This window comes from Salipiger aestuarii, assembly GCF_003259905.1.
GTDB classification, from domain to species: Bacteria; Pseudomonadota; Alphaproteobacteria; order Rhodobacterales; family Rhodobacteraceae; genus Salipiger; species Salipiger aestuarii.
This window is the reverse complement of record NZ_QLMG01000014.1, coordinates 1-56,571: the sequence shown is the minus strand read 5'-3', so window position 1 is coordinate 56,571 and position 56,571 is coordinate 1. Positions and strand designations below refer to the sequence as shown.

Annotated in this window: 52 protein-coding genes and 3 pseudogenes; 33 read left to right on the top strand and 22 right to left on the bottom strand. The window is 64.6% G+C overall.

Annotation, left to right across the window (positions count from 1 at the left end; translation table 11 throughout):
* Positions 1-266: 266 nt before the first annotated feature.
* The 12 genes from ATI53_RS09575 (at position 267) to ATI53_RS09520 (ending at position 11,526) form a co-directional block, all read left to right on the top strand.
* Positions 267-695, top strand: coding sequence for a hypothetical protein (locus ATI53_RS09575; protein WP_009504715.1), 429 nt, complete (start codon positions 267-269; stop codon positions 693-695).
* 93 nt (positions 696-788) lie between these two features.
* Positions 789-1,235, top strand: coding sequence for a tellurite resistance TerB family protein (locus ATI53_RS09570; RefSeq protein ID WP_111550280.1), 447 nt, complete (start codon positions 789-791; stop codon positions 1,233-1,235).
* Between the two features lie 66 nt (positions 1,236-1,301).
* Positions 1,302-1,742 (top strand): tellurite resistance TerB family protein, encoded by a 441-nt coding sequence (locus tag ATI53_RS09565; protein WP_009504717.1) that lies wholly within the window; start codon positions 1,302-1,304, stop codon positions 1,740-1,742.
* Positions 1,743-1,922: 180 nt separating this feature from the next.
* Entirely contained in the window at positions 1,923-2,699 is a 777-nt protein-coding gene (locus ATI53_RS09560; RefSeq protein WP_009504718.1) for an ABC transporter ATP-binding protein, read from the top strand.
* A gap of 33 nt (positions 2,700-2,732) precedes the next feature.
* On the top strand, positions 2,733-3,461 hold the full coding sequence (locus tag ATI53_RS09555; RefSeq protein WP_111550279.1) for a transporter substrate-binding domain-containing protein: 729 nt from the start codon (positions 2,733-2,735) through the stop codon (positions 3,459-3,461).
* Between the two features lie 54 nt (positions 3,462-3,515).
* Positions 3,516-4,397 (top strand): ABC transporter permease, encoded by an 882-nt coding sequence (locus ATI53_RS09550; RefSeq protein WP_111550278.1) that lies wholly within the window; start codon positions 3,516-3,518, stop codon positions 4,395-4,397.
* A 55-nt stretch (positions 4,398-4,452) separates the two neighbouring features.
* On the top strand, positions 4,453-5,259 hold the full coding sequence (locus ATI53_RS09545) for an ABC transporter permease (protein ID WP_009504721.1): 807 nt from the start codon (positions 4,453-4,455) through the stop codon (positions 5,257-5,259).
* A 122-nt stretch (positions 5,260-5,381) separates the two neighbouring features.
* Positions 5,382-6,725, top strand: a complete 1,344-nt coding sequence (locus ATI53_RS09540) for a glutamine synthetase family protein (RefSeq protein ID WP_009504722.1) — start codon at positions 5,382-5,384, stop codon at positions 6,723-6,725.
* A gap of 65 nt (positions 6,726-6,790) precedes the next feature.
* The gene (locus ATI53_RS09535; protein ID WP_009504723.1) at positions 6,791-7,474 is read left to right on the top strand and encodes a type 1 glutamine amidotransferase; all 684 of its coding nucleotides are present in this window, start codon (positions 6,791-6,793) and stop codon (positions 7,472-7,474) included.
* Positions 7,471-8,829 carry a glutamine synthetase family protein gene (locus ATI53_RS09530; protein ID WP_009504724.1) on the top strand — a complete coding sequence of 453 codons (1,359 nt, stop codon included), beginning with the start codon at positions 7,471-7,473 and terminating at the stop codon, positions 8,827-8,829. Before ATI53_RS09535 ends, ATI53_RS09530 begins: the two co-directional genes overlap by 4 nt.
* Before the next feature lie 69 nt (positions 8,830-8,898).
* On the top strand, positions 8,899-10,200 hold the full coding sequence (locus ATI53_RS09525; RefSeq protein ID WP_111550277.1) for an NAD(P)/FAD-dependent oxidoreductase: 1,302 nt from the start codon (positions 8,899-8,901) through the stop codon (positions 10,198-10,200).
* Between the two features lie 114 nt (positions 10,201-10,314).
* Positions 10,315-11,526, top strand: a complete 1,212-nt coding sequence (locus ATI53_RS09520; RefSeq protein ID WP_111550276.1) for a DegT/DnrJ/EryC1/StrS family aminotransferase — start codon at positions 10,315-10,317, stop codon at positions 11,524-11,526.
* Positions 11,527-11,577: 51 nt separating this feature from the next.
* On the opposite strand, the gene phaR is transcribed toward ATI53_RS09520, so the two are convergent.
* Positions 11,578-12,123 carry a polyhydroxyalkanoate synthesis repressor PhaR gene (gene phaR / locus ATI53_RS09515; protein WP_111550275.1) on the bottom strand — a complete coding sequence of 182 codons (546 nt, stop codon included), beginning with the start codon at positions 12,121-12,123 and terminating at the stop codon, positions 11,578-11,580.
* A gap of 433 nt (positions 12,124-12,556) precedes the next feature.
* Between phaR and ATI53_RS09505 the strand changes: the two genes are divergently transcribed.
* From ATI53_RS09505 to ATI53_RS09490, 4 genes and pseudogenes are all read left to right on the top strand, one after another.
* Entirely contained in the window at positions 12,557-12,991 is a 435-nt protein-coding gene (locus ATI53_RS09505; RefSeq protein ID WP_009504729.1) for a MarR family winged helix-turn-helix transcriptional regulator, read from the top strand.
* Positions 12,988-14,616: an efflux MFS transporter permease gene (locus tag ATI53_RS09500; protein WP_111550273.1), complete on the top strand. Its 1,629-nt coding sequence runs from the start codon at positions 12,988-12,990 to the stop codon at positions 14,614-14,616. Before ATI53_RS09505 ends, ATI53_RS09500 begins: the two co-directional genes overlap by 4 nt.
* Positions 14,617-14,656: 40 nt before the next feature.
* Complete coding sequence (locus ATI53_RS09495) at positions 14,657-15,700, top strand: HlyD family secretion protein (RefSeq protein WP_009504731.1); 1,044 nt, start codon at positions 14,657-14,659, stop codon at positions 15,698-15,700.
* A 59-nt stretch (positions 15,701-15,759) separates the two neighbouring features.
* Positions 15,760-15,954, top strand: a pseudogene (locus tag ATI53_RS09490) (IS3 family transposase); the annotation flags it as partial.
* A gap of 153 nt (positions 15,955-16,107) precedes the next feature.
* On the opposite strand, the gene ATI53_RS09485 reads toward ATI53_RS09490, so the two are convergent.
* From ATI53_RS09485 to ATI53_RS09465, 5 genes are all read right to left on the bottom strand, one after another.
* Positions 16,108-16,617, bottom strand: a complete 510-nt coding sequence (locus ATI53_RS09485; RefSeq protein ID WP_034452556.1) for a CarD family transcriptional regulator — start codon at positions 16,615-16,617, stop codon at positions 16,108-16,110.
* A 306-nt stretch (positions 16,618-16,923) separates the two neighbouring features.
* Entirely contained in the window at positions 16,924-17,262 is a 339-nt protein-coding gene (gene fdxA / locus ATI53_RS09480) for a ferredoxin FdxA (RefSeq protein WP_009504733.1), read from the bottom strand.
* A 58-nt stretch (positions 17,263-17,320) separates the two neighbouring features.
* Positions 17,321-17,695 (bottom strand): Hsp15 family ribosome-associated heat shock protein, encoded by a 375-nt coding sequence (locus ATI53_RS09475; protein ID WP_009504734.1) that lies wholly within the window; start codon positions 17,693-17,695, stop codon positions 17,321-17,323.
* 15 nt (positions 17,696-17,710) lie between these two features.
* Entirely contained in the window at positions 17,711-20,695 is a 2,985-nt protein-coding gene (locus tag ATI53_RS09470) for a helicase-related protein (protein ID WP_111550272.1), read from the bottom strand.
* A gap of 60 nt (positions 20,696-20,755) precedes the next feature.
* On the bottom strand, positions 20,756-21,265 hold the full coding sequence (locus ATI53_RS09465; RefSeq protein ID WP_111550271.1) for a tetratricopeptide repeat protein: 510 nt from the start codon (positions 21,263-21,265) through the stop codon (positions 20,756-20,758).
* 123 nt (positions 21,266-21,388) lie between these two features.
* Here ATI53_RS09465 and ATI53_RS09460 point away from each other — a divergent pair, with 123 nt between their 5' ends.
* The 6 genes from ATI53_RS09460 to ATI53_RS09430 all read left to right on the top strand — a co-directional run bounded on the left by ATI53_RS09460 (position 21,389) and on the right by ATI53_RS09430 (position 27,756).
* The gene (locus tag ATI53_RS09460) at positions 21,389-21,694 is read left to right on the top strand and encodes an SCP2 sterol-binding domain-containing protein (protein WP_009504738.1); all 306 of its coding nucleotides are present in this window, start codon (positions 21,389-21,391) and stop codon (positions 21,692-21,694) included.
* A gap of 1 nt (position 21,695) precedes the next feature.
* Entirely contained in the window at positions 21,696-22,697 is a 1,002-nt protein-coding gene (locus ATI53_RS09455; protein WP_111550270.1) for an alpha/beta fold hydrolase, read from the top strand.
* 9 nt (positions 22,698-22,706) lie between these two features.
* Positions 22,707-23,717, top strand: coding sequence for a ligase-associated DNA damage response exonuclease (locus ATI53_RS09450; protein WP_111550269.1), 1,011 nt, complete (start codon positions 22,707-22,709; stop codon positions 23,715-23,717).
* The gene (locus tag ATI53_RS09445; protein WP_009504741.1) at positions 23,714-25,306 is read left to right on the top strand and encodes an ATP-dependent DNA ligase; all 1,593 of its coding nucleotides are present in this window, start codon (positions 23,714-23,716) and stop codon (positions 25,304-25,306) included. The genes ATI53_RS09450 and ATI53_RS09445 overlap by 4 nt, the downstream gene beginning before the upstream one ends.
* An 88-nt stretch (positions 25,307-25,394) precedes the next feature.
* Positions 25,395-27,233 (top strand): M3 family oligoendopeptidase, encoded by a 1,839-nt coding sequence (locus tag ATI53_RS09440; protein WP_009504742.1) that lies wholly within the window; start codon positions 25,395-25,397, stop codon positions 27,231-27,233.
* 256 nt (positions 27,234-27,489) lie between these two features.
* The gene (locus ATI53_RS09430) at positions 27,490-27,756 is read left to right on the top strand and encodes a hypothetical protein (RefSeq protein ID WP_009504743.1); all 267 of its coding nucleotides are present in this window, start codon (positions 27,490-27,492) and stop codon (positions 27,754-27,756) included.
* On the opposite strand, the gene ATI53_RS09425 is transcribed toward ATI53_RS09430, so the two are convergent.
* Positions 27,757-28,026 carry a DksA/TraR family C4-type zinc finger protein gene (locus tag ATI53_RS09425; protein WP_009504744.1) on the bottom strand — a complete coding sequence of 90 codons (270 nt, stop codon included), beginning with the start codon at positions 28,024-28,026 and terminating at the stop codon, positions 27,757-27,759. It abuts the gene before it with no gap.
* Positions 28,027-28,150: 124 nt separating this feature from the next.
* On the opposite strand from ATI53_RS09425, the gene ATI53_RS09420 reads away from it, so the two are divergent.
* Entirely contained in the window at positions 28,151-28,666 is a 516-nt protein-coding gene (locus tag ATI53_RS09420) for a glutathione peroxidase (RefSeq protein WP_111550267.1), read from the top strand.
* A gap of 33 nt (positions 28,667-28,699) precedes the next feature.
* Here ATI53_RS09420 and ATI53_RS09415 read toward each other — a convergent pair whose 3' ends face one another.
* From ATI53_RS09415 to ATI53_RS09400, 4 genes are all read right to left on the bottom strand, one after another.
* Entirely contained in the window at positions 28,700-29,377 is a 678-nt protein-coding gene (locus ATI53_RS09415; RefSeq protein WP_111550266.1) for a thermonuclease family protein, read from the bottom strand.
* Positions 29,378-29,495: 118 nt separating this feature from the next.
* Positions 29,496-29,693: a hypothetical protein gene (locus ATI53_RS09410; protein ID WP_111550265.1), complete on the bottom strand. Its 198-nt coding sequence runs from the start codon at positions 29,691-29,693 to the stop codon at positions 29,496-29,498.
* A 129-nt stretch (positions 29,694-29,822) separates the two neighbouring features.
* Positions 29,823-30,722 (bottom strand): DMT family transporter, encoded by a 900-nt coding sequence (locus tag ATI53_RS09405; RefSeq protein ID WP_223865929.1) that lies wholly within the window; start codon positions 30,720-30,722, stop codon positions 29,823-29,825.
* Between the two features lie 48 nt (positions 30,723-30,770).
* Positions 30,771-31,367 carry a LysE/ArgO family amino acid transporter gene (locus ATI53_RS09400; RefSeq protein ID WP_111550264.1) on the bottom strand — a complete coding sequence of 199 codons (597 nt, stop codon included), beginning with the start codon at positions 31,365-31,367 and terminating at the stop codon, positions 30,771-30,773.
* 91 nt (positions 31,368-31,458) lie between these two features.
* On the opposite strand from ATI53_RS09400, the gene ATI53_RS09395 reads away from it, so the two are divergent.
* Complete coding sequence (locus ATI53_RS09395; RefSeq protein WP_009504750.1) at positions 31,459-32,367, top strand: LysR family transcriptional regulator ArgP; 909 nt, start codon at positions 31,459-31,461, stop codon at positions 32,365-32,367.
* A 162-nt stretch (positions 32,368-32,529) separates the two neighbouring features.
* Here the strand turns inward: ATI53_RS09395 and ATI53_RS09390 are convergent, their stop codons facing one another.
* Positions 32,530-32,787 carry a hypothetical protein gene (locus ATI53_RS09390; RefSeq protein ID WP_009504751.1) on the bottom strand — a complete coding sequence of 86 codons (258 nt, stop codon included), beginning with the start codon at positions 32,785-32,787 and terminating at the stop codon, positions 32,530-32,532.
* Positions 32,788-32,904: 117 nt separating this feature from the next.
* Here ATI53_RS09390 and pepN point away from each other — a divergent pair, with 117 nt between their 5' ends.
* Positions 32,905-35,445, top strand: coding sequence for an aminopeptidase N (pepN, locus tag ATI53_RS09385; protein ID WP_009504752.1), 2,541 nt, complete (start codon positions 32,905-32,907; stop codon positions 35,443-35,445).
* A gap of 204 nt (positions 35,446-35,649) precedes the next feature.
* Here the strand turns inward: pepN and ATI53_RS09380 are convergent, their stop codons facing one another.
* Positions 35,650-36,501, bottom strand: a complete 852-nt coding sequence (locus tag ATI53_RS09380) for a transglycosylase SLT domain-containing protein (RefSeq protein WP_111550263.1) — start codon at positions 36,499-36,501, stop codon at positions 35,650-35,652.
* A gap of 249 nt (positions 36,502-36,750) precedes the next feature.
* On the opposite strand from ATI53_RS09380, the gene ATI53_RS09375 reads away from it, so the two are divergent.
* Together ATI53_RS09375 and gatB are read left to right on the top strand one after the other, a co-directional pair.
* On the top strand, positions 36,751-38,079 hold the full coding sequence (locus ATI53_RS09375) for a hypothetical protein (RefSeq protein ID WP_240778570.1): 1,329 nt from the start codon (positions 36,751-36,753) through the stop codon (positions 38,077-38,079).
* On the top strand, positions 38,067-39,581 hold the full coding sequence (gatB, locus tag ATI53_RS09370) for an Asp-tRNA(Asn)/Glu-tRNA(Gln) amidotransferase subunit GatB (protein ID WP_009504755.1): 1,515 nt from the start codon (positions 38,067-38,069) through the stop codon (positions 39,579-39,581). Before ATI53_RS09375 ends, gatB begins: the two co-directional genes overlap by 13 nt.
* Before the next feature lie 159 nt (positions 39,582-39,740).
* On the opposite strand, the gene ATI53_RS09365 is transcribed toward gatB, so the two are convergent.
* The 8 genes from ATI53_RS09365 to ATI53_RS09330 form a co-directional block, all read right to left on the bottom strand.
* Entirely contained in the window at positions 39,741-41,051 is a 1,311-nt protein-coding gene (locus ATI53_RS09365) for a DEAD/DEAH box helicase (protein WP_009504756.1), read from the bottom strand.
* Between the two features lie 282 nt (positions 41,052-41,333).
* Positions 41,334-42,725: an amidase gene (locus ATI53_RS09360; protein ID WP_111550262.1), complete on the bottom strand. Its 1,392-nt coding sequence runs from the start codon at positions 42,723-42,725 to the stop codon at positions 41,334-41,336.
* Positions 42,722-43,642, bottom strand: coding sequence for a 2-hydroxyacid dehydrogenase (locus ATI53_RS09355; protein ID WP_111550261.1), 921 nt, complete (start codon positions 43,640-43,642; stop codon positions 42,722-42,724). The genes ATI53_RS09360 and ATI53_RS09355 overlap by 4 nt, the downstream gene beginning before the upstream one ends.
* Entirely contained in the window at positions 43,639-45,252 is a 1,614-nt protein-coding gene (locus ATI53_RS09350; RefSeq protein ID WP_111550260.1) for an ABC transporter ATP-binding protein, read from the bottom strand. Before ATI53_RS09350 ends, ATI53_RS09355 begins: the two co-directional genes overlap by 4 nt.
* Complete coding sequence (locus tag ATI53_RS09345) at positions 45,249-46,088, bottom strand: ABC transporter permease (RefSeq protein WP_009504760.1); 840 nt, start codon at positions 46,086-46,088, stop codon at positions 45,249-45,251. Before ATI53_RS09345 ends, ATI53_RS09350 begins: the two co-directional genes overlap by 4 nt.
* Positions 46,085-47,062, bottom strand: a complete 978-nt coding sequence (locus ATI53_RS09340; RefSeq protein ID WP_009504761.1) for an ABC transporter permease — start codon at positions 47,060-47,062, stop codon at positions 46,085-46,087. The genes ATI53_RS09345 and ATI53_RS09340 overlap by 4 nt, the downstream gene beginning before the upstream one ends.
* 102 nt (positions 47,063-47,164) lie before the next feature.
* Positions 47,165-48,712, bottom strand: a complete 1,548-nt coding sequence (locus tag ATI53_RS09335; RefSeq protein WP_111550259.1) for an ABC transporter substrate-binding protein — start codon at positions 48,710-48,712, stop codon at positions 47,165-47,167.
* A gap of 85 nt (positions 48,713-48,797) precedes the next feature.
* Positions 48,798-49,568: a class II aldolase/adducin family protein gene (locus tag ATI53_RS09330; protein WP_111550258.1), complete on the bottom strand. Its 771-nt coding sequence runs from the start codon at positions 49,566-49,568 to the stop codon at positions 48,798-48,800.
* Between the two features lie 128 nt (positions 49,569-49,696).
* Here ATI53_RS09330 and ATI53_RS09325 point away from each other — a divergent pair, with 128 nt between their 5' ends.
* The 4 genes from ATI53_RS09325 to ATI53_RS09310 all read left to right on the top strand — a co-directional run bounded on the left by ATI53_RS09325 (position 49,697) and on the right by ATI53_RS09310 (position 54,183).
* Complete coding sequence (locus tag ATI53_RS09325; RefSeq protein ID WP_111550257.1) at positions 49,697-50,398, top strand: GntR family transcriptional regulator; 702 nt, start codon at positions 49,697-49,699, stop codon at positions 50,396-50,398.
* Positions 50,395-51,423, top strand: coding sequence for a histone deacetylase family protein (locus tag ATI53_RS09320; RefSeq protein ID WP_009504765.1), 1,029 nt, complete (start codon positions 50,395-50,397; stop codon positions 51,421-51,423). The genes ATI53_RS09325 and ATI53_RS09320 overlap by 4 nt, the downstream gene beginning before the upstream one ends.
* Positions 51,420-52,697: an ArgE/DapE family deacylase gene (locus tag ATI53_RS09315; protein WP_111550256.1), complete on the top strand. Its 1,278-nt coding sequence runs from the start codon at positions 51,420-51,422 to the stop codon at positions 52,695-52,697. The genes ATI53_RS09320 and ATI53_RS09315 overlap by 4 nt, the downstream gene beginning before the upstream one ends.
* A gap of 103 nt (positions 52,698-52,800) precedes the next feature.
* On the top strand, positions 52,801-54,183 hold the full coding sequence (locus ATI53_RS09310) for an aspartate aminotransferase family protein (RefSeq protein ID WP_009504767.1): 1,383 nt from the start codon (positions 52,801-52,803) through the stop codon (positions 54,181-54,183).
* Between the two features lie 108 nt (positions 54,184-54,291).
* Here ATI53_RS09310 and ATI53_RS09305 read toward each other — a convergent pair whose 3' ends face one another.
* Complete coding sequence (locus ATI53_RS09305) at positions 54,292-55,242, bottom strand: MYG1 family protein (RefSeq protein ID WP_111550255.1); 951 nt, start codon at positions 55,240-55,242, stop codon at positions 54,292-54,294.
* Positions 55,243-55,577: 335 nt separating this feature from the next.
* On the opposite strand from ATI53_RS09305, the pseudogene ATI53_RS09300 reads away from it, so the two are divergent.
* Positions 55,578-55,804, top strand: a pseudogene (locus tag ATI53_RS09300) (IS3 family transposase); the annotation flags it as partial.
* A gap of 64 nt (positions 55,805-55,868) precedes the next feature.
* Positions 55,869-56,479 (top strand): annotated as a pseudogene (locus ATI53_RS23865) (transposase); the annotation flags it as partial.
* Positions 56,480-56,571 lie beyond the last annotated feature (92 nt).

The following is a 56,571-nucleotide window of genomic DNA, read 5'->3' as shown; positions in this document are numbered from 1 at the left end:
CCGACCGCCCCCTTTCCGGCGCCCCGCGCCGCCGCCCGTGCCGCCAGCGTTCCGGGGGAGCGCGACCGGCGCATTCGCGCGCGCGGGCGTGGGCGGCCCCGCGCCATTCCGCCGGACCCGGCGCGGCCCGCCCGATCGACACGACATCCACCATTGCCAGTTGCGGCCCGGCGCCCCAGATTACCACTCTAGCGGCTGGAAAGGACTGACATGCCGAAACCTGTTCACGCGCGTCTGGCGCCCTCTTCGCCCAAGGCAGGCCCGGCTTGGGACGCAATCTGAGGTTCTGGCTAACCGCCCCGCGGGCGGCGCCGTTCGATCCGGGCGATGCGCCGCTTGCGCTTGGCGCGCTGTTGCTGCGCGCGGCGCGCACCGACCATGCGCCCCTGCTTGCGCTGCCGGGATTGCTGAGCGCGGTTCTGGCGCGGCGCTACGACCTGACCGCCAGGGAAGCATCCGAGATGCTGGAGGCCTGCGCCCGCGTCGAAGCCGCCGCCCCCGCCAGCGCGGAATTTGCCGCCGTGCTGCATGCGGTCATCTGCCACGCGGACCGGCGCGCCATGGCGGTCAGCCTGAGCGACACACTGGTGTCCGCCGGGCTTTGCACGCCGGACGATCCCCGTGCCATGGCGCTGAGCGAGGCGGTGCTGGGGGTGCTTCCGACCGAGATCGACCTGCCGCGCCGCGCCGGCTAGGCGGTGATTTCGCGGTCACCACGCCCGGACCCGTCCCCCCGCCTTGCGGCGCACGCAACACCGGCGGATCCCCCAACACCAAAGGACAAAGCCATGTTCGAACGACTGAAAGCGATGCTTCACCTTGGCAAGCGGCCCGACCGGCCCTTGCCCGATCTGGATGCAAGCCACGCTCTGGGCGCGCTTCTGGTCAAGGTCGCGCTGGCGGACCACGGCTATCTGTTCGAGGAGATCGAACAGATCGACCGCACCCTAGCCAGGGCCATGGGGCTGGATCCGGTCCGGGCCGCGCGGATGCGAGCGGCCTGCGAAAAGCTTGCCAAGGACGGCCCCGATGCCGCGACCATGGCCGCCCATATCCGCGAAGCCGTACCGCTGGCGCAACGCCGCGCCGCCGCCGAGGCGCTGTGGGATGTTGTCCATGCCGACGGCGTTACCGGCACCGATGAAGCTGCCATGGTCGCGAGGATCGAAGAACACCTCGGGCTTGGGGACAATGCGCTTGAAGCCGAACGCCTCAGGATGCTGGACACGCTTTGACGCCGCCGCTCACGCGGGCGAGAGCGGCGCTTTCCTGCCCGCCTCGGGCGCGCTATATGCAAGGGCATGTTCGCAGAATTCCTTCGCAGGCTCACCGAGCCCGGCCCCGCGCCCCTGCCCGACACCGACGCCCGCCTTGCGCTGACCGCGCTGCTGGTGCGCGTCGCACGGGCCGATGAAACCTATGATACCGCCGAAAGCAGCCGGATCGACCGCATCGTCGCCGCCCGCTACGCGCTGTCGCCGTTCGAAGCGGCAAAGCTGCGCAGCGATGCCGAGGCGCTGGAAGCCGAAGCGCCCGACACCGTGCGGTTCACCCGGTCGATCAAGGACGCGGTAAGCTACGATGAGCGCATCGGCGTGATCGAGGCGCTGTGGCAGGTGGTGCTAGCGGATGGCGTGCGCGAGGCCGAGGAAGACGCTCTGTTGCGGCTGGTAACCAACCTGCTGGGGATCAGCGATATGGATTCGGCGCTTGCGCGCAAACGGGTCGAGGCCGCGCGCTGAACCGCGGGTCGGCGGCGCCCAGAGGCGCGCGCGCGGCGCCTTTCGGTTGGGCGTTTGCTGCATGACGCGGCGAAAACCCGGCAGGCGATGCCGTTTTGCGCATTGCATTGCCCGGCGGTTTCCGCCCATGTTTTGGCTCACCGACCGATCGACACCCAATGCATTTTCCAGAGGTAAGGCTTGCCGAACGCCACCCCCGTCATCCAGATCCGCAACCTGCACAAGGCATACGGCAGCCTTGAGGTGCTGAAGGGCGTCAATGTCACCGCGCATCGCGGCGACGTGGTGTCACTGATTGGCTCGTCCGGGTCTGGCAAATCGACGCTGCTGCGCTGCTGCAACCTGCTCGAAGACAGCCAGCAGGGCGACATCCTGTTCCAGGGCGAACCCGTCGCGTGGAATGGCAAGGGCCACGCCCGCAGCCCGGCCGATCCGCGACAGGTGCTGCGCATCCGCACCAACCTGTCGATGGTGTTCCAGCAGTTCAACCTGTGGGCCCACATGACCATCCTGCAAAACGTGATGGAGGCCCCGGTGTCGGTGCTGAAACGCGCCCCCGCCGAGGTCGAGAATGCCGCGCGCGCCTACCTTGACAAGGTGGGCATCGGCGACAAGGCCGACGCCTTTCCCGCGCAGCTGTCGGGCGGCCAGCAACAACGCGCCGCCATTGCGCGTGCGCTGTGCATGGAACCCCAGGCGCTGCTGTTTGACGAACCGACCTCGGCGCTGGACCCGGAACTGGAACAGGAGGTGGTCAAGGTCATCAAGGATCTTGCCGCCGAAGGGCGCACGATGCTGATCGTCACGCATGACATGAAGATGGCCCATGACGTCAGCGACCACGTCGTTTTCCTGCACCAGGGCCTGATCGAGGAACAAGGCCCGCCGGAAACGCTGTTCGGCGCGCCGAAATCCGAACGCCTGCAAGGGTTCCTGAAATCCACGACCCATGCGTAAGCCGTGGGCAAGTCCAACCAAGGGAGCAATCGAATGAACAAGATCCTTTTCGGCACCGCCGCGCTGGCGATGAGCGCAAGCATGGCACTGGCGCAGGACGTGGTGCGGCTGGGCACCGAAGGCGCCTACCCTCCGTACAACTTCATCAACGACGCGGGCGAGGTCGACGGCTTTGAACGCGCACTGGGCGACGAGCTGTGCAGCCGCGCCGAACTGACCTGCGAATGGGTCACCAACGACTGGGATTCGATCATTCCCAACCTGGTTTCGGGCAACTACGACGCGATCATCGCGGGCATGTCGATCACGCCCGAGCGCGAAGAGGTGGTGGCCTTTACCCAGAACTACACCCCGCCGTCGCCCTCCGCCTATGCCGCGACGACGGATGGAATCGACCTGGATACGGCGGTGATCGCGGCGCAGACCGGCACCATCCAGTCGGCCCATGTGGCCACCATGGAAGGCGCGACACTGGTCGAATACCCGTCCCCCGACGAAACCGTCGCCGCGATGAAATCCGGCGAGGCCGATGCGGTGCTGTCGGACAAGGACTACCTGATCCCGGTGGTCGAGGAATCCGGTGGCGCAGTGATGTTCGTGGGCGACGACGTGCCGCTGGGCGGCGGCATCGGCATGGCCTTCCGCCAGTCCGACCCCGAGCTGCGCGAAAAATTCGACGCGGCGATCCAGTCCATGAAGGACGATGGCACTCTCAACGCGATGATTGTCGAATATCTCGGCGAAGACAGCCCAAAGTTCTGATGGCCCCCGCCCCGGCCGCCTGCGTGGCCGGGGCCCGAAGACCGGAGAGCGACCATCTTTCCCTCTTGCGCCGATCCATCGACCCTGTCCGGCCTCAGCTGGCTGATGTGCTACCTGACGACGGGCAAGCACATGGCGTTCTATGGCTCGTTCGGAACGGTGTTGTTGCTGCTGGCGATCACCGCGCCGGTGGCGCTGGCGTTCGGGTTCGGCGGCGCGATGGCGGCCAGGTCGCGGGTCGCACCGCTGCGATGGCTGGGCAAGGCCTATATCGCCGTGGTGCGCGGGGTGCCGGACATCGCGTTTTTCCTGTTCTTTGTCATCGCGCTGGACCAGCTTTTCGAATGGCTCCGGCATCAGGCCAAATGCCCTGACTGGGACGCGGCGATCCGGCAGGGCAATGATTTCGTGGTCTGCCCGGCCGCCAAGCTGCCGCTGTCGTCCTCGCCTCAGATCTGGCACGAGGCCTATGGATTCAGCCTTGCGGTGCTGACCTTCGCCATCGTGTTCGGTGCATTCGCCGCCAACGTGCTGTTCGGCGCGATGAAGGCGGTGCCCCGCGCGCAGCTGGAAACCGCCGAGGCCTATGGCATGTCGCACCGCCAGACGTTCTGGCGCATCCTTGTGCCGCAGATGTGGGTCTATGCGCTGCCCGGATTGTCGAACCTGTGGATGGTGCTCATCAAGGCGACGCCGCTGCTGTTCCTGCTGGGGATCGAAGACATCGTGTACTGGGCGCGCGAACTGGGCGGATCGAAAACGCCGCGGTTCACCGATTACCCGCATGGCGACTGGCGGGTGTATTATTTCGGCGCTCTTCTGGTGTTCTACCTGTGTTTTACGAGGGTGTCCGAAATCGTGCTGGGCCGGGTGATGAAGCGCCTGACCCACGGACAGGCCACCATGGGCGGCGAAGCGCAAAGGAAGGCGGCGTGATGCGCCTGGCCTTTCCTGTCAGGGTGCGCCCGCTGCCGGGCGCGAAAGGACACGCATGAGCTGCTGGGACGTAGTGGCGGATTACGGATTGCGCTCGATCGGGATCGGAGAGCGCCTGTTGCCGCGCGACGACTTCACCCTGTGCAAGCAGGTGGTGCTGATCGGGTCCGGGATGATCTGGAACGTCTATTTCGGGATTCTGGCGCTGGGGGCGGGGTTCTTTCTGGCCACGGCCCTTGCGGTCGGCAAGGCATCGAAGGTGACGGCGCTGCGCAAGCTGTCGGAGTGGTTCATTTTCGTGTTTCGCGGATCACCCTTGTTCATCCAGTTCTTTTTTGCCTATTTCCTGTTTCTTGCGCTGAAATCCGTCTCGCCGCTGTTCGACCCGTTCAGCGCGGCATGGCTTGGGGCGCTGATCGTGCTGTTCTTCAACACCGCCGCCTATTCGGGCGAGATCTTTTACGGCGCGCTGCTGTCCGTCCCCAAGGGCGACATCGAGGCGGCGGGCGCCTATGGCTTTTCCGGCTGGCCACGCTTTCGCCGCATCGTGTGGCCAACCATGCTGCGGCTGGCCTGGCCGGCCTATACCAACGAGGCGATCTTTCTGTTTCACGCCACGACGCTGGTGTTTTTCAGTGGATTTCCGGCGTGGCAACAACGTGGCGACGCGCTGTATTACGCCAGCTACTTCGCCGACAAGACCTTTAATCCGTTTGTCGCCTATCCGATCCTGGCGGGGTATTTCATTCTGCTCACACTGGTCGTGATTGCGGTTTTCGGGGCGATAAACCGGCATCTGAACCGGCATCTGCCGCAAGAGCATCGGGCCGGGGTGCGCTATCGCCCCAATCTGGTTCGCTGATTTTCTCGGCGCCGACCGGGTCCTCCTTGCGCAAATACTGGGGCCCGACGCGTCGCGCCGCTTGCCACAGGACCGCGGCTCGTCTACTCTTGAATTTGATCAAATCCCCTTATCGGTGACCCATGAACGACCCCAAGAGCTGGCTGCGCAAGAACCCGCAGGTCCGCACCATTCGCGTGGCGGCCTCTGACCTTAACGGACAAATGCGGGGCAAGCGTGTTCCCGCCCGCTTTGCCGACAAGGTGGTCGAGGAGGGCACGCGCTTTCCGCTGTCCGTGATGAACCTGGACATCTGGGGCGAAGACATCGACGACAGTCCGCTGGTGTTCGAAAGCGGGGATCGCGACGGCGTGCTGCGCCCCACCGAGCGCGGTTTCGTCCCGATGCCCTGGCTTGAGGCGCCCACCGCCCTGCTGCCGATCTGGATGTATCTCGAAGACGGCCGCCCGTTCGAGGCCGACCCCCGCCACGCGCTGGCGCAGGTGCTAAAGCGGTACAAGGCGCGCGGACTGACGCCGATGGTGGCAGTCGAGCTGGAGTTTTTCCTGATCGACGACAGCGGCAAGTCGTTGCAGGTGCCCCTGTCGCCCCGGTCGAACAAACGCCGCAAGGCGGCCGAGGTCATGTCGATCCGCGCGCTGGATGCGTTCGACGTGTTCTTTACCGATCTCTATGACGCCTGTGAAGACATGGATATCCCCGCGGATCAGGCGATTTCCGAGGCGGGCCTTGGCCAGTTCGAAATCAACCTGATGCACCAGGCCGACGCGCTGCATGCCGCCGACGATGCGTGGCTGTTCAAGATGCTGGTGCGCGGGCTGGCCCGGCGGCACGGGTTTGCCGCTTCCTTCATGGCCAAACCCTACGAGGATTATGCCGGTTCGGGCATGCATGTGCATTTCTCGGTGCTGGACGAGGATGGCAACAACATCTTTGACGACGGTGGCCCCAAGGGCACCGATCAACTGCGCCACGCTGTGGGCGGCTTGCTGAACGCGATGCATGACAGCACGCTGATCTTTGCCCCGCACCAGAACAGCTATGACCGGCTGGTGCCGGAAAACCACGCGCCCTGCGGCATTTGCTGGGCCTATGAAAACCGCACCTCGGCCATTCGCATTCCCGGCGGCAGTTCCAAGGCGCGCCGCATCGAACACCGAGTCGCGGGCGGCGATGTGAACCCCTATCTGCTGCTGGCGACCCTGCTTGGGGCGGCGCTGACCGGCATCGAGGACCAGGCCGAACCGCCTGCCCCGATCACCGGCAACGCCTATGCGCAGGATCTGCCGCTGATCCCCGGCACCTGGAAAGACGCGATGGATGCGTTCGAGAAAAGCGAGATCATGCCGCGAATCCTGCCGCCGGGGCTGATCCGCTACTTCCTCGCGACCAAACGGCAGGAACTGCGATACATGGCCGAACTGTCCCCCGCCGAGCAGGCGGAAATCTATCTCGACACGGTCTGAGGCTCCGCTTGCCGCGCGCCGAGCGCGCGGCTAGGGTCCGGCCATCAACGAACATTGGTGCATTCATGAAAATCGGCATCCTCCAGCCAGGCCTCGTGCCGGACGTCATCCTTCAAGAGGTGGGCGATTATGACACGCAATTCCGGCAACTGCTTGCGGGCCAGGGATTTGACTTTGAAACCTGGAAGGTGGTGAACGGCGACTTTCCCGCCGGGGTGGACGCTGCCGATGGCTGGCTGATCACCGGGTCGCGCCACGGCGCGTATGAGGATCACCCGTGGATAGCCCCGCTGGAGGATCTGATCCGCGCCATCTATGCCAGTGGCAAGCCGCTGATCGGGGTGTGTTTCGGCCACCAGATCATCGCGCAGGCACTTGGCGGCAAGGTCGAGAAATCTGACAGGGGCTGGGTCGTCGGCCCGACCCTGTATCGCTACGACGACAAGGTGCGGCTGGTGAATGCCTGGCATCAGGATCAGGTCGTCGCGCTACCCGAGGGGGCCGAGGCGGTTGCCTCGTCCGAAGTCTGTCGCTATGCGGCGATCCACTATCCCGGCCACGCCTATACGGTGCAGCCGCACCCGGAATTCCGCCGCGATTTCACCCAGGCACTTATCGCCCATCGCGCGCCCGGCGTGGTGCCCCCCGATCTGGTATCGGACGCCGCATCAAAGCTGGACATGCCGCTGGACAGCGCCGAAATCGGCGCGCAATTCGCGCGGTTCTTCAGGGAAAAGAGGCTCGCATGAGCGATCATAGCGCAAACCTGCCCCCCGCCGCCGCCGCCTACCTGGAAGGGCGCCGGCTGGACGAGGTGGAATGTATCATCTCGGACCTTCCGGGCATCGCGCGGGGCAAGGCTGTGCCCGCATCGAAATTCGAACGCCAGGCCTATTTTCACCTGCCGGATTCGATCTTTTACCAGACCATCACCGGCGAATGGGGCGAGGCTGCCGGCGAGGAGGGGTTCATCGAACGCGACATGATCCTGAAACCCGACATGAGCACGGCCACGGCCGCGCCCTGGACGGCGGACTGGACGCTGCAGGTGATCCACGACGCCTATGATCGCAAGGAACGGCCCATTCCCTTTGCCCCGCGCAATGTGCTGAAACGAGTGTGCAAACTGTATGAAGACCAGGGCTGGCAGCCGGTCGTGGCCCCCGAGATGGAATTTTTTATCGTGGCGCGCAACCTTGATCCGGCGCAGGACATCAAGCCGATGATGGGCCGCTCGGGGCGCCCCGCCGCCGCACGGCAGGCCTATTCGATGACGGCGGTGGACGAATTCGGCCCCGTGATCGACGACATCTACGATTTCGCCGAGGCTCAGGGGTTCGAGATCGACGGCATCACGCAAGAAGGCGGCGCCGGACAGCTCGAAATCAACCTGCGCCACGGCGATCCGGTCAAGCTGGCCGACGAGGTGTTCTATTTCAAGCGGCTGATCCGCGAGGCGGCGCTGCGCCACGATTGTTTCGCCACCTTCATGGCAAAGCCCATTGCGGATGAACCGGGATCGGCCATGCACATTCACCATTCGGTGATGGACATCGAAACCGGCCGCAACATCTTTTCCGGGCCGGCGGGCGGCGAGACGGACGCGTTTTTCAACTTTATCGGCGGATTGCAGACCCATCTTCCGGCGGCGGTGGCGGTGATGGCGCCGTATGTCAATTCCTACCGCCGCTATGTGCGCGATCATGCCGCGCCGATCAATCTGGAATGGGGGCGCGACAACCGCACGACGGGCATTCGCATTCCGCTGTCCGGCCCCGGGGCGCGACGGGTGGAAAACCGTCTCGCGGGGATGGATTGCAATCCCTACCTTGGGATCGCGGCGTCGCTGGCCTGTGGCTATCTGGGCATGATGCAGGAATTGCGCCCTTCCAGGCAGTTCAGAGGCGATGCCTATGAGGGCGAAGGCGATATTCCCCGCGTATTGGGGTCGGCGCTGGATCTGTGGGAAGGGGCGACCGAGCTGCATGAGGTGCTGGGGCCGGAATTCGCACGGGTTTACACGATTGTGAAGCGGGCGGAATACGAAGAATTCCTCGCCGTGATCTCTCCGTGGGAACGTGAGCACCTGCTGCTGAACGTGTAGGGGGCCAGCCCCCTCGGCCTTGCGGCCTCACCCCCGGAGTTTACCTGGCAAGATGAAAGGGCGGGCCGGATGGATCTGCTGTTTTCCAACGATCAGAAGGGCCAGTATCCCGAAAGCTGGTATGCGGCGACGGCGCTGCATCCGCATCGGCACCCTGCCCTGGCGGGGGACGTGCGGGCGGATGTCTGCATCGTGGGAGCGGGGTTTACCGGCCTGTCGGCGGCGCTGCACATGGCCGAGGCGGGGCTGGAGGTGGTGGTGCTGGAAGCGCACCGGGTCGGCTTTGGCGCATCCGGGCGCAACGGCGGACAGCTTGGCAGCGGACAGCGGGTGGACCAGCTGGCGCTGGAGTCGATGATCGGGCGTGGGGATGCGCGCAAGTACTGGGATCTTGGCGAAGAGGCGAAGGCGCTGGTGCGTTCGCTTGTGACCCGGCACGGTATCGACTGTCAGTTGCGCGATGGGGTCGCGTGGTGCGGATCGCGTCCCGCTGACGTGGTCCATCTGCATGATTATGCCGCGCATATGGCGACGCAGTACGATTACGACATGGACGTGATGGGCGCCGAGGCGTTCCGCGTGCTGTGCCCGTCGCCCGATTACTGCGGCGGCGTGCTGGATATGGGGGCGGCGCATTTGCATCCCCTGCGGCTGGCGCAGGGTCTGGCGCAGGCAGCGGTGGTGGCGGGCGCGCGGATTTTCGAACGTTCGCATGTGACGGATGTGAATGAGGCGGCCGAGTGCGTCATTCGCACCGCGCAGGGCAGCGTGCGCGCGTCGCAGGTGGTTTATGCCGGGAACGGCTATCTGGGATCGTTGCAGCCACGCGTCGCGCGCCGCGTCATGGCGATCAACAATTTCATCGTCGCGACCGAGCCTCTGGGCGCGCGCGTGTCCGAGGTGCTGACCCGCGACGTGGCCGTGGCCGACAGCCGCCATGTGGTGAATTATTTCCGCCTGTCGCCGGACGGGCGGCTGCTGTTCGGGGGCGGCGAGAACTATTCATACCGGTTCCCCGACGATATACGCGCCAAGGTCCGCAAGCCGATGCTGGAGATCTTTCCGTCGCTGCGCGATGTGCGGCTGGATTACGCCTGGGGCGGCACGCTGGGCATCACCATGAAGCGCCTGCCGCTGCTGGAACGGCTGCGCCCCAACGTCTTTGCCGCGGCGGGCTATTCCGGCCACGGCGTCGGCACCGCGGTGCATGCCGGGCGTTTGCTGGCGGAGGCCGCCAAGGGTGTCAGCGCCGGTTTCGACGCGATGGCGGAGCTGCCGACCCCGCCCTTTCCCGGCGGCGCGGGGCTGCGCACGCCTTTGCTGAAGCTGGCGATGACCTGGTACGCCATGCGCGACCGGCTTGGCATCTGACAGGGTCTGCATCCACGGGCATTGCGACAGACCTTGAAAAGCGGCGGTTTTCACTTGGCTGTAACAATCATGATGTTTAAGCTTTCCCGATACCAGCTTTCGGGATTTTGAAAGATGAGCAGCCTGCCAAATATGCACGACGCCGAGCCCATCCCGGCCGAAGCCCGCGCCGAGATCGACCGGCTTTTGCAATCGGGAGACCTGTTCCGCTATACCGCACCGCAGGATGCCCCGGTGGCGCTGCTGGAGCGTGAATTCGCGGCCATGATGGGGACCAAATACGCGCTGGCGGTGTCAAGCTGTTCGGCGGCGCTGTTTCTGTCGCTCAAGGCGCTTGGCCTGCCGCGCGATGCGCGGGTGATGATCCCCGGCTTTACCTTTGCCGCCGTGCCGTCGGCCATCGTGCACGCGGATTGCGCGCCCGTGCTGTGCGAGGTCGGCGAGAATTACCGCATCGTCCTGGACGATTTCAAAGCCAGACTGGACAGCGTTCAGGCGGTCGTCATCAGCCACATGCGCGGGCATACATCGGATATGGACGCGATCATGGCGCTGTGTGACGCGCGCGGCATTCCGGTGATCGAGGACGCGGCGCATTCGCTGGGCACGGTCTGGAGCGGGCGCAAGATCGGCACCATCGGGTGCATCGGCTGCTTTTCGTTTCAGAGTTACAAGCTGGTAAACGCGGGCGAAGGCGGCATTCTTGTCACCGACGACGCCGACCTCGCCGCGCAGGCGGTGATCCTGTCCGGGGCGTATGAACACAACTGGAAGAAACACATCGCCCACGGCGACAACACCGGCGCACTGGCGCAGGCGTTCGCGCGCTGGCAGAACAAGCTGCCGCTCTACAATCTGCGCATGTCAAATCTGTCCGCGGCGGTGATCCGCCCGCAGCTGGCCCATGTCAGCCGCCGCGTGAGCGATGGCCGGCGCAACCACGATTTCGTCGCCGCGCGGATCGGACGCTCGGCCTGGATTTCGGTGCCCGACAAGCTGGAACCGGAAGAACGCGCGCCGGATTCGCTACAATTCAATCTTGTCGGCATGGACCGACAAGAGGTGCGCGCCTTTGCCGATGCCGCAGCCACGATGGGCATCAAGGTGCAGGTGTTCGGGCTGTCGACCGACAATGCCCGCGCGTTCTGGAACTGGCATTTTCTGCCCGAAATGCCGGAGCTGCCGCGCACCCGTGCCATGCTGGAGACGGCCTGTGACACCCGCCTGCCCGCCCGGCTGACGCTGGACGATTGCGCGCTTGTGGCCGATATTCTGTCGGCTGCCGCCGAGCAGGTGATGGGTCCCGGCCGCGCCTACGGCACCTGAACGCAAAAGGCGTGCCCGGCGCCGCCCCTGCCCCGCCGCAGGACGCCGGGATTACTTTTCGATCCTGGACAGTTTCGATTGCAACTCGGCAAGCTGTTTCTTTATGGCGTCCAGATCTTCTTCTTCGCCTGTGTCGGCGTCGGGCGCGGACCATTGATTGCCCATGCCCCCCGTCATCGCCTTGAGAAACGCCTCTTGCTGGGCCTGCATCGCCTCGAACCCCGGTATCTTGGGCATCATCGGGTTCGACGATACGCTTTCGGCCCACTTGTTATGGCTTTCGCGGAACGCCTCGAAACTGGCGGCAAGGAACTGGGGCACCGCCGAGGTCGCCGTGGTGGTGTAGCTGCGCACCAGGTCGGTCAACACGTTGATCGGCAACACCGATTCCCCGCGCGATTCATGTTCTGCCACGATTTGCAGCAGGTATTGCCGCGTCAGGTCGTCGCCGGATTTCAGATCGACGATCTGAACGTCGCGCCCTTCGCGGATAAAGCCCGAAATGTCTTCAAGCGTGACGTAATCGCTGGTCTCCGTGTTGTAGAGACGGCGACTGGCATATCGCTTGATCAGCAGCGGCTTGAGTTTTTCGGCCATGTCAACCCTCCCTGGCGTGAAGCATCGTTGCAAAAGCCTATGCGAGCGCAGAAAAAAAGGAAAGCCTTGCTTTCCCTGTACCTGCACCCCCCTATTGCTGCGATGCAGCGATGATTTCATCAAGAAAAGCTCGCGTGGCGCGGCTGTCTTCCAGCAGCAGAGGCCAGGTCGCCGCCCCCGGGATGCCCCGACGCATGTGATCCATGGTCATTGCTTTGCCGGCCTTCCCGACGGAAAGCATCGCAGTTTCGTCGCAGGGTAGCATCCGCATGACCTGCGGCACACAGCACGATCAGGGCATCGCGGAAATCTGGCGACGCAATCGGTTTTGCCACAGGCCACCCTGCGGTTACCAGAAAATGGGAACGATCTTGAATTCGCACGTCGGTCACATTAGCTGGCTAATAATTGCGAAGCTAAGGATATGCCGCACATGCAAAGCGTCGACCGCCGATTCCTGGACCTTACGTTCCGGCTGCTTCGCGAAATGCGCAAGCAGTTCGACGCCGAGGCCAAATCTCTTGACATGACGTTGTCGCGTGCCCGCGCGCTGCTCAAGATCCAGGAGAAAGAGGGATTGACCCAGACCGAGCTGGCCGATGCGTTGGACATCGAAACGCCCACGGTGAACCGCCTGCTGGACAAGCTCGAACAGAGCGGTTTCGTCGAACGGCGCCAACTGGACGGCGACAAGCGTGTACGCTGCATCTTTCTGACCGACCACGCGCGCGGCAAAGCGCGGAATATCCTGACCTTCTGCAACGATATGAGCCGACAGGTGTTCCAGGGCGTCGACCCCGACGACACCCGCGCCGCGACCGGTCTGGTGCTGAAGCTGCTTGCCAATCTGGAAGGCGGCGACTCATGACCCGCGAAGACGCGGACGCATCATCCGCCCCCGCTCCGAAAGCGCCGCCCCCCTTCGTGGCGATGCCCTGGCAGCGAGCCGCGGCCTACATGGGAGCATCGGCGCTGCTGGCGCTGACCCAGGGCCTGGGACAGGGCTTTGTCAGCTCCAACCTGCCCCAGATCGGCGGCGAAATCGGCGCCACCACCAACCAGTCGATCTGGCTGACGGCCGCTTACATGGCGCCCCGTGCGTCGTTGCCCCTGCTGCTGATAAAGATCCGAACCCAGTACGGCCTGCGCAGGTTTGCCGAAATCGGCATCGTCTTTTACGTTCTGGTTGCGCTGCTAAGCCTTATGGTCACGGATCTGCACTCGGCGATAACCGTGCAGTTTGTGGCGGGCTGTGCGTCCGCGCCGCTGTCGACGCTTGCCTTTCTGTATATGCTCGAACCGTTGTCCCCCCAAAAGAAAATGAGCGTCGGGCTGTCCGCCGCGCTGACGCTTATCATGCTCGGGCCGTCGCTTTCGCGGGTCGTGTCGCCGTTGCTCATGGCGGATGCCGGGTGGACGCCGCTGCACGTCATGGGGCTAGGCATGGCGCTGGTCTGCCTGTCCATGGTTTTTCTTCTGCCGCTGTCGCCACAGCCCCGCGCCAGGGTCATATCGGCGCTCGATATCGTCAGCTACGCATTGATCGCCATCGCCTTTGGCGGCGTGACGGTTACGTTCCTGATGGGATCGCAACTATATTGGACCGAAACCGGATGGTTGGGTGAACTGATGGTCGTCTCGCTGGCGGCGGGTGTCGTGGCGGTGGCGATCGAGCTTAACCGCAAGGCGCCGTTGCTGGATATCCGCTGGCTGGCAAGCCCGGCGATCCTGCATCTTACCGGCGCGCTGCTGCTGTTTCGCATGATCCTGTCGGAGCAGACCTCGGGCGCGCCCGGACTGTTCCGGACGCTTGGACTTGGACCGTCGCAGATCAGCCCGTTGTTTGTCGTGATCGTCGTCGCCAGTATTCTTGGCGGGATCTGTTGTGCCAGGTTCCTGGCCGCCGGGCGCGAACCGACACTGCACATGGTGGCGCTGTTTCTGATCGCCATCGGCGCCTACATGGACAGCCATTCGACCATCTTGACACGGCCCGAACAGATGTACGCCAGCCAGGCGATGATCGCCTTCGCCGGGGCGTTGTTCCTGCCCCCTGCCTTGCTGTCGGGGTTGATGTCGGCATTGGCCAAAGGGCCGAACTACATCCTGAGCTTTGTAATCGTGTTTCTTTCGACGCAAAGCATCGGCGGTGTTATCGGCTCGGGCCTGTTCAATACCTTCGTATCGCATCGCCAAGCGCTGCACATGCAGGTCCTGGGCGAACAATTGTCACGCACCGATCCGCTTGTCGCGCAAAACCTCGGCGCAGGTTCGTCGGCTTATGCCGCGACCATCAGCGACAACGGCCTGCGCCTGTCGCAGGCCGTGTCCGACATCGCTGGCACCGTTTCGACGCAGGCTTATGTGATGGCCTATAACGATGCCTTTCTGCTGCTCTCGGTGCTTGCCTCAGTCGCTTTGATGCTGCTGATTACCCATATCGGGCTGGCGCGATGGCACGCGGCCCGCAACACTGCGGCTGTTGCGACCTGACTTCAGCCGCCCCCCCCCAACCGTTTTGAAAGTTTCGCCCATGCCGCATCTTCGCCGCCTCATCCCGTCACTGATCGCCCTTGTGATCGGCGGGGCAGGCATTCTTGCCGTTCTGTTTGCCTGGCAACTGCCGCCCTTCGCCAACAGCGTGGTGACCACGGAAAACGCCTATGTGCGAGGCACCGTCACCACCGTCGCCCCTCAGCTTTCCGGCTATGTCGCCAAAGTCACCGCCCACGATTTCGATGCGGTGAAAAAGGGCGATGTGCTGGTGCGGCTTGATGACCGGCAGTATCGCCAGCGGCTGACGCAGGCGCGGGCCGCGCTTGCCACCGCAAAGGCCATGCTGGTCAAGGGCGACCAGTCCATCCGCTCGGCGCAGGCGGCGCTGCATGCCAGACAGGCCGCGCTTGATTCCGCCGAGGCCGCCGTCCAGACCGCCGACTCCAACTGGACGCGCGTTGCCTCCTTGAAGGAAAGAGGCGTGATTTCCGCCACCGACGCGGACCAGGCCGAACTGACCCGCCATCAGGCGGAATCGGCGGTGGCGGCCGCGCAAAGCCAGATCGAAGTCAGCCAGGAGGCCGTGAACTCTGCCCGCGTCAATCGCCAGTCGCTTGAGGCCGGGCTGACAAGCGCCGAAGCGGCGGTGGAACTTGCGCAGATCGACCTCGACAACACCGTGATCCGCGCCCCGGCGGACGGCCGGCTTGGCCAGATCGGCGTCCGCACCGGACAATATGTCAGCGCCGGAAGCTCTTTGCTGTCGCTTGTCGGGCATGACGTCTGGATCATCGCCAATTTTAAGGAAACCGAGCTGTACGGCATGCACCCTGGCCAACGGGCGATATTTACCGTGGATGCGCTGCGCGGGCGATCGTTTTCGGGACGGGTCGGACAGTTCTCGCCCGCGACGGCGTCGGAATTCAGCCTGCTGGCGGGAAACAACGCAACCGGGAACTTTACCAAGATCGCGCAGCGCCTGCCGATCCGGATCGAAATCGACCCCGACCAGAAACAAGCAGAACGGCTCACACCTGGGCTGTCCGTGTCGGTGAGCATCGACACCTCCGAGGACGGTTGACCTGTCCCCCGCCTGTCACCGCCGTCGCACGCCACCATGGCGTGGTCGCCGGGCAGCTTGGCGGGCAGTTCACGCCGACCGACTTCATCAAGGTTCTTGCCGCCTGGAAAATCAGGATCAGCATGGACGGAAAGGGAGCGTGGCGCGACAACGTCTTCGTGGAACACCTGTGGCGCAGCATGAAATACGAAGAGGTCTACGTCCGCGCCTACGTCAGCGTCTCGGAAGCGCGCGCCGGAATCGGCCGCATGTTGTCGAAAAGCCATTCAGTCCGATCCGCCACGCATCGCCTGGATTTGTCGGGATCGGGGATCAGGTTGGCCAATATCTGGCCAACCCTGGAACACCGCGCATCAACAGACGTGAAACCGGACAAGAGCCGATTTTTCACCGTCCAGAGCGCCCTGTCACGCGGCGCGCAGGCCAAGCACCTCGTCAACCTGGCGCGCGGCGGCCACTTCATCGCCACCGCTGACCGCGGCGACTTCGCGGGTCAGGCGTTCCAGCGCGGCTTCGTAAAGCTGACGCTCGGAATAGGATTGTTCGCGCTGGTCGTCGGCGCGGTGCAGATCGCGCACCACCTCGGCGATGGCGATCAGGTCGCCCGAGTTGATCTTTTGCTCGTATTCCTGGGCGCGGCGCGACCACATCGCCCGCTTTACCTTGGCCTTGCCCCTCAGCGTCTTCATCGCCTGGCTGACCACATCGGGGGTCGACAGGGAACGCATGCCGATTTCGGTCGCCTTGTGCGTGGGCACACGCAGGGTCATCTTGTCCTTTTCAAAGGAGATCACAAAAAGTTCCAGCTTGATGCCGGCGATTTCCTGCTCTTCGATCGACACGATCTGACCGACGCCATGCGCGGGGTAGACGACATAGTCGTTGGGGCGAAAATCGTTTTTCTTGGTCTTGGTCATACAACAGGGTCCTTAGCAGCCAAGCCGTTTTGCAGCAAAAAGGGACCGATCAAAGACGATACGAACAGGCGGAAATGCAACATGCATTCCGTTCGCCTGTTCACTAAGCGTCGTCGGATCAATCCCCCGGGCGCAAACATGCCCGGCATTTGGTGCGTGGCTTCGTCATGTGGCGGGATAGTACCACAAAAAAGGTGAATTTCCCACAATCTTGCAACTGGAGAATAAAGCGCGCCTAATCAGCAGCTTGCGCACCCGGCCATCGGGCGGGTCGCTGGCGGGGCCGATGGGGCCGCGAATCGGTGGTCAGCCGCCCTCACCCGGCGCCTCGGAGAAATACTTTTCCATCTTTCCCGCTTCGCCGTCGTGTTCCTCGGCTTCGGGCAACGGGTCCTTTTTCGAGATGATGACGGGCCACATCTCGGAATACTTGCGGTTGAACTCGACCCATTTTTCCATATCCGGCTCAGTGTCGGGACGGATCGCGTCGGCGGGGCATTCGGGTTCGCAGACGCCACAGTCGATGCATTCATCGGGATGAATGACCAGCGTGTTTTCACCCTCGTAGAAACAATCCACGGGGCACACTTCGACGCAGTCGGTGTATTTGCAGGCGATGCAGTTTTCGGTGACCACGTAAGTCATGGGCGTCCATCCGTCAGGGTATCGGGCTGTTCGGGGTCAGTTAGACCAGCGGGGCGGATCATTCAAGCACATCCCGCCGCCTGTCCATGACGCGCCGGTCACGTTTCGTCGGGCGCCCGCCGGGGATGGCCCGCGGTTCCGACGGATCGGCAGCGCGCGCCTGCGGCGGGTCGAGGTCTTCGTAAAGCGCCTGCGCTTCGGGCGCCGGGCCCCGCCGGGTGCCAAGCGCAACGACGCGAATCACCCGCACGTCGCGTTCCTGACCAAAGGTCAGGACGTCACCCGGCCCCACCGCAAAGGCCGGCTTTGCGATGCGTTGTCCGTTTACCCGCAGCCCCGCCCCGACGACCCTGGCGGCGAGACTGCGCGTCCTGAAAAAGCGCGCATGCCACAGCCATTTGTCGATGCGCAGCTTTGACGGTTGCCCGGTCATCTACAGCCTGACCACCTACGACTTGTTCTTCAGCCCCATCAGCGCGGCGGCGAAGGGGTTGTCGGGGTCGATCTTGTCTTCCTTGCGGGGGCGCGATTCATAGGTCTTGGCCTTGCCGCCCCCCGGACCGCCCTGCGGCTTGCCGCCCTTGCCCTTGCGCGGACCGCCCTTGCCCTCGCCGCCCTTGCCATGGCCGCCGCGCTCGCCGCCCTGCGCCTGGGGCTTGCCCTTGCCGCGCGGCGCACCGCGTGCACCTTGTTCGCGACGGGCGTTGGCGCCCCCGCGATTGCGGTTGCCGCCCCAGGTAAAGGTATAGAAGGTTTCAAGTTCAGGACCGGACAGCGCCTCGTCGGGCGCGGTGCCCGGCAGGATTTCCTCTTCGGGGGTGTCGGCGATGTTGTCATCGTCCTGCACGCCCTCGGGGTCTTCGTTGATCGGCGCGTAGCCCGCGTCGTCGATGGCTTCCGTGCCCGCGACCAGATCGGCGGCTGGGGGCGTATCGGACGGGTCGGGGACGGCGCCGGGCGCGGTTTCCTCGATCTGGGCCGCGTCGAACACCGGCAGCGCCTCGCCCGATTCGCCCTCGGGCGTCGCGCTTGTCGTGATCACCTCGTCGGCGGGGCGGACCTTGCTGCGCTCGCCCTTTTCGGCCTTGTAGCCCAGCCCCTCCATCAGATCGGCGAACTGTTCCAGCGTCATGCCGGTGATCGACAGCATGTCGGGGTTCGCCTCGAACCCCGACCGGCTGTCCTGAGCGCGCAGCAGATCGGCCAGGCGTTCCAGCATGTCGATACGGATCGCGCGGGTTCCAGCCGGGCGATACCCCGCCAGCGTATAGTGCTGCATCGGCACGTCGCGGATGTTGGGCACGGTCACCAGACCCGGCGGCGGCGCTTCGGGGAAATGGTCAAGATCGTTGGCAAGCGACCACAGCACCAGCCGCAACCGGGTCGGCGCGGGCTTGAGCAGCAGCGGCATGAAGATGGTGTACTGGCCGAACCGGATGCCGTGCTTGCGGAGCGCGCCCCGGCTGTCCTGATCCAGCTGCTTGACATCGTCGGCCACCAGTTGACGCGGCAAAATACCCATGGCTTCAACGATGCGAAAGCCGAAACCGCGCGCCAGCCCGGTCAGCGCCTCGTCGTTGGCAAGGGTGATCAGCGGCTCGAACAGCGCGGCGATCTTGCGGTCGATGAAATGCGACAGGCGGCGTTCCACCTTTTGCGCCACATCCGCGCCGGCGGTGTCATCGACAAACGCGACGATACGCGGCTTGAGCGGGTCATCGCCCTTGGCCAGCTTGCCCACCGCCTGATCGCCCCACATGAGGCCACCCTGTTCGGTGAAATCAATCTCGGTATCCGGAGCGTTGTAAAAGCGGTCCGCCCGCAGATGGAAATGCGGCGCGAGCGCCTGCAAAGACGCCTGTTTCAGCGTCTTGGCTTCCTGCCCGGTCGCACCCTGGTCCTGACGGAACCGGAACCCTTCCAGCCGACCGACGAATTCGCCTTCGACGGTCACTTCACCCTTGTCGTTCACCTCGGCCAAGAGGGTCTCCTTCTGCTTCAACCGGCGAAGCAGCACTGATGTCCGCCGGTCAACAAATCTTTGCGTCAGCCGCTCGTGGAGCGCGTCCGACAGTGCGTCTTCTACAGCGCGGGTCGCGTCGCGCCAATGGATTTCGTCATCGACCCAGCCCTTGCGTTGCGCCACATAGGTCCATGTGCGGATATACGCCAGCCGTTTCGAGAGCGTGTCGATATCCCCGTCGGTGCGGTCGATGCGTTTGACCTGCCGGGCCAGGAAATCCCGCGGGATGCCGCCTCGCTCGTGCAGATGCTGGAAGATAACGTGCAACAGCCCGGCATGTTCCGCATGAGAAATACCCCGGAAATCGGGAATGCGGCAAACGTCCCACAACAGCCGCACGCTGGCGGGGTTCGATGCGCGCGCCTGCACCTCGGCTTCGGCGCCAAGGGCCTTGAGCGTTTGCAGGTCGTCCGCCTCGCGCGCCTTGACCAGCCATTCGTCGTTCGGCGCGATTTCCAGCGACTGCACCAGCGCGGCGATGCTGCCGAACCGCAGATCGGGGTTGCGCCAGTTCAGCTTGCGGATCGGGGTAAAGCTGTGACTGGTGATCGCCTCGACCCAGTCTTCGGGGATCTGGCCCGCGTCGCCTGTGGTGCCGAAGGTGCCCGACCGCATGCCGCGCCCTGCCCGGCCGGCGATCTGCGCCAGTTCGTTGGGCTGCAAATCGCGCATCCGGCGCCCGTCGAATTTGGTCAGCGCGCTGAACGCGATGTGGTCGATGTCCAGATTCAGCCCCATGCCGATGGCATCGGTGGCGACAAGATAATCGACATCGCCGTTCTGATAGAGATCGACCTGCGCATTGCGGGTGCGGGGGCTGAGCGCGCCCATGACGACGGCGGCGCCCCCCTTGGTGCGGCGGATCAGTTCGGCGATGGCATAGACATTATCGACCGAAAACCCGACGATTGCCGAGCGCGCCGGCATGCGGCTTATCTTTTTGGAACCAAGATAGCTTAGCTGGCTCATCCGTTCGCGGCGGATGAATTCGACGCCGCGCACCAGTTGCGAAATCGGCCCGCGCATGGTGTCGGACCCCATGAACAGCGTCTCGTGCAGCCCGCGCATGCGCAGAAGGCGGTCGGTGAACACATGCCCGCGTTCAGGGTCGGCGCACAGCTGAATCTCGTCGATGCCGATAAAATCGACCCCCATGCCCTCGGGCATCGCCTCGACCGTGCAGACCCAATACTGGGCGCGCGGCGGCACGATGCGTTCCTCGCCGGTGACCAGCGCCACCACCGAAGGGCCGCGCGCCGCGACGATCTTGTCGTAGACCTCGCGCGCGAGCAGGCGCAGCGGCAGGCCGATCATGCCTGTCCGATGTCCGAGCATCCGTTCGATCGCGTAATGGGTCTTGCCTGTGTTGGTCGGGCCAAGAACGGCCGCGATCCGTGCGCGCTGGGGCATGAGAGGCCCTGATCCTTTTGCCGTGTCCTGTTCGCTGTGCGGTGCCGGTGCGGACCGGGCCTAGATCTCGATTCCCTGAACGCGGCCCGCAAGCCGTTCCAGCGCCTCGGTGACCGCTTCGTCGAACGGTCTCAGTTCCAGTACCCGTGCATAGGCCTCATAGGCAAGCGACTCGTTCCCAAGTTGTTCGTGGATCGACGCCACACCCCGCAGTGCCGCGAAATGCGCGCCGTTCAGCACCAGCGTGCGTTCCAGCGCATCCATCGCCGGGCCGAACATTTCCGCCTGGTAATAGGCCAGCGCCAGCGCATGCCAGCCTTCGGCAAAACCGGGGGCATAATCGGTCAACGCGGTCAGATGCTGGATGGCCGGTCCGGTCTGCGACACCTCCAGCGCGTCGCGTCCGCGCCTGAGCAGCAGATCCATCACGGCAGAGCCGCTTTTGGACCATTCCAGTTCAAGCTCGCGTTCGATCCGGTCGGCCTGTTCCGCGGAGCCGGCGGCGCCGAGCTCCTCCAGCAGTTCCCCGGCCCGGTCCTGCGCAAGGGCGCCGCCGGGTATGGAAAACATGACTGTGGCGAAACCTGCCGCCACGATAGATTTGCTTATGGGTCGACGCATGCTCATACCTTCCGAATGTAGACTGAAGACGCTGAATTGCCAGCACAGGATTTCGTGAATGAAGGACGGGACATGAGCGACGTTGTAACAGCGGCGGTGGACGCCCTGAACGCAAGGCTGGACGGGACAGGATTCGACGGCATCGCCAAATTCGTCATCATGGACGAAGGAAGCATCATCATTGACAACGACGGCGCCCGGGCAAGCAAAGACATGGCAGGCGACCACGAGGCCGATGTGACACTCACCGCCGATACCGATACCTTCCAGCAAATTATTGAAGGAGATCTGAATCCGACCACGGCCTTCATGTCGGGGCGGATGAAGATCGACGGAGACATGGGCGCCGCCATGCGCCTGGGAGGAGTTCTGTCCTGAGATGATGCTAGACGCCCCTTTCCACGGCGCATTGGCCGAGGGACCCGAGGGCGCGCGCGCCTTCTGGCTGGAAACAGCCGACAACCTGCGCGTTCGCGTGGCGCATTACCCCGGCCCCGCCGATGCGGCCGGAACCGTGCTGCTGTTTCCGGGGCGCACCGAATATGTCGAGAAATACGGCCGGGTGGCGAAGGATCTGGCCGGGCACGGCTATCATACGCTGACCATCGACTGGCGCGGACAGGGGCTGGCCGACCGGATGCACACCGATCCGCGCGCCGGGCATGTCACCCTGTTTCGGGATTATCAGTTCGACGTCGATGCCATGGTCGCCGCCGCGCGGGATCTGGATCTGCCACAGCCGTTCTATCTGCTGGCCCATTCGATGGGCGGCTGCATCGCCCTGCGCTCGCTCGTGCGCGGGCTGGATGTGCGAGCGGCGGCTTTTACCGGCCCGATGTGGGGCATCCGCATGGCGGTGCCACTGCGGCCCGCCGCCTGGGCGCTTGGCTGGGGCAGCGCCCGCATCGGCATGGGACATGTCTATGCCCCCACCACCGGCCCGGAAAGCTATGTTGCAAGCGCGCCGTTCGCGGGCAACCTGCTGACCACCGACCGCGACGGCTGGGACTACATGCGCCGCCAGGTGGTCGAGGTTCCGGAACTGCAACTGGGCGGTCCGTCGCTGCGATGGGTGCATCAGGCGTTGGCGGAATGCGCCACGCTGGCACGGATTCCGTCGCCCGACGTGCCCGGCATCGCCTTTGTCGGTGAAAACGAACGCATCGTGGATGTGCCCCGCATCATGCGCCGTATGGCCGCATGGCCCGGCGGCAAGCTGGAAATCGTCGGGGGCGGCGAGCATGAGGTGCTGATGGATGGCCCGCCCGCGCGCCGCCGCGTCATCGCTGCCATGACAGCGTTCTTCGCCGCCGCAGGTTCGCCACAAGGCGCTGCCGCTGACCGCCCGAGCCGCTCTGGTCTGGTGTGCCCTGCGCACTAGATCGGGGCCATGAACACGCCGGTTCTGAGCTTTACCGACAAGGGCATCTATTGCCCCGCGGGCGATTTTCATATCGACCCGTGGCGCCCGGTCGCGCGGGCGCTCATCACCCATGGCCATGCGGATCATTCGCGCTGGGGGCATGACAGTTACCTGTCCACCGACGCCGCCGCGCCGGTGATCCGGCACCGGCTGGGCGACATCAGTATCGACACGCTGCGCTATGGCGAGCAGCGCCGCATCGGCGGGGCCACGGTCAGCTTTCATCCCGCCGGACATATTCCCGGCTCGGCGCAGATCCGCGTCGAGGTTGCGGGCGAGGTCTGGGTGGCATCGGGCGACTACAAGGTGTCGCCCGACGGGCTGTGCGAAGCGTTCGAGCCGGTCAAATGCCACGCCTTCATCACCGAATGCACTTTTGGGCTGCCGGTGTTCAAATGGGCGCCGCAGGCGACTGTGGCCGCCGACATCAACGCCTGGTGGTCTGCCTGCGCCGCCGAGGGCCGGCCCTGCCTGCTAGGCGCCTATTCGCTGGGCAAGGCCCAACGCGTGCTGGCCCTGCTGAATCCCGCCATCGGTCCGATCCTGACCCATGGCGCGGTGGAAAACACCAACGAGGTGCTGCGCGCCCAGGGCTACGCATTGCCCGACACAGTGAGGGTCACGCCGGATCTGGATCCGAAACAGCACCCCGGCGCGATGGTCATTGCACCGCCATCGGCTTTGGGGGCGACATGGGCGCGCCGGTTCCGGGGAGCCCAGGTGGCCATGGCGTCGGGCTGGATGCGGCTGCGCGGCGTGCGCCGACGCCGGGGCGCCGACCGGGGCTTTGTGCTGTCCGACCACGCCGACTGGGACGAGCTGCATCAGGCCATCCGCGAGACCGGCGCAGAAAAGGTATTCGCAACCCACGGTTACACAGATATCTTTGCGCGATGGCTTGGCAGCCGGGGCTATGACGCCCGGATCGTGCCAACCGAATTCGGCGGCGACGAGGACATAGCGGAGGACACCGCGTGAAAGCCTTTGCCGCGCTGTTTTCCGCCATCGACCAAAGCACCAGGACCACCGTGAAAACCGCCGCTCTGGCGGAATATTTTCGCACCGCGCCCGATGATGACCGGCTCTGGACGGTGGCGCTGTTTTCGGGCCGGCGCCCCAAACGCGCCGTCACCACCACCCAGCTGCGTGAATGGGCGTCCGAACGCGCCGGCCTGCCGCTGTGGCTGGTCGAGGAAAGTTATCCCATCGTCGGTGATCTGGCCGAAACCATCGCGCTCGTGCTGCCTCCGCCCGGCGACACCTCGGATCGCAGTCTGAGCGACTGGCTGGGCGATTTGCTGACCTACCCCGCGCTGGACATTGCCGCCCGCAAGGCCCGTACCCTGGATGCGTGGGACCGGCTGGATGCCACCGAGCGGTTCCTGTTCAACAAGCTTATCACCGGCGGTTTTCGCATCGGCGTCAGTCGCAAACTGATGACCCGCGCCCTGGCGCAGGCCACCGGACAGGACGAAGCCGCGATGGCCCTGCGTCTGATGGGCGACTGGACGCCGCAAACCACCACCTGGCAGCGCCTTGTCGCCGCGCCCGACGCCGAAGAGGACGACAGCCGCCCCTATCCGTTCTACCTTGCCTACCAGATCGACGGCGCGCCAGAAACGCTGGGCCCGCCCGGCGATTGGCTGGCGGAATGGAAATGGGATGGCATCCGCGGCCAGATGATCCTGCGCGGCGGCGCGCATCACGTCTGGTCGCGCGGCGAAGAGCTGATGACCGACCGCTTTCCCGAACTTGCCCGCGCCCGCGATTTTCTGCCCGAGGGGCTGGTGTTCGACGGGGAAATCGTCGCGTGGGATGGCGCCCAGCCGCTGCCCTTCAACACGCTGCAACAGCGCATCGGGCGCAAGACCGTGTCGAAAAAGCTGCTGAGGGACGCGCCGGTGGTCATGCTCGCCTATGACCTGCTGGAAGAAAACGGCACCGACCTGCGCGACCGCCCGCTGGAACAGCGCCGCGACCGGCTTGACGCGCTGCTGGCGGAACTGCCTGACGATGCCAACATCCGCGCCTCGCCCCTCATTCCGTTCGAAACATGGAACGCGCTGGCCCAGACCCGCAGCACCGCGCGGGATCGGCGGGCCGAGGGACTTATGCTCAAACGCCGCGATGCACCCTATCTTGCGGGGCGCAAGAAGGGCGATTGGTGGAAATGGAAGCTGGACCCGCTGACCGTCGATGCGGTGATGATCTATGCCCAGCAAGGACACGGGCGGCGTGCCAACCTGTTCACCGATTTCACCTTTGCCGTATGGAACGGCAACGAACTGGTCCCCTTTACCAAGGCCTATTCCGGCCTGACCGATGCCGAATTCAACAAGATCACCGCCTGGGTGCGCCGCAACACGCTGCAACGGTTCGGGCCGGTGCGTCAGGTCACGCCCGAACTGGTGTTCGAGATCGCGTTCGAGGGCATCCAGCCATCTTCCCGGCACAAATCGGGGCTTAGCCTGCGGTTTCCCCGCATGGCCCGCTGGCGCCACGACAAACCCGCGCAAGAGGCCAACACGCTGGATGATCTGCACGAGATGCTGGCGCTGTACGGCTGATCGCGGTTACCAAAATCGCCCGCGCCCATTGCTTTTGCCAAGGCGCGGCCCCTATGTCTAAGGCCAGACTGTTATCACGAGGATCCGCATGCTTCCGTTTTCCCTGCCCCGCCCGGGCCATGACCGCCGCACCTTTGATGCCAATGTTTCGGGGGGGCGCGATCTGGGCGATCTGCCGGAATGGGACCTGACCGATCTCTACCCGGCGCAGGACGCGCCCGAACTGAAACGCGACATGGACTGGCTTGAAGACGCCTGCGCGCGGTTCGCCAACGACTACGAAGGCCAGATCGCCACCCTGAACGCCGCCGCCTTCCTTGAGATGGTCCAGCGTCATGAAAAGATCGAAGCGGTTGGCGGGCGGCTGATGTCGTTTGCGGGCCTGCGCTATTACCAGCACAGCACCGATGCCGAGCGCGCGAAATTCCTGTCCGACCTTCAGGAAAAGGTGACGATCTATACCACGCCGCTGGTGTTCTTTTCGCTCGAACTGAACACGTTGGCCGACGATGCCTATGCCGCGCTGTTTGACGCCAGCGACGAACTGGCCCGCTACAAGCCCGCGTTCGACCGGGTGCGCGCGATGAAACCCTACCAACTGTCGGATGAACTGGAACGGTTCCTGCACGATATGGGCGTGGTCGGCGACGCGTGGATGAAGCTGTTCGATGAAACCATCGCGGGCCTCAGCTTTACCATCGACGGCGAAGAACTGGGGATCGAGGCGACCCTCACCCAGATGACCGAGCAGGATCGCAGCAAGCGCGAAGCCGCCGCCACCGAACTGGCCCGCGTCTTTGGCGACAACATCAAGACCTTCGCCCGCGTCCACAACACGCAGGCCAAGGAAAAGGAAATCATGGATCGCTGGCGCGGGATGCCATCCGCGCAGATGGGCCGCCACCTGTCCAACGATGTCGAACCCGAGGTCGTCGAGGCGCTGCGCAACGCCGTTGTCGCCGCCTACCCGCGCCTGTCGCACCGGTACTACGCGCTGAAGGCCAAATGGCTTGGCCTCGACACCATGCAGGTCTGGGACCGCAACGCGCCCCTGCCGATGGAAAGCGACCGCATCGTGGGCTGGGACGAGGCGCGCCGGACGGTGATCGACGCCTACGCCGGGTTCGACCCGCGCATGGCCGACATCGCGCAGCCGTTCTTTGACAAGGGCTGGATCGACGCCGCCGTCAAGCCGGGCAAGGCACCGGGCGCCTTTGCGCACCCCACGGTAACCGAGGTGCACCCCTATGTGATGCTCAACTACCTGGGCAAACCGCGCGACGTGATGACCCTTGCGCATGAACTGGGCCACGGCGTGCACCAGGTGCTGGCAGCGGGTCAGGGCGAAATGCTGTCGTCGACCCCGCTGACACTGGCCGAAACCGCAAGCGTGTTCGGTGAGATGTTGACCTTTCGCGCGATGCTTGACGGGGCCAAGACGCAGAAGGAACGCAAGGTCATGCTCGCCGGCAAGGTCGAGGACATGATCAACACCGTGGTCCGCCAGATCGCCTTTTACGATTTCGAATGCAAGCTGCACGACGCGCGGCGCGGGGGCGAGCTGACCCCGGATGACATCAACGCGCTGTGGATGTCGGTGCAGGCCGAAAGCCTTGGCCCGGTGTTCGACTACATGCCGGGATACGAGACCTTCTGGGCCTATATCCCACATTTTGTGCACTCGCCCTTCTACGTCTACGCCTATGCCTTCGGCGACGGCCTCGTGAATGCGCTTTACGCGGCCTTCCAGGAAAACCCCGAAGGGTTCCAGGACAAGTATTTCGACATGCTCAAGGCAGGCGGCTCCAAACACCACAGCGCGCTGCTGGCGCCGTTCGGGCTGGACGCATCCGATCCGAAATTCTGGGACAAGGGCCTGTCGATGATCGAAGGTTTCATCGACGAACTGGAGGCAATGGAAGACTGACGGGCAGGCTGTCTCCCGACGATATCTACAAAGCGGCGCAGCGCGTTCCGCGCGCGGGGTATCCCCTGTGGTTGATCTCGTTCCCGTCCGGCCGAATTGCCACGCGATGATCCGCCGCCGCCCCCGTGCCACTGTCGATCACGGAGATCCGCGCGCGTCCGAGCACATAAAAGTGCCACAACAAAAGCTGGCCGGGGCTTGACCCCTGCGCGGATCGTTCCAACCTTTTGATGTCATTCATTAGCGCAGGATCGAAATGCACAAGGGAAACCGCTCCGATGGCCGAAGCCTGAATACCCGTCTCAAGCGGTTTCAGGTGCGTGTACGCAGGCGCGTGCCCCCCGGATTCCGTCTGCTGCTGGGGGCGCTGCTGATCGTTGGCGGCGTGCTGGGATTTCTGCCGATCCTGGGGTTCTGGATGATCCCGCTGGGCGTCGCGGTGGCGGCGCTGGACGTGATGCCGCTGTGGCGCGCCGGGCTGAAACGCGCCGGGATCGCGTCCGACCAGAACGAGATCGACTGATCACTTCAACTGAGAATCCTTCGATCCGCGACGGTTGATACCACCGCGCGCCTGATAGGCCCCGTCGCGATCCTGCTGGCAGTCGATGCACAGCTTGACGCCCGGAATCGCATCCCGCCGCTTTTGCGGGATCGGTTCGCCGCATTCGGCGCACTCTGCCAGGCTTTCGCCGACCGGCCCGCGCCGGGCCTGCAATCGCTTCAATTCGTCCGAGATCGACGCTTCGATCTGCTCGCTTACCGCGCCGTCGCGGCTCCAGCCTCCGGCCATTTACAGCACCTCCTGATCGAACGGATGTAGGGCGACCGGGGTGGTCTTTCCAGTCCTGTGCAAACGCTGGCGTTGCAAAGTGCCGAGCTGGCCCTAGATGGCGGTCCGCAGGGAGAGACCGCTCATGATCCGTATTCTTACCATTCTGCTTGGCCTTGTCGCTGCCTTTCCCGCGCTGGCGGCGCAGAGTTTCAGCTTTGACAACATCGACGGCGGCACGCTGTCGCTGGACGAGTGGCAGGGGCGCCCGGTGCTGGTCGTCAACACCGCATCGCGCTGCGGGTTCACCCCGCAATATGACGGGCTTCAGGCGCTTTACGATCGCTATCGCGATGCCGGTCTGATCGTTCTGGCAGTGCCCTCGAACGATTTCCGCCAGGAACTGGGCAGCGACACCGAGGTCAAGGACTTTTGCGAGGTTAACTTCGACCTCGACATGCCGATGACGACCATCACCCATGTGGTCGGAGCCGAGGCCCACCCGTTTTACGTCTGGCTCGCAAACCAGGGGTTCGCACCCGGCTGGAATTTCAACAAGGCGCTGATTGCGCCCGACGGCAGCTTTGTCAGGGGCTGGGGATCGGCGACGCGGCCGCTGTCAAATCCGGTCACAGCCCAGATCGAGGCAGTGCTGGACTGACCTCCCCGGCGCTGCGCCGACCGCTGCGGCAGGCTAGCGACGGGCCCGGCGCCAGCCTGCGCCGCGCGCCTCGTCTTCTGAACAAAACCAGCCTTCGCCCTTGTCCGGGCTGATGCGGGTGGCGTCGTACCAGCCCTGTCCGGGCATGTGATAGATATGTCCGTGCTTTGAAATATTGCCCTTGATCGGACAACCCGGCGGGGCCGAGGCGTCATTGACAGCCGCGCGTCCCGCACGCCCGGCGGCGCGAAACGCGGCAGGCGATTGCACCCCCGTCGCATGCAGCCCCGCATCGCTCACGGCGGCGATTTTCTCGTCCAGATCGTAATCCATCGAATACTGCCGGTAGGCAAAGGCCAGCCCGGTCTGCACAAGGCTGCGGCCGATGTCCTTGCCCGCCACCTTGCAGGTGGCGATGGTCCGGCCGTATCGGTCTGTGCCTGTGGCGTCGCAACGCGCCCGCTGGCCCTCGTACCGGTCGCGGACCGTGCGCGTGACCCAGTCGCCGCAGGCCCACATCGGCACCCCTGCTCCGCCACAGGATTGATCCCCCTCGGGGGCGTCGATGCCGTGCAGGCGTACGCGCACCCGGTCATCCCCGCGCCCCACGTCGATCGTGTCGCCGTCAATCACATGCACCACCCCATCGGGCCCGGCCAGCGCCGGCAGCGTGACGAGACAGCACAGCAGGATCGAACAAAATCGGAACATTCCCCGCAGATGGCGCGATTGCCCGATTCGATCAAGAACGAATTTCTAATAACATTAAAAAATCGTTAAGAAACACCTCCGAACTTGAGACAAATTCCTGTGGTTGCGCCCCATCGAGTCAGATCGCGAATATTCCCACAAGCTGGTTCTGCGGCAGGCGGGCGACCTCGACCCCTGCTTCGGTGCGGCGCAGGTTGTAGCCATAGCCCCGCATCCGGAACCGCCACTCGGCTTCGGTCAGCGACTTGGCACGCTCGGCGCGCAAAAAGGCCTGAATCTCGGCCATGTCCTCGGTCAGCTTGTTTTCGGCGAACATCTTGCTCTCCCTGGTCTGTTGCGGCCTTTTGCCGCAGCGGAAGGCTGCCCGCCGATTGCGGCGAATCCGTGCAAGTTCCAAGGATTTTTCCGGATTTGGAAACGGTGCGTTTCCCACACCTTGGCTGCGCTACAGATGCGACTCGTGCGCGCGCTGCGCCACGCGTCGCTTCAGCACTGCCTCGCGCCAGGTGATGAAGGCCACGGCGCCCATGATGATGATGCCCCCTGTCACGACCCAGGGGTCGACAGGCTCGGCGAAAAACAGCGCACCCAGAGCCACCGACCAGACAAGCTGCAGAAAGGTCACCGGCTGCGTCACCGTCACCGGCGCCGCGGCAAAGGCCAGGGTCATGGCGTAGTGTCCGCCGGTCGCCACGCAGGCGACTCCGAACAGAATGCCCAGATCCGCCAGCGACGGCGTCACCCAGACCGCCGCCGCGAATGGCGCCAATCCGATGGTGACGGCGATCGACAGCAGCGCCACCACCATGACGGGTTTCAGTTCGTCCGAAACGATCTTGGCAATCAGGTACGAGATCGAAAGCAGGAACGCCGTCCCGAGCATGGCGAAATGTCCCGGATCAAGCGTGCGGAAACCGGGGCGAAGGATCACCAGCGCCCCCCCCAGCGCCGCCACAATGGCAAGGATACGGCGCACCGCCAGCCGTTCACCCAGAAAGATCACCGCAAGGATCGTGACATAAACCGGGGTCAGGTAGTTCATCGCCGTGACCTCGGCCAGCGGAATGCGGGTCATGGCGAAGAACCAGCACAACACCCCCAGCGTCTGCATCGCGCCCCGCAGCACCGACAGCCGCCACTGGCGCGGGCTCAGCCGCAGCGCGCACAGGTCGCGCCACGCGGGGATCAGAAAAATCAATCCCAGAAGGTAGCGCAGAAAGGCGGACTCCGCCGCCGGTACGCGCCCGCCCAGCAGCTTGACCAATGCCGTCATCGACACAAAGCACAGGCCTGTGACCATCATCCAGGCGATGCCCCTGACCGGGCTTGAAACCGTTTCTGACATGAGGCGCAGACTTAGCCCGCGACCGCGCGGGCGCAAGCGCAATCCGTGTCACCCCCCAAGCACCAGCCGCGCGGCGATGGCCCACATGGTCACGCCGATGCCCAGATCAAGCCAGCGCCAGGCGACCGGGCGGGCAAATACCGGCGCCAGCGCCCGCGCGCCATAGCCCAGGCTGAAAAAGAACAGGAACGATCCCCCCATCGCGCCCAGCGCAAAGGCGAGCTTGTTGTCGTAAGACGCCGACACCGCGCCCAGCAGCATCACGGTATCCAGATAGACATGCGGGTTGAGCCACGTCAGCGCCAGGCAGCTCAGCACGGCCCCGCTCAGCGATCCGGCGAGCTGCCCGGCGGCAAGCGTCTGCGTGCCGTGCCAGGCCGAGAGCAACGTGCGCGCCCCGTACCAGCCCAGAAAGCCCGCCCCAGCCCAGCGCATGGCGGTTTCAAGCCACGGCACGGCGGTGGTCAGCGCCCCGAACCCCGCGACCCCGGCGGCGATCAGCACCGCATCCGACACCGCACAGACCATGCAGACCGCAAGGACGTGGCTGCGCATCAACCCCTGCCGCAACACAAAGGCGTTTTGCGCGCCGATGGCGACGATCAGCGAAAGCCCAAGGGCAAGGCCTGCGAAAGCGGCGTGCATCGGCGCGTCTCCGTCTGGTGTTCGTGGCGGGCTAACATGGCGCGCACAGATGCCCCTAGCGCAATTATCTTACCCTTGTTAAGTTTTGCTAATGTCATTCGACCCCGCCCAGCTGTCCGCCCTTGCGACCGTCCTGCGTTTTGGCAGCTTCGAGGGGGCCGCTCGGGCGCTGCATGTCACCCCGTCCGCCGTGTCCCAGCGCATCAAGGCGCTGGAGGATCGCGTGGGCGCCGCGCTGGTGATCCGCGCCAGCCCCTGCACCGCGACGCCCTCAGGTGCGCGCCTTGCCCGCCACGCTGACGACATCGCGCTTCTGGACGCCGCCCTGCTGCGCGAACTGGCGCTGCCTGCCGCCCCTGCCCGGCTGCGCATCGCGGTCAACGCCGACAGCCTTGCGACGTGGTTCCTGCCCGCGCTTGCCGGTCAGGACCTGCTGTACGACATTCTGCTGGATGACGAATCGCATTCGGCGGGATGGTTGCGCCGGGGCGAGGTATCGGCCGCGATCACCGCCCATGGCCGCCCCGTCCAGGGCTGCGCTGCGGTGCCGTTGGGGGCGTTGCGCTATGTGGCCACCTGCGCGCCGGACTTTTACGCCCGCCATTTCAGCGAAGGCGTCACCACGCTGGCGCTGTCTCGCGCGCCGGTGCTTCAGTTCAACGAAAAGGACATGCTTCAGCACGATTGGCTGCGCGACACCACGGGCGAAACGCTGGCGCCGCCCGTTCACCGCCTGCCGTCTTCGCACGGGTTTGTCGATGCAACGGTGTCGGGACTCGGCTGGGCGTTAAACCCCGAACCGCTTGTCACGGGCGCGCTCCGCTCGGGCGCGCTGGTGACGCTTGGCCCGCACGCACCACGCGACGTGGCGCTGTACTGGCAGGTCAGCCGCCTTGTCGCGGGCGCGATCAGCGAGCTGACCCAAGCGGTCCGCCGGGCGGCGGCTCTGACGTTGCGCCAGAGGTCTTTGATCATACCCGGCGACCGCGAACAGCCCTGACGGGGCCATCGCCCGGCAAGTTGGCCGCGGAAAAACCCGGGGGGCGCCTCCGCGCCATGCATCGGTCCTGATCCGGGCCGATGCCCCGTGACAACACGCCCGAGACAACACGCCCGAGCGGGGGCAAAAACGCCCGTGCAGGCAGGGTCACGCCGTCCGGGTTCAGTCAGACCCGGCAGGCACCGTGTTCGTGGTTTCGGCGTCGCGCGTGGACGGAGCGTTGGGATCGACCTCTTCCACCTGGCCGGTGAAATCGTCCATCCGTTCGACCGGGGTCTCGGGTTCGCTGCCTTGGCTTACGGTCCACAACAGCCAGCCCAGGAACAGGATGGCCACAAGGCCAAGCCCACCCCACATGCCCCAAAGCGGCGCGCGGTGCTGCTTTTCCTGTTTGTCGATGTCGGTGTCGGGTGCAGACATGACGTCCTCCTGCGATTTGCGGGCGCGTGGTTGCCGCGCCCTGCTCAACGTCCTAACACTTGAACGACGGCGTTGGTTCCAAGGCGCCTCAGGCCCCAAGCCACGACAGGACCCCGAATGAAAGACGCAAGCCCCCAGACCATCTACCTTGAGGATTACACCCCGTTCGGCTGGCGCATCGCCGAGGTCCACCTGACCTTTCGCCTGGCTCCGCATGCCACCCGCGTCCTGTCGCGCATCCGATTCGACCCCGCCCCCGACGCCCCGGAGCAGGATTTCTTTTTGCACGGCGAAGACCTGACGCTGATCCGCGCGGCCATCGACGGCGCCGAAATCACGCCCGCCCTCAGCCCGCAGGGGCTGCGCTGCGCGGTGCCGGACGGCAGTTTCACCTTCGAGACCGAGGTCGAGATCGCCCCTGCCGCGAACACCGCGCTTGAAGGGCTGTACATGTCGAACGGCATGTACTGCACCCAGTGCGAGGCCGAGGGCTTTCGCAAGATCACCTATTACCCCGACCGCCCCGACGTGATGGCCACCTTTACCGTGCGGATTGAGGGCACCGAGCCGGTCAAGCTGTCCAACGGCAACCCCGGTGGCAGCGGCAACGGCTATGCCGAATGGCACGACCCCTGGCCCAAACCCGCCTATCTGTTCGCCCTTGTCGCGGGCGATCTGGTGAACCATCCGGGCAGTTTCACCACGATGTCGGGCAAAGAGGTCGCGCTGAACATCTGGGTCCGCCCCGGCGACGAAAACAAATGCGCCTGGGGTATGGAAAGCCTGATCGCGTCGATGCGCTGGGACGAAAAGGTGTATGGCCGCGAATACGATCTGGATGTGTTCAACATCGTCGCGGTGGACGATTTCAACATGGGCGCGATGGAAAACAAGGGGTTGAACGTGTTCAACTCGTCTTGCGTGCTTGCATCCCCCGAAACCAGCACGGATGCCAATTTCGAGCGCATCGAGGCAATCATCGCCCACGAGTATTTTCACAACTGGACCGGCAACCGCATCACCTGCCGCGACTGGTTTCAGTTGTGCCTCAAAGAGGGGCTGACAGTCTATCGCGACAGCCAGTTCACATCGGACATGCGCTCGCCCGAGGTGAAGCGCATCGGCGATGTGATCGACCTGCGCGCCCGCCAGTTCCCCGAGGATCAGGGGCCCCTGTCCCACCCCGTCCGCCCCGAAAGCTTTCAGGAGATCAACAATTTCTACACCGCGACCGTCTATGAAAAAGGCGCCGAGGTGATCGGGATGCTCAAGCGTCTGGTCGGCGATGATGCCTACGCCAAGGCGCTCGACCTCTATTTCGACAGACACGATGGGCAGGCCTGTACCATCGAAGACTGGCTGGCGGTGTTTCAGGACAGCACCGGGCGCGACCTGACCCAGTTCAAACGCTGGTATTCCCAGCCCGGCACCCCCCACCTGTCGGTCACCGAAGACTGGCAGGACGGCACCTTCACCCTGACCTTCGCCCAACACACGCCCGGCCAGCAGGACGCGCAGCCCCAGGTGCTGCCCATCGCGGTTGGCCTGCTCGGCCCCAACGGGGACGAGGTCGCGCCGACCAGGGTGCTGGAAATGACCGAAACGCGGCAAAGCTTTGCCTTCGACGGCCTTGGCGCGCGCCCGGTGCCGTCGATCCTGCGCGGCTTTTCGGCCCCCGTGGTGCTGGAACGCGCAACCTCCGCCAGCGAAAAGAGCTTTCTGCTGGCCCATGACACCGATGCTTTCAACCGCTGGGAGGCGAACCGCGATCTTGCCCGCGCCTGCCTTGAGGCAATGGTGACCGAAGGCACCGAACCAGACGATGCCTGGCTGGGCGCGCTGGAACAGGTGGTGCGGGACGATACGCTGGACCCGGCTTTTCGCGCCCTGATGCTGGCCCTGCCCACGCAGGCGGAAATGGCGCAGCATCTGCATGCGAATGGCGTCACGCCGGACCCCGACGCGCTTTATGCCGCATCGGAATCCCTGCGCAACGCGATGGCGGCGCGATGGTCGGGCTGGCTGGGCGATCTGCGCGCGGCCTGCACCGTCGATGCGCCCTATGATCCCGGCGCCGGGCAATCGGGCAAACGCGCGCTTGGTGGGGCGCTGCTGGCGCTGCTGACCCGGCTGGACGGGGGCGCGGCGGCGCAGGCGCAATTTGATGCCGCCGACAACATGACGCTGCAACTGGGCGCGCTTGGCTGCCTGGTGCAGGCCGGGACCGAACACGCCGCCCTCGCCCGCTTTGCCGAACAATGGCGCGGCGACCGCCTGGTAATGGACAAATGGTTCGCGCTTCAGGTCGCCGCCACCGCGCCCGAAAACGCCGCCACGCGGGCCGAGGCCCTGACACGCCACCCCGATTTCGACTGGAAGAACCCGAACCGCTTCCGCGCGGTCTTTGGGTCTCTGGCGATGAACCACGCAGGCTTTCACGCCAGGGACGGGCGCGGCTACCGGCTGCTTGCCGACTGGCTGATCCGGCTGGACGAAAAGAACCCGCAGACCACCGCCCGCATGTGCTCGGTCTTCCAGACCTGGAGACGATATGACAACGCCCGGCAGGCGCTGATGAAAGCCGAGCTTGAACGCCTCGCCGCCAAGCCCGGACTGTCGCGCGACGTAACCGAAATGGTCACGCGGTTGCTGGGCTAGGCACGGGCCAGTCACGGGCGCGTCGCCAGCGGGACAGGGCGGACCAGACCAAACACAAGGAAGCACAAGGCGCCGCCTCCCGATCGGGCGGCGCCTTGTGCTTCATCTTGCAAAATAAACTCCGGGGGGCGCGCAGCGCGGGGGCAGCGCCCCCTCTGACGGTTCCGCCCTTCTCGGCCGGCCCCGCCCAAGCGTTCCACCGGTTCAGTCGATGGGGCTGGTGTGCGTCTGGGCCCGGCTCAGGCCCGATGTGGCGATCACCGGATCAATGCCGCGGCGCAGGATCGCACCATCGACCGCATAGGCAATCACGCCGTCAAAGGCCGGCAGATGCGGCCGCGTCCGGGCAATACCTGCGTTTGCAAGCAGCGCGGGTTCGCCCCAGCTGTCGGGCCGCGCCACCGGCTTGAGCGATTTCGGCAGGCCCGCGCAATAGGATTGCGACCGCGTCCAGGCGATCATGTCCTCGCGCTTGTTGCGCGAATGGAACGGCCCCCAATCGGCGGCGACGCCGCGCATGTTGCGGCTGACCACACGGTCCCGCGACACGGTCTTGGCCATGATCCGCAGCCCGCAGGCAAGGTTCATCCTGGGATCCTGAAGCGCGGCCCCGCTGCGGGCCTGACAATTGTAAAGCCGGGCGGTCGATGGCAGGATCTGCAACAACCCGTACCACAGCCCGCCTCCGCCCACGGCGGTGGGGCGGTAGGTGCTTTCGTGCTTGGCCAGCGTCGATACCAGTCCGACCCAGAACGCCTCGCGGTCCTCGCGTCCGGCGCTCGGGTAGGCGGGGCACCAGGTCGAAATGTCGTCGGGCACGATTTCCGGCAGGCGTTCCGCCGGCCCGCGCAACGCCGACAGCGCCGCCAGCGACCATTGCTTTCGGCCACCGGACGTGCCCCAGCGGGCCTCGGGAATATGCACGCGCCGCGGTGTTGGCCGCAGCGAAACCGTCACCGCCTGAACCGACGGCACAGTCGGAAGCGGCGCAGAATCTGCAAAAGCGGTTCCGGCGAACAGCAGAGCCGCGAAGATCGTAAAAACGCGATGTGTCATGGCTGCGACATGCCACACAGCGCGGAACCGGTAAAGCGCGCGCGCCGCGCGCCTGGTTCCGACCCGCGAACAACTTGCGGGCCGACTACGTTAACCCATTGGGATTCAATGTGGCGTCGGCTGCGCGCCGGTGCGCGGAATGCCGCCCATTCATCGCAGCCTTGCCCAAGATGCGCCCGAATTGAGGAGCAGTTTCTCATCATATCCCGCCCCCGAGACCCCATGTTCAGCTCATCGAGACCCCATTTCATGTTCCATTCCGTGCGTGCGCTCGGCAAGCGCGTGACATCGTTTCACGCCACGGCCCACCCCGCTGCGTCTTCGGACGAAGGCGTTCCGGACTGCCCGCCCGAGAACGTACGGCCCCAGGTGGACATCCCCATCCGGTCGATGTCGCCCGATGCGGCAGAGCAGGGGCGTATCCGCATACAGGGGCGCTATCTCGCAAGGCAGGACGACTGGGAAACGCTGTCCTGCGGCCTGCGCCAGGCCGATGAAGACCGCGCCGCCACTCTGGGCGGAACGCCCGTGGCGCGCCTTCTGGGCGAGGGGGCCGGGTCCGACGCCGTCGACAGCGCCTGCGGCGCGGTCTCGCGCAACGATCCGACCGCTGCCCGCGCCATCCTTTACTCCTTGCGCGACTGCATGGACCGATCCGAGGAAGACGCCTGGCTCGCCCACACCCTGGCGCTGGCGCATCTTGCCGTTGCCCGTGCCTGGGAAGGACCGTCGGGCGCAGGCACCACACCCGAATTCGGGGCCTTGCGCCATGATGCCCGCGCCCAGCATCTGGAGATCGCGCATCGGTTGATCTCGCGTTTCGATCCGATCGAATGCAACTCTGCCGCCATTGCCGCCCTGCGCTGCGCGCTGGTCGAGGTCGATGCCCGGCCCGCGTGCCGAGTCATCGACGATTACGAAGACCTGATCGATCTGGATCCGGCCTGCGCGGACCATATGCGCGCCCTTGGCCGCGACCTTGTCCCGTCGCGCTTCGGCAGTTGGGAAAAGCTGGACCGCGAGGCACGCCGCACCGCCGCGCGCGTGTCGGACGTCTGGGGGATGGGCGGGTACAGCTGGGTGTGGTTCGATGCGCTTTGCTCGGGCGAGACACGGGGATTTGCCTATGTCGAGGCAGAGCTGTTCGTCGAAGGTCTGCATGACATTCTGGCAAGGCGCCCGGATCAGCACATGGCCAATACGCTGGCGGCCTATTGCGGGCAAAGCCTGTCGGGGGCGGCCTCGTCGCGCGCACCACGGGCGCGGATTGCCGACAGCTTTGGCTGGATCGTACAGGATCATCTACGCGAAATTCACCCCGACATCTGGGCACGCGCGCAGCCGAACCCGAGCGCCCCGGGCACGGCCGGGATACAGCGCGCCGGAGGCACCCGCGCGCTGTCGGCGCTGCGGGGCCATTTTGCCCACCAGCTGGAACGCGGGCGCACGGTACGCTTTACCGAAGCGGGCGTTGCTTTGGAACCGACGCCCTGTGTCCCCTGCGCCCTTGCCCCCTGCGCCGGTCTGACGTATCCCCGACGCGATCAGCGCGACGAGGATACAGCATGCTTGACCTGACCTACGAGTCCCCGAAACCCAAGGTCATCGCCGGGGCAAAACACGACTGGGAACTGGTGATCGGCATGGAAATCCACGCCCAGGTCGCAAGCAAGGCCAAGCTGTTTTCCGGCGCATCGACAATGTTTGGCGCCGAGCCGAATTCCAACGTCTCCTTCGTGGATGCGGCGATGCCGGGAATGCTGCCGGTAATCAACGAATACTGCATCGAACAGGCGGTGCGCACCGGGCTGGGCCTGAACGCGCAGATTAACCTGTCCTCGGCGTTCGATCGCAAGAACTACTTCTATCCGGATCTGCCTCAGGGCTATCAGATCAGCCAGCTATACCATCCGCTGGTCGGCGAGGGCGAGGTGATCGTGGACATGGAGCCGGGAATTGCGCGGCTGGTGCGTGTCGAACGGATCCACGTCGAACAGGACGCGGGCAAGTCAATCCATGACATGGACCCCAACATGTCCTTTGTCGATCTCAACCGCACCGGTGTGGCGCTGATGGAAATCGTCTCGCGCCCGGATATTCGCGGCCCCGAAGAGGCTGCCGCCTATGTCGCCAAGATCCGTCAGATTCTGCGCTACCTCGGCACCTGCGACGGCAACATGCAGAACGGCAACCTGCGCGCGGATGTGAACGTGTCGGTCTGTCTGCCGGGCCAGTACGAGAAATACCAGGCCACCCAGGATTTCGGCCACCTTGGCACCCGCTGCGAGATCAAGAACATGAACTCGATGCGGTTCATCCAGGCCGCCATCGACCACGAGGCCAGGCGCCAGATCGCCATTCTGGAATCGGGCGGCTCTGTGGATCAGGAAACCCGGCTGTACGATCCCGACAAGAACGAAACACGCTCGATGCGGTCCAAGGAAGAGGCGCATGATTACCGCTACTTCCCCGACCCGGACCTGCTGCCGCTGGAGATCGAACAGGCGTGGATCGACGACATCGCCGCCTCGCTGCCCGAGTTGCCCGACGCCAAGAAGGCGCGCTTCGTCAAGGATTTCGGCCTGTCGGAATATGATGCTGGCGTGCTGACCGCCGATGTCGCCAATGCGGCCTATTTCGAAGATGTCGCAGGCACCGCAGGCGACGGCAAGCTGGCCGCCAACTGGGTCATCAACGAGCTGTTCGGCCGGCTGAAGAAGGAAGGCCACGACATCACCGGCAGCCCGGTCAGTCCCGCTCAACTTGCGGGTATCGTGCGGCTGATCAAGTCGGACGCGATCAGCGGCAAGATTGCCAAGGACGTGTTCGAAATCGTTTACACCGAAGGCGGCGACCCCGAGGCCATCGTCGAAGACCGCGGCATGAAGCAGGTGACCGACACCGGCGCCATCGAAGCCGCGGTGGACGAGATCGTCGCCGCCAACCCGGCGCAGGTCGAAAAGGCCAAGGCAAACCCCAAGTTGGCGGGCTGGTTCGTCGGCCAGGTGATGAAGGCGACAGAAGGCAAGGCCAACCCCAAGGCCGTCAACCAAATCGTCGCCGCCAAGCTCGGTCTCTGACGCTCCTGTTCGGGAACAAACGTAAAAACGCCCGGGCGATCTCCGCGCCCGGGCGTTTTACATCTGTGGCTCCAAAGATTTTTCGTACGAAAAATCTTGTTTTCGAAGAACCCAGCACCCAAAAATCTTCGTACGAAGATTTTTGGGTCGATTCGAAGCTCAAGCCGCCTTGCGGCGCGGACGACGACTGCGGGGGCCCGTCGTGCCGGGCTTTCCAAAGGCTTCGGACTTGGGGCCCGACGGCTTGCCGCTCTTGCCCTGCCCGCCGCGCGGTCCGCCACCGCCGCCGCCACGACGACCGCCACCACCGCGGCGACGCTGCCCGCTGCCAGCCACATCAGAAGGCGCTTCGCCGCTGGCGACCGGAATATCGATCTTCATCAGTTTTTGGATCTGGCGCAACAGATCGCCCTCATCCGGGGCGCAGAAGGCGATGGCTTCGCCCTCGCGCCCGGCGCGCGCCGTGCGGCCGATGCGGTGGACATAATTGTCCGGCACTTCGGGCAGGTCGAAGTTGACCACATAGGCCACGCCCGGAATGTCGATGCCGCGCGCGGCCACATCGGTGGCCACGAGCACCGTGATGGTGCCGTCGCGGAACGCCTTGATGGCACGGTCGCGCTGGCCCTGGCTTTTGTTGCCATGGATTGACGCGGCGTTGAACCCGTCGGCTACGAGGCCCTTCATCAGGCGTTCCGCGCCGTGCTTGGTACGCGAAAACACCAATGTCAGCGCGTCCATATCCTTGCGCAGAATCTCGCGCAGCTTGGCGGGTTTGTCGTTCTTATCGACGAAATGCACCGACTGCGTGACCTTGTCCGCGGCCTTACCCGGTGGCGACACCTGCACCTTGCGCGGGTTGCTCAGGTAAGCCGAGGACAGCTCTTCCATCTGCTTGGGCATGGTCGCCGAAAACAGCATCGTCTGGCGCGGCGTGCCCAGCTTGGGCGCGATGCGGCGCAGCGCGTGAATGAAGCCAAGGTCCAGCATCTGGTCGGCCTCGTCCAGCACCAGCTGACGCACGGTGGACAGATCGACCGCGCCGCGGTCCATCAGATCGATCAGACGGCCCGGTGTCGCAACTAGAATGTCCGTTCCGCGCGACAGAAAGCTGATCTGGCGGTTGATGGACTGCCCGCCCACAACCGTGGCGACCCGCAGCTTGGACCCGTCGGTCAACTGACGCAGGCTGTCGGCGATCTGGTTGACCAGTTCGCGCGTAGGAGCCAGCACAAGCGCCTTGGCGCACTTGGGCGCAGGCTTGCCCGGCTCTTTGAGCAGGCCGTCGATCAGCGGCAGGCCAAAGGCAAGCGTCTTGCCTGTGCCGGTCTGCGCGAGGCCGAGCACATCGTGCCCCTCCAGCGCCAGCGGGATCGCCTGGTTCTGGATCGGGGTGGGTTCCTTGAACCCGTTCTTCTGAAGAACCTCGGTGAGAGACGGAGCGAGGCCGAGCATGTCGAAGTCGAACAAATCTTATCCTTTGCGGGCCGTGTCCGGGATCGGTTCACGGCAAGACGCCACCCGCCCCTGTCGGGGGCGGCATGGCCAGGGTGTCGCGCGGGCCTCTGACAGCGCGGGCGTGTCCCGCGACCTGCTGGCCATTCGCGTCCAGAACCCTGCGTGATGGGGAACCGTAGGTGTGACACCGATGCGCTCATGCCGGGAAATCATCCCGAGGGGCGCGGCTAGCTCACGCGGCAGCGCGGCGTCAGGTCCGCAAATGGGGCCTGACGCCGCCTGTGTCAAGCGCTATCAGCTCACGAGACCGGGAAAGCCGAATCCCCGTTCAAGGATTTCGCCCGCGTCCAGACAGATGTCTTCGCGCCATGGCGGGCAGACAAGCTGCACCCCCGACGGTACGCCGTCCTGCACGTCGGATGCGATGGAAATCGCCGGGATGCCCAGCACCGGGATGGCGATCTGGGGCAGCATCACATCCCAAAGGTGGGCGATCATGTCGCTGCCTTCCAGATCCTGATCCTGTCGAAACGGCAACTCGGCGCAGTTCGGCATCAAGACCACCGGGTAATCGGCCAGAAACGCACGCCACGCGCGGATCAGCGCGGCACGGCGGATGAACAGCTCGCCGAACCGCTTGACGTCGATCTGGGCAGCGTGGTCCGCATAATGGGTCAGCAGGGCAATGGCGCCCGCGTCGCCTTCGCGTTGCGCGGCGTCCAGTTTGGTGGCGTGGTCGTCCGACAGCCACAGGTCGATCTGCAACTCGACCGCTTCGCGCATGTCCGGGACGACAGCGGGCACATCGACCTGCCAGCCCGCCTCACGGAACATCTGCGCCGCGCGTTCCAGATCCGCCACGATGCGGGGGGCTGTGTCCATTCCGCCGGGGTGAGTCACCAGGGCGACACGGCGGCGATACGCGGGGCCGATCAGGGGGACAGGCGCGCTCCAGACATCGTCGGGTGCATAGCCGGCCATGCCTTCCAGCCCCAGCCGCAGGTCGTCGACGCGGCGCGCCAGCGGGCCGGACACCGCCATGAGCTGCGGTCCGATGCCCCGGTCGGCGCCCGAGTGATTGAACATCGGCACCCGGCCGGGGGTCGGACGCAGGCCCTGAATGCCACAGGCATAAGCCGGATAGCGAATCGACCCGGCAATATCGGTGCCATGCGCGATATGCCCCATGCCCGTGGCAATCGCGGCCCCTGCCCCGCCCGACGATCCCCCGGCGGTCAGCCCATCGTGATGGGGGTTCCTGGTCGCGCCGTAAAAATCATTGGTGGTGAACCAGCGATAGGAAAAGGCGGGCGTGTTGGTGCGACCGATGACGATCGCGTCCTTCTGGCGCATGTGACGCAGGAACGGCGTGTCCTGCGTCGCGATCACATCGCTGTAGATCTGGCAGGAATTGGTGCTGGCATAGCCCTTTTGATCCGAAAGCACCTTGATCGTCACCGGCACGCCCGCCAGAGGCCCCACCGGCCTTCCCGAGGCGATGCGCGCGTCCAGTGCCTCGGCCTCGGCCAGCGCATCGGCGCCGCAGTTCTGCACGATGGCGTTGACCTTCGGGTTCATCCGGATCACGCGGTCAAGCGTTTCGCCCACCACATCGACGGCACCGATCGCGCCGGACCGGATGCGGGCTGCCAGTTCGCGGGCGGAGAGGGCGTTGAGGTCGGTCATGCAAAGGTCTCTTTCGATGGGTCGGATCTCATGCGCGCGCGCACCGAACGCACGACAGCTTCGGGGACCGGGATGCAGGCACTGTGCGGCGTCATGAAAACCCTCTCATGCGCCCAGAACGGGTGATCCGCCGGCAGCGGTTCGGTTTCAAAGACATCGACAGACGCCCCCGACAGGTGGCCGCTGTCCAGCGCCGCGATCAGCGCGGGTTCATCGACCTGCCCGCCGCGCCCGACGTGAATCAGCGCCGCCCCCTGCGGCAGCCTGGCCAGAAAGCCGGCGTCGATCAGGCCGCGCGTCTGCGGTGTCAGCGGCAGCACGTTGACAAGGATATCCGATCGCGCCACGAAATCATCCATTTGTCCGTCGGTGAAATGGGTGACCCCCGGCTCGGGCGGATCGGGCATACGCCGGGCATAACCCTGCACCGGATAGCCCAGCGCCACCAGCGCCTTTGCCACCGCTCGCCCCATGTGGCCAAACCCCATCACGCCGATGCGCTTGCTTCGCGGCGACAGCCCGGTCGCCTTGCGCAACCATTCGCCGCGCGCCTGGGCGGCGCGGATGTCGAACATCTCACGCTGGTGCCACTGGACGTGAAAGACGCAGAACGCCGCCATCTGAAGCGCCTGATCGGGGTCTTCCAGCCGATAGACCGGCAGGCCTTCGGGGCGCGACGGGCAGGTGTCGATGGCATCCTGCCCCGCGCCGATGCTGAACGCCGCCTCCAGGTTGGGATATGGCGTGAACGCATCGTCGCCGGGAACGAAGGTCAGCATGAAGCGCACGTCTTCGGGGCGGTCGATGTCGCGCGGGGCGCGCAGGTCGATTTCAGGTGCCAGCCGTTCGAACAGGGGCACAAAGCGATCTGCAACATCGAGCCGCGAACAGGTGGCAACACCAAGAATCCGGGTCATGCTGGCACCTTCTGGTTGTCCCAATCCGCGCCGGGCACGGCGGCGAGCAGTTGCTTCGTGTAATCCTGTTGCGGGTTCAGGAAAATGTCGTGCACGGTGCCGATTTCGACCAGCCTGCCCTTTTGCATCACCGCGATGCGGTCACACAGCTGGGCGGCGACGCGCAGATCGTGGGTGATGAACAGGATCGACAGGTCCATCTTTTCGCGCAGATCGCGCAGCAGATCCAGCACCTGCGCCTGGATCGACACGTCGAGCGCCGACACCGCTTCATCCGCGATGATAAGCTCGGGGTCCATGGCCAGCGCACGGGCGATGCCGATGCGCTGGCGCTGTCCGCCGGAAAACTCGTGGGGAAAGCGGCTGGCGGCATCGGCCCCAAGCCCGACGATATCGAGCAGTTCGCGGGCGCGGGCGACGGCCCGCGCCTTTGGGATGCCGCGGGCAATGGGGCCATCGGTGATCGCGCCGATGATGCGCTGACGCGGGTTGAGAGAGGCATAGGGGTCCTGAAACACCATCTGCACCTTGTGGCGCTGCTTGCGCAGATCCTCGTCCGACAGGGCGGCAAGATCGGTGCCCCCGACCAGCACCTGCCCCCCATCAGGCGTGACCAGACGCACGGCGGTGCGCCCTAGCGTGGATTTCCCGGACCCGGATTCACCCACCAGCCCCAGCACCTCGCCGCGCGACACGGTCAGCGACACATCGTCCACCGCGCGCACCTCGCGCGGGGCACGAAACAGCCCGCCCCCGGTGCGATAGATCTTGCGCAGCCCCTTGATTTCCAGCGCCGGACTGTCGGAAAGGACGCGCCGTTCCGGCAACACCCCGGTCGGGATCGCCGCAAGCAGGCGCCGGGTGTAGCCGTGCTGCGGCGTATTCAGGACCTGCGCGGCGGGCCCCTGTTCGACCACCTTCCCCTCGCGCATGACGATGACCCCGTCGGCGATTTCAGCCACGACACCAAAGTCATGGGTGATGAACATCACCGCCATCCCGCGCCTGTCGCGCAGATCAAGGATCAATTTGAGGATCTGCGACTGTGTCGTCACGTCCAGCGCGGTGGTGGGTTCATCGGCGATCAGCAGCTTGGGCTCCAGCGCCAGAGCCATGGCGATCATCGCCCGCTGACGCTGCCCGCCCGACAGCTGAAAGGGATAGGCGCGGATGATCTTTTCCGGATCGGGCAGCTGCACCTCGCGGATCAGGTCCAGCGCCTTTTTGCGCCGTTCGGCCTGGGTAAAGCGGTCATGCGCGGCAAACACCTCGGTGATCTGATCGCCGATGCGCATCAGCGGGTTCAGCGCCGTCATCGGTTCCTGAAAGATCATCGCGATGGAGGCGCCGCGCAGGGCCATCTTGTCGGCCTCGGGCAGACGCAACACATCGCGCGCCTCGAACAGGGCGCGGCCCGCCTTGACGGCGACTCCGGGAGGCAGCAGCCCCATCAGCGCGTTGGCGGTCATGGATTTTCCCGACCCGGATTCACCGACCACGCACAGGATATGGCCCTTGTCGATGGTCATGCTGACGTCTTCGACCGCAAACGGCCGGTCGGCCCCTTCGGGCAACCCGATGGTCAGATGTTCAATGGCAAGCGTGCTCATGCGCGGCCCTTTCGTGACAGGTGCGGGTTGAGCGCGTCGTTCAGCCCTTCTCCGATCAGGTTCAGCGCCAGAACCGTGATGATGATCGCGACGCCGGGGAAAAAGCTCAGCCACCAGCTGGACCGGATGACCGTGCGCGCCGCCCCGATCATGTAACCCCAGCTCATGGCATTGGGATCGCCAAGGCCCAGGAAGCTTAGCGAGCTTTCCAGCAGGATCGCCGTCGCCACCATGAGCGAGGCCATGACGATGATCGGCGACACGGTGTTGGGCAGCACCTGACGGATCAGAATGCGGTGCTTGGACAGCCCCGCCAGCGTCGCCGCATCGACGAATTCGCGCTTGCGCACCGACATGACCTCGGCCCGCACAAGCCGCGCGACCGGGGGCCAGGACACGATGGCGATGGCCAGCGTGATCGACGCGAGCGAAGGTTCAAAGATCGCCACCAGCACGATGGCGAGCGCAAAGTTGGGGATGGTCTGAAAGAACTCGGTAAAGCGCATGGCGCCCTCATCCACATAGCCTCCATAGAACCCGGCCAGCGCGCCCAAAGGCACCCCGATGAGCAGCGCCACCAGCGTCGACACAAGCCCCACCAGCAGCGACACCCGCGCGCCATGCGCCAGTTGCGAGGCCACATCGCGCCCCAGCGTGTCCGTGCCCAGCGGCAAGCCATCCACCGCAAACGGCGCGAGAAACGGGCGTTGTACCATCTGCCAGGGGCCGTGCTCGAAGATCACCGGCGCAAGCAGCGCAATGGCAATGACCCCGATCAGCAGGACGACTCCGACAATGGCCCCGATATTGGTGCGAAAGCGTTTCCAGAAGCTCATGCGCGGGCTCCGATCCGGGGGTCCACAAGGCGGTAGACAATGTCAGTGACGATGTTGAACAGAATGACCATGGCGGCAGACACAAGAAAGACGCCCAGAATGGTGTTGTAATCGCGCGCGGCAAGGCTTTCGAACATCAGCCGTCCGATACCGGGCCAGGCAAAGACGGTTTCGGTCAGCACCGCCCCGCCGATCAGCTGCCCCGCTTGCAGACCGGCCAGCGTGACCACCGGCAAAATGGCGTTGCGCAGGATGTGCCGGCGGCGGATCACCGCCCCCGAAAGCCCCTTGGCCCGCGCGGTTTTCACGAAATCCGCCGTCGACACTTCGAGCATCGAGGCCCGCGTCATGCGCATGTAGACCGCCATGAAGAACAACCCCAGCGTCAGCGCTGGCAGAACGAGATGCCTGGCGATGTCCAGCGCGCGGTCGAACCCGGTGTACCCGGCCCCGACGGTTTCATACCCGAACCCCGGTAGCCAGCCGAGCCAGACCGAAAACACCAGCACCGCCATCAGCGCCGCCCAGTACAGCGGCGTGGCGTAAAACAGCAGCGCGAGCGCGGTCAGCAGGCTGTCCTGCGGTTTGCCGACCCGCGCGGCGGCAGCGACCCCCAGCGCGATGCCGAACACCAGCGAGATGACAAAAGCGGTCAGCGTCAGTAACAGGGTGGCGGGCAGCCGCTCGGCGATCAGGTCGATCACCGGCGCGCCCTGCCGAAAGCTGTAACCCAGGTCCAGCTGCGCCACCCCCGAGACGTATTTCCAAAGCTGCACACCAAAGGGCTGATCGAGCCCGAAGCGTTCGCGCAACTGTTCGATCATCTGCTCGTCGGCAGCGCCTGCCTCGCCGGCAAGCACCACGGCAGGGTCTCCGGGGGCGGCGTGCAGCAGGCAGAAGTTGAGCACAGCAATGGCAAGCAGCGTCAGCGCAGCCTTGAAAAGCCGCGCGGCAATGATGGCGAGAACGGACATGCCGGTCGCTTTCTCTTCTTGGAATGGGAAGGCCGGGCGCAATCTGCGAGCGGAGCGCGAAGAAAATTTTTAGGACTAAAAATTTTCGCCCGGCCGCAGTGTTTACTCTTCGATCCAGGCGTTGCGCGGGCCGTCATTCACGCCAATCCCGGTGGTCACCAGATCCTGCACGTTGCACCGATAGATCGTCGGGTATTCCAGTTCCAGCATCCAGGCCACGGGCACATCGTCGACGATTTCCTTCTGGATCTCGTCATAGGCGGCCTGGCGTTCCTCGGGCGAGGTCATGGTTGCGGCGGCGAACCACTTTTTGTCAAGCTCGGGGTTGTTGTAGCCCTCGACATTGTTCCACGGGCTGCCCTTTTCGATGCGATCGGCGGTGTAGTTGCGCGACACGCCCAGCGCGGGATCGCCGTACTGGTAGAGATAGGTGAACGCCATGTCGTAGTCCCACTGCGACGTCTTCTCGTTCCAGCCGGCAACGTCAGCGCTGTCGATTTCGACGTTGATGCCGACCTCGGACAGGTTCTGGCGCACCGCTTCGGCCCAGCGCTGCCACGTTTCGCCATAAGGCAGCGGCAGGATGCGCACCGGTTCGCCGTCATAGCCCATGTCGTCCAGCAGCGTCCTGGCCTTGTCGGGGTCGTGATCGTAGATCGTCACGTCGTCGGTATAGAAGTTCGTCACCGAAGACACCGGCCCCGTCGGCACCTTGCCAAAGCCGTTCCACACCACGTCGCGCATGAATTCACGGTCCATCGCGTACATGATCGCCTGACGGAAGCGCACGTCCGCCATCGGACCTTCGCGGTTGTTCAGCCACATCCAGGCGTGGGGGGCAAAGAACTCCCAGCCCTTGCCGGTGGAACAGACACCGTCCATTTCGGTCAGGCGCGGGATGTCCCAGTTTTCCACCGACCCGCCGGGCAGCACATCGACTTCGCCGGTTTCGAACGCAACCGCGCGACTGGCGGCATCGGGGATCACGCGATAATATACCTCGTCCAGATGGGGCAGACCGTCGACGTAGTAGTCTTCGTTCTTGACCAGATGGATATAGCTGCCCTTCACCCATTCATCGAACTTGAACGGACCGGTGCCGATGGGCGTGGCGTTCATTTCGTTGTTGGCAAAGTCAGTGCCTTCATAGATGTGCTGGGGGATCATCGGCATGGTCGCCGCTTCGAACACGCTGATGAAGGGGCCGAAGGGTTCCTTCAGCTTGAAAACGGCCGTCAGCGGATCCGGCGCCGTGATGCTGTCGACATAGGCCAGCGAGGCGCGCAGGCGGGCGTGGGTTTCGGGCAGGAAGGTGCCGGCGCTGAACACCACGTCATCGGCGGTGAAATCCTCGCCATCGTGCCATTTGACGCCTTCGTGCAGCTTGAACGTATAGGTCAGACCGTCGTCCGACACTTCCCAGCTTTCCGCCAGACCCGGCATTGGGTTGAGGTCGGTGTCATAGCGCAGCAGACCCTCATAGATGTCACCCGCGACCAACTGCGCCGGGCCGTTCTGCACGAGGCCCAGCATCAGCCCCGGCGGTTCGGGTTGAACGACGATGTCGAGCCGCCCGCCGTCCTGTTGCGCGGCAAGCGGTGTCGCAAGCGCGGCCGCGATGAGAAATGTTGTCGCTTTCAGATGTTTCATGGCTTTCCCTGTTTTTCCGTCGTTTCGATGGAATGCGGCCTGTCTTGACGCAGGATCGCATGGCCCGGAGCGTACCGGGGGTGTTCTACCCGGCCCAGCCGGGAAGCTTTGTGTCGAGCAAGCGCAGCATCGCGGCCCATTCGGGGTCGCGCTCGCCGCCCTGCTCGATCTTGTCATAGGCGCGGGCGTATTGCGCGGCCGTATGTGCCGCCAGATCATCCGGCAGCACCATCGGGGTCAGCCCCATGCCCAGCGCGGCCACCTGCGCCTTGCAGGATCGTTCGAGGTTCAGCGCGTATTTCATCGCCTCGGCGACCGACCGGCCCAGCAGCAGCGTGCCGTGATTGCGCAGCAGCATCACCCGCTTGTCCCCCAGATCGGCCACGATGCGCGCGCGTTCTTCGAGGTTCAGCGCGATGCCTTCGTAATCGTGAAAGGCGAACTGGCCAAAGAACTGCGCCGACCACTGATTGAGCGGCAGCAGACCTTCGCGCACCGACGACACCGCCACACCGGCGACCGTATGGGTGTGCAGCACGCAGACCGCATCATGGCGCGCCATGTGAACCGCCGAGTGAATGGTAAAGCCCGCGGCGTTCATGCCAGCGCCACAGGGGTCATCGACCACCGCGCCGGTTTCATCCACGGTCACCAGATTGTCCGGCGTCACCTCATCGAACCGCAAGCCATAGGGGTTCAGCAGGAATCGCTTTTCCCCGCCCGGGCCATCGGGCAACCGGGCCGAGACATGGGTGTAGATGCTGTCATCCATACCGTAAAGCGCGATCAAACGGTAGGCAGCCGCCAGATCGCGCCGCAGAGCGCCGACCGTGTCGCTTGTCATCCCGTCGGGCATCCCACCTCTCCTTGCCATCGTCGAGACCAAAGGAAGGGCAATTTTGCACCTTTCGTCAAGTCGATTGTCGACAATCGACGGATATACAATTAGCCTTGACTGGAATTTCACCTCAGCAGAGGCCCGGCATGGATGTAGACACCGACGCAGGCGAACTTGGGCCGCTCGACCGCGAGGGGCTGGTTCAGCGTGTGGCGCGCAGGCTCAGCAAGGCCATCGTGTCCGGCCAGCTGCCCGCCGGGCAGCGGCTGAGCGAATCGGTGATCGCCCGGCGGCTTGGCACCAGCCGTGCGCCGGTACGTGAAGCGGCGCGGCTGCTGGAAAACTCGGGCCTTGTGACCTATCAGCCCAACCGCGGCTTTTTCGTGCGCAGCTTTACCCCGACCGAACTGGACAACCTGTACGAATTTCGCATCGTCATCGAACTGGCCGCCGTGCGCCGCCTGATCCGCGAAGGGGACAGACAAACCGTGCCCGCCCTGTGTGCCCAGATCGACGTGCTGCACCGCGTCGCGGAACCCGGTCATGACATGCTCACACAGGTCGAGGCCGACATGCAGTTTCATCGCCTGATCTGCAACGGCGCGGGCAACCCGCGCTTTCTGGCGACGTTTGAGCAGATCGCGCTGGAAACCGAGCTGACCATCATGCTGATCGGCAAGCTTTACGACGATGCACACCGCTTGGCTGACACCCATGTGCCCATCGTCGAAGCGATCCAGGCAGGCGACGCGCCCGCCGCCTCTGACGCCATGTTCCATCACCTCGATGTCGCCCGCAGCCTGGTGACCGAGCAATTCCGCAAACTGGAAGGCGAAAAACCGCTATGAGATGCTTTTACGCGCCGGAAACCGAAGCGCATGACCCGATTTTTCGCCTGACCCATGGCAAGGTGCTGCGCAACGCCGAACAGGCAGAGCGCGCGCGGCTGCTGCTGGCGGGGCTGGACCAGTTGGGCCTGCGCGCCGAACACCCGTTCGAAGCGCCGGACGCGGCGCTGGAGGCCGTCCACACGCCCGATTTCCTGGATTTTCTGGAAACCGCATGGGATGAGTGGCAAACCCTGCCCAATGCCGGCCCCGAAGTGGTGCCGAACGTCTTTCCCGACCGGTCCATCGCGACCTACCCCAAGGCCATCGTCGGGCGTGCGGGCTGGCACATGGGCGACACCTCGGCCCCTGTCGGAGAACACAGCTGGCGCGCCGCCCGGCGCGCCGCCGATTGCGCGATTGCCGCCGCCGACGCGGTGCTGAACGGCGCGGCCTCGGCCTATGCGCTGTGCCGTCCGGCGGGGCATCACTCCAGCGCCGAAATCGCATCCGGGCATTGCCTGCTGAACAATTCCGCCATCGCCGCGGCGCGCCTGCGCGACGGGCATGACCGGGTCGCATCGCTGGACATCGACGTTCACCACGGCAACGGCACGCAGTCGATATTCTATGATCGTGCCGACGTGATGACCGTCTCCATTCACGCGGACCCGTCCGACTATTACCCATTCTTCACCGGCTACACCTATGAAACCGGCCTTGGCGAAGGGCTGGGATTCAACCTGAACCTGCCGCTGCCGCGCAGCACCACCGACGATGTCTGGCTGGACAGCATGGCGCAGGCGCTGGTTGCGATCCGCGATTTCAAACCTGGCGCGCTGATGCTCAGCCTCGGGCTGGACGCGCATGAAAACGATCCCCTTCTGGGGATGAAGATCAGCTTTGACGGCTTTCGCCGCGCGGGCGCGATGATCGCCGCCGCAGGCTATCCCACGGTGATCGTGCAGGAAGGCGGTTACCTGTCGCCCGATCTGACCACCTCCCTGGTGTCGTTCATGAATGGCTTTCTGGGACGCGACGCATGACATCCGACCTGACAGGAATGATCCTGCGCGCCGTTGATGACGGGTTCGAGCAACAGATCGCCTATACCGAAACCCTTGGCCGCTTTCCGTCCTTGCGCGGGCAAGAGGCCACCGCGCAGAATTTCCTATACGCCGATCTGAAAAAACGCGGCTATGCGATGGACCGCTGGACCATCGACGTGGATGACATCAGATCGCACCCCGGCTTTTCCCCCGTCGATGTCGATTATTCCAATGCCATCAACGTGGTGGGCACCCTGCGGCCGCGCAGGGAAACGGGCCGCTCGCTGGTGCTGAACGGCCATATGGACGTGGTGCCCGCCGGCCCGCCGGATATGTGGACCACCCCGCCGTTCGCCCCCAGGCGCGACGGCGACTGGCTGTACGGGCGCGGCATCGCCGACATGAAGGCCGGCATCGCCGCCAACGTGTTCGCAGTCGAGGCGCTCAAACGCATTGGCTACCGCCCCGCCGCGTTGTTGTACCAGCAATCGGTGATCGAAGAGGAATGCACCGGCAACGGCGCCCTTGCCGCCCTGCTGCGTGGCTATAACGCCGATGCCGCGATCATCCCCGAACCCGAGGATGACAAGCTGGTGCGCGCCAACACCGGCGTGCTGTGGTTCCGCGTCCGGGTTCAGGGCGCCCCGGTCCATGTGCGCGAGGCCGGCAGCGGCGCCAACGCGATCGAGGCCGCCTACGACGTGATCCGCGGCCTGCGCGCGCTGGAAGCCGACTGGAACGCCCGCAAATCCCAGCATCGCTATTTCGAAGACCTCGACCACCCGATCAACTTCAACGTCGGCAAGATCGCGGGCGGCGACTGGGCCTCGTCGGTGCCGGCATGGTGCGAAATCGACTGCCGCATCGCCATCTACCCGGGCACATCTGCCGCCGACGCCGCGCGCGAGATCGAGACCCATCTGCGCGCCGCCGCCGCCAAGGTGCCGTTTCTCGCCAACAACCCGCCGCAGGTCACCTGGAACGGCTTCTTCGCCGAAGGCTATGTGCTGGAAGAAGGGTCCGACGCCGAGGCAACGCTCGCCCGCGCGCATCTGTCATCCTATCACCAACCGCTCGAATCCTTCGTCACCCCCGGATACCTCGATGGGCGTGTCTTCGCCATCTATGGCAAGACCCCCTGCCTGGTCTACGGCCCCTATTCCGAAGCGATCCACGGTTTTGACGAACGCGTCAGCCTGTCCTCGGTCAAACGTGTCACCGGGGCGATTGCCCTATTCATAGCCGACTGGTGCGGGCTGGAAGAAATATGATCAAATTCCCCGTGACCTTTGCCCCCGCCTTCCCCTAAGCTTCGCAGCAACACGGACCCCCGAGTCCCTGCCCCCTGCCCTTTCAGCCAACACGGAGACCCCGATGAACCAGCGCCCCAATTCGCTTCACGCATCCGACATCGCCCATTCGATGCACCCCTACACCAACATGCGCGCGCATGAGGAAAAGGGCCCGATGATCATCACCAGGGGCGATGGCGCCCGCGTCTTCGACGATCAGGGCAAGGAATATATCGAGGCGCTGGCGGGCCTGTGGTCGGTCGCCGTGGGCTTTTCGGAAACCCGCCTGGCCGATGCCGCCTACGAGCAACTGAAGAAACTGCCCTACTACCACAGCTTCGCCCACAAGGCGCATGAACCGTCCATCCGTCTGGCCGAAAAGCTGGCCGAAATGACCCCCGAGGGACTGAACCGCGTCTTCTTTACCAACTCGGGGTCCGAGGCGAACGACACCGTCATCAAGATGGCGTGGTTCCTGAACAACGGTCTTGGGCGCCCCGAAAAGAAGAAATTCCTCGCGCGGAACAAGGGCTATCACGGCATCACCATCGCCTCCGGTTCCCTGACCGGCCTGCCGAGCAACCACAAGGATTTCGACCTGCCCGCGATTCCGGTCACCCACCTGACCACGCCGCATTACTGGCGCTGCGCCAACGAGGGCGAGTCCGAGGTGGCATTCACCGCCCGCCTGTTGAAAGAGCTGGAAGACACCATCCTCGCCGAAGGCCCCGAAACCATCGCCGGGTTCATCGGCGAGCCGGTGATGGGCGCGGGCGGCGTCATGACGCCTCCGGTCGGGTACTGGCCCGGCGTTGCGGAAATCTGCGCGAAATACGACATCCTGCTGGTCGCGGATGAGGTCATCAACGGTTTCGGGCGCACCGGCGCGCCGTTCGGCTGTCAGAAATACGGGTTCACGCCTGACATACTGGTGACCTCCAAGCAGCTCACATCGTCCTATATGCCGCTGGCCGCGATCGTGGTGAATGACAAGGTCTACAACGCCATCGCCGACAACACCGCCAAGCTGGGCACCTTTGGCCACGGCTTTACCGGATCGGGCCACCCGGTCGCCTGCGCCGTGGGACTGGAAAACCTTGCGATCATCGAGGAAAACGACCTTATGGGCAATGCCGCCCGTCTGGAGCCGATGTTCCAGGACGGCCTGCGCAAATTCGCCGATCACCCGCTGGTGGGCGAAGTGCGCGGTGTCGGCCTGATCGCCGGGGTCGAGATGACAAAGGATCGCGCCACCAAGACCGCGTTCGAACCTGCGGGCGCGATGGCCACCAAGGTGGTGGCCCTGTGCGCCGAAGAAGGCCTGATCGTGCGCAACGTCTATGAAACCGTCGCCTTCTGTCCGCCGCTGATTGTCACCGAAGACGATGTCGCGGAAATCCTCGCGCGGTTTGGCCGTGCGATGGACAAGGCGCTGGACTGGGCGAAAGCCGAAGGAATGCTGTGATCCTCGTCCGCTGAAGGCCCCGGGGACTGCCAAGGCCCGGACGACGATGTCCGGGCCATTTTTGCGCATCACGGGGCTGCCAAAGCGGCGGGCGGTCGCTGCGGCGTGTCAGACCTGCGCCTGCACGCGTGCGGTGTCGGCGCCCGCCTCGTCGACCGCCAGCGCCGCCATGCGCAGCGCCGCCTCGCGGCTGCGCGCTATGGCCAGGAACCGCCCGTTGTGACAGAATTTCGCCCCTTCGACGCCGGTCGCGGCCTCAAGCGCCTTGTCGGTCAGCCCCGCCCAAGCCTTGGGCAGATCGGCGCGTTGTTCAAAGGTGTTTTCGCCGATGCGAATACCGGTCAGGGCCCAATCCGTGTCCCGCGGGTGAACCACGAACAGCAGATGATCGGCGCCTGCCTCTTCGATCGCCGGGCGGAATGGCATGCCCCGCGGCAGTTCCATCACCTTGCCGTCGCCCGCCGCCCGAATAGCATCCGCAACGATGCCCGCAGCGCGGACCTTGGCCGCCTCGCGGTTCAGGTTGGATTCGACAAAGGCACGCGCGATGGGTAGCGCCGCCGCAAAGGCCCTGTCATCCGCGTTCGGGTCTGGATCGTCGAACACGGGCTTGAGGCTCTCCAGCAACACAGGCAGCGTCAGACGCGCCAGCAGCGGGCCAGCCGATCCAGGGTCGACGGCGCCGTTGTCCATCAGGTCGATGGGCAGCACGAACCGCTCATCGAACTGGGCATGGACCGCATCTATGTCGCCGGCAGGCAACCCCAGCGCGGCAAGATAGTCGCGCCCGAACCTGTTCCAGACCAGACCGAACGAGCTGAAGGGCTGGCCGTCCGGGCGCTGGGGGGTGGGCCGCTGGTGGTGATCGAACACGCCCTGGGCCGGGTCATACTGCTGGCCGACGTCATAGATGATGCGCGTTCTTGCGGGGGCGATCCATTCGGGGTCGCGGCTGCGCACGAGCTGGGCGTCGGGAAACAGCCGCGTCAGGATCACCGATGACAGAAGCTCATCGGCATGGAAACCGCCGGAATGGGTGACAAGATGTGTGATCTGCATCGATTTAGACGCTCTTTGAACTGAAGTCGCGCCCTTGGGGGGCAATTGTCGCCGCTATTGCCGCATTTTCAGGCGAAACGCGAGTCCGGTTGTCTGGACGGCGATCAGATCGCTTCGCGCTGCCTCGCATTTCTGTTGTCTCCTTCGCCGCGCTTGTACGGGGGTAACCGCTAGAAGTTACCGAATTGCTATCGCCTACGGGCTGCAACTGCATGGTCAAACGTGGTTTTCGACGTCTTACTGGGCCCGATTCAACTGTAACGCGAAACGTCCGGTATCGTCCAGCCCTCAGGCGCGCGGGGCGGGGGGGGGCGGATCGCCCCTCGCGCCGGCATTCTGGACGGCCTCCCCGCCACATCGTTGGGGCGGAACGCCAGATGGTTCACTGCCAAGCGCAACCTGCACCGGACGCAGAACTGCGGGGACGTCTGCGACATCTTGGCCTGCCAACGAACGCCGGCGGTTCGGCTACCGGATGCTATTCGACTTGCTGCGTCGTGAGGGCAAGGCGTCCGGCATCAATCGGATCTGCAGGTTTTACCGCGAGGAAGGCCTGACGGTTGCCCCGCTCCCCCCCAAAGTCCTCGGTTTGAAGTCAGTCTGTTCTGCCAACGAAAAGACAGACGATGCGGCAGCGCCGGTTTCGCGATGAGGAGCTCATTGGCATCCTCAGGGAACACCAGGCTGGCACTGGTCCCAGGGAGCTGTGCCGGAAGGGAAGCATGGCATCAGCGATGGCACCTTCTGCAAATGGCATTCGAAGTATGGCGGCATGGAAGTGTCCGGGGCCAAGCGGCTGTAGGTCCTCGGGGCTGGGAATGCCAGGCTCGGGAAGATGCCGGGCGAGCATATTCGGGATGTGGCCCCGCCGAAGGAAATGCTGGTGAAAAACTTCTGAAGCCCGGCGCAGGGCGACGAGCTTTGGACCGGGCCAGGACAGGGAAGAACGACCACCAGCGGCGGGTCTGTGCCCTGGCCGGGATTGATCCGCGCATCTGTCGGCTGCGCTCAGCCAGGTCGACGCAGGCCGGGCTGCGGGAAAGGCTCAGGGAGCTGTCGGGGTGAACGGCGGCGCTTTGGGTATCGCCGACTGCATCTGCTGCTCGCGCGTGAGGGCGGGCAAGTGAACTGGAAGAAGCTCTACCGGATCTCCCGGCAAGAGCGTCTGACAGTGCGCAAACGCGGCCGCCGCAAGCGCGCGATCGGCACGCGCGCACCTATAACCAGCGCTGAAGGGGTTTTGTTGCACAAATCCTGGACTGAGCGGACGCCCCCTTTCCCCGGGCACATTTATGCTACGGCCTCTGTGACAGGTATGCCGAGAGCGGT

What these genes read in the sequence shown, in the direction of transcription:
- ATI53_RS09545 (WP_009504721.1), top strand. Translation starts at nt 4,453, where the DNA reads ATGAGCTGCTGGGACGTAGTGGCGGATTACGGATTGCGCTCGATCGGG.
- ATI53_RS09410 (WP_111550265.1), bottom strand. Translation starts at nt 29,693, where the DNA reads ATGTTCGCCGAAAACAAGCTGACCGAGGACATGGCCGAGATTCAGGCC.
- ATI53_RS09345 (WP_009504760.1), bottom strand. Translation starts at nt 46,088, where the DNA reads ATGAGCTTCTGGAAACGCTTTCGCACCAATATCGGGGCCATTGTCGGA.
- ATI53_RS09460 (WP_009504738.1), top strand. Translation starts at nt 21,389, where the DNA reads ATGAGCGACGTTGTAACAGCGGCGGTGGACGCCCTGAACGCAAGGCTG.
- ATI53_RS09540 (WP_009504722.1), top strand. Translation starts at nt 5,382, where the DNA reads ATGAACGACCCCAAGAGCTGGCTGCGCAAGAACCCGCAGGTCCGCACC.
- ATI53_RS09360 (WP_111550262.1), bottom strand. Translation starts at nt 42,725, where the DNA reads ATGACCGACCTCAACGCCCTCTCCGCCCGCGAACTGGCAGCCCGCATC.
- ATI53_RS09455 (WP_111550270.1), top strand. Translation starts at nt 21,696, where the DNA reads ATGATGCTAGACGCCCCTTTCCACGGCGCATTGGCCGAGGGACCCGAG.
- ATI53_RS09440 (WP_009504742.1), top strand. Translation starts at nt 25,395, where the DNA reads ATGCTTCCGTTTTCCCTGCCCCGCCCGGGCCATGACCGCCGCACCTTT.
- ATI53_RS09465 (WP_111550271.1), bottom strand. Translation starts at nt 21,265, where the DNA reads ATGTTTTCCATACCCGGCGGCGCCCTTGCGCAGGACCGGGCCGGGGAA.
- ATI53_RS09335 (WP_111550259.1), bottom strand. Translation starts at nt 48,712, where the DNA reads ATGAAACATCTGAAAGCGACAACATTTCTCATCGCGGCCGCGCTTGCG.
- ATI53_RS09350 (WP_111550260.1), bottom strand. Translation starts at nt 45,252, where the DNA reads ATGAGCACGCTTGCCATTGAACATCTGACCATCGGGTTGCCCGAAGGG.
- ATI53_RS09505 (WP_009504729.1), top strand. Translation starts at nt 12,557, where the DNA reads ATGCAAAGCGTCGACCGCCGATTCCTGGACCTTACGTTCCGGCTGCTT.
- ATI53_RS09305 (WP_111550255.1), bottom strand. Translation starts at nt 55,242, where the DNA reads ATGCAGATCACACATCTTGTCACCCATTCCGGCGGTTTCCATGCCGAT.
- phaR (WP_111550275.1), bottom strand. Translation starts at nt 12,123, where the DNA reads ATGGCCGAAAAACTCAAGCCGCTGCTGATCAAGCGATATGCCAGTCGC.
- ATI53_RS09535 (WP_009504723.1), top strand. Translation starts at nt 6,791, where the DNA reads ATGAAAATCGGCATCCTCCAGCCAGGCCTCGTGCCGGACGTCATCCTT.
- ATI53_RS09425 (WP_009504744.1), bottom strand. Translation starts at nt 28,026, where the DNA reads ATGGCCGGAGGCTGGAGCCGCGACGGCGCGGTAAGCGAGCAGATCGAA.
- ATI53_RS09375 (WP_240778570.1), top strand. Translation starts at nt 36,751, where the DNA reads ATGTTCCATTCCGTGCGTGCGCTCGGCAAGCGCGTGACATCGTTTCAC.
- ATI53_RS09570 (WP_111550280.1), top strand. Translation starts at nt 789, where the DNA reads ATGTTCGAACGACTGAAAGCGATGCTTCACCTTGGCAAGCGGCCCGAC.
- ATI53_RS09380 (WP_111550263.1), bottom strand. Translation starts at nt 36,501, where the DNA reads ATGACACATCGCGTTTTTACGATCTTCGCGGCTCTGCTGTTCGCCGGA.
- ATI53_RS09355 (WP_111550261.1), bottom strand. Translation starts at nt 43,642, where the DNA reads ATGACCCGGATTCTTGGTGTTGCCACCTGTTCGCGGCTCGATGTTGCA.
- gatB (WP_009504755.1), top strand. Translation starts at nt 38,067, where the DNA reads ATGCTTGACCTGACCTACGAGTCCCCGAAACCCAAGGTCATCGCCGGG.
- ATI53_RS09395 (WP_009504750.1), top strand. Translation starts at nt 31,459, where the DNA reads ATGTCATTCGACCCCGCCCAGCTGTCCGCCCTTGCGACCGTCCTGCGT.
- ATI53_RS09495 (WP_009504731.1), top strand. Translation starts at nt 14,657, where the DNA reads ATGCCGCATCTTCGCCGCCTCATCCCGTCACTGATCGCCCTTGTGATC.
- ATI53_RS09390 (WP_009504751.1), bottom strand. Translation starts at nt 32,787, where the DNA reads ATGTCTGCACCCGACACCGACATCGACAAACAGGAAAAGCAGCACCGC.
- ATI53_RS09415 (WP_111550266.1), bottom strand. Translation starts at nt 29,377, where the DNA reads ATGTTCCGATTTTGTTCGATCCTGCTGTGCTGTCTCGTCACGCTGCCG.
- ATI53_RS09420 (WP_111550267.1), top strand. Translation starts at nt 28,151, where the DNA reads ATGATCCGTATTCTTACCATTCTGCTTGGCCTTGTCGCTGCCTTTCCC.
- fdxA (WP_009504733.1), bottom strand. Translation starts at nt 17,262, where the DNA reads ATGACTTACGTGGTCACCGAAAACTGCATCGCCTGCAAATACACCGAC.
- ATI53_RS09555 (WP_111550279.1), top strand. Translation starts at nt 2,733, where the DNA reads ATGAACAAGATCCTTTTCGGCACCGCCGCGCTGGCGATGAGCGCAAGC.
- ATI53_RS09500 (WP_111550273.1), top strand. Translation starts at nt 12,988, where the DNA reads ATGACCCGCGAAGACGCGGACGCATCATCCGCCCCCGCTCCGAAAGCG.
- ATI53_RS09320 (WP_009504765.1), top strand. Translation starts at nt 50,395, where the DNA reads ATGAGATGCTTTTACGCGCCGGAAACCGAAGCGCATGACCCGATTTTT.
- ATI53_RS09405 (WP_223865929.1), bottom strand. Translation starts at nt 30,722, where the DNA reads ATGTCAGAAACGGTTTCAAGCCCGGTCAGGGGCATCGCCTGGATGATG.
- pepN (WP_009504752.1), top strand. Translation starts at nt 32,905, where the DNA reads ATGAAAGACGCAAGCCCCCAGACCATCTACCTTGAGGATTACACCCCG.
- ATI53_RS09525 (WP_111550277.1), top strand. Translation starts at nt 8,899, where the DNA reads ATGGATCTGCTGTTTTCCAACGATCAGAAGGGCCAGTATCCCGAAAGC.
- ATI53_RS09450 (WP_111550269.1), top strand. Translation starts at nt 22,707, where the DNA reads ATGAACACGCCGGTTCTGAGCTTTACCGACAAGGGCATCTATTGCCCC.
- ATI53_RS09565 (WP_009504717.1), top strand. Translation starts at nt 1,302, where the DNA reads ATGTTCGCAGAATTCCTTCGCAGGCTCACCGAGCCCGGCCCCGCGCCC.
- ATI53_RS09485 (WP_034452556.1), bottom strand. Translation starts at nt 16,617, where the DNA reads ATGACCAAGACCAAGAAAAACGATTTTCGCCCCAACGACTATGTCGTC.
- ATI53_RS09310 (WP_009504767.1), top strand. Translation starts at nt 52,801, where the DNA reads ATGAACCAGCGCCCCAATTCGCTTCACGCATCCGACATCGCCCATTCG.
- ATI53_RS09470 (WP_111550272.1), bottom strand. Translation starts at nt 20,695, where the DNA reads ATGCCCCAGCGCGCACGGATCGCGGCCGTTCTTGGCCCGACCAACACA.
- ATI53_RS09430 (WP_009504743.1), top strand. Translation starts at nt 27,490, where the DNA reads ATGCACAAGGGAAACCGCTCCGATGGCCGAAGCCTGAATACCCGTCTC.
- ATI53_RS09520 (WP_111550276.1), top strand. Translation starts at nt 10,315, where the DNA reads ATGAGCAGCCTGCCAAATATGCACGACGCCGAGCCCATCCCGGCCGAA.
- ATI53_RS09330 (WP_111550258.1), bottom strand. Translation starts at nt 49,568, where the DNA reads ATGCCCGACGGGATGACAAGCGACACGGTCGGCGCTCTGCGGCGCGAT.
- ATI53_RS09340 (WP_009504761.1), bottom strand. Translation starts at nt 47,062, where the DNA reads ATGTCCGTTCTCGCCATCATTGCCGCGCGGCTTTTCAAGGCTGCGCTG.
- ATI53_RS09530 (WP_009504724.1), top strand. Translation starts at nt 7,471, where the DNA reads ATGAGCGATCATAGCGCAAACCTGCCCCCCGCCGCCGCCGCCTACCTG.
- ATI53_RS09325 (WP_111550257.1), top strand. Translation starts at nt 49,697, where the DNA reads ATGGATGTAGACACCGACGCAGGCGAACTTGGGCCGCTCGACCGCGAG.
- ATI53_RS09315 (WP_111550256.1), top strand. Translation starts at nt 51,420, where the DNA reads ATGACATCCGACCTGACAGGAATGATCCTGCGCGCCGTTGATGACGGG.
- ATI53_RS09475 (WP_009504734.1), bottom strand. Translation starts at nt 17,695, where the DNA reads ATGACCGGGCAACCGTCAAAGCTGCGCATCGACAAATGGCTGTGGCAT.
- ATI53_RS09400 (WP_111550264.1), bottom strand. Translation starts at nt 31,367, where the DNA reads ATGCACGCCGCTTTCGCAGGCCTTGCCCTTGGGCTTTCGCTGATCGTC.